This is a genomic window from Pseudomonas sp. AB6, assembly GCF_034314105.1.
GTDB lineage: Bacteria > Pseudomonadota > Gammaproteobacteria > Pseudomonadales > Pseudomonadaceae > Aquipseudomonas.
On record NZ_JAVIWJ010000001.1, the window covers coordinates 3,753,186 to 3,810,856 of the forward strand.

Genomic DNA, 57,671 nt, shown 5'->3' on the forward strand with positions numbered 1-57,671 from the left:
TCAGCGAGTTGAATTTGGCAATGATGTGCGCCGGTTTACCATCGAGGGCGAACTGCGTCTCCCGGGCAATCATGTCGAGCATGCCTTTCTTGAGGGTGAACGGTGCATGCAGCAGCTTCTTCATGCGCAACGTTTTACCCATCCCGATCAACTGACTGAACAGTTTTCCGACGTCTTCGCACAGGGCATCGTCGGAGGTCAGCAGGCTGTAATCGGTATACAGACGAGCGTTACCGGCATGGTAGTTGCCAGTCCCTAAATGCGCATAGCGCACAATCTCGCCGGCCTCGCGGCGCAGAATCAGCATCATCTTGGCATGCGTCTTAAATCCAACCACGCCATAGATCACGACTGCGCCTGCCGCTTGGAGACGGCTGGCCAGTTGCAGGTTGGACTCTTCATCGAACCGGGCTCGCAGTTCAATCACCGCCGTAACTTCCTTACCGTTACGAGCGGCGTCTACTAAAGCATCGACGATTTCCGAGTTGGCGCCACTGCGGTACAGCGTTTGCCGAACTGCGAGCACATGCGGATCTTTCGCTGCCTGGCGCAGTAAATCCACGACGGGTGTGAAGGACTCAAACGGGTGCAGCAGCAAAATATCTTGCTTGCTGATGACCGTGAAAATGTTCTCACTGTTTTGCAGTAGCTTAGGAATGGCCGGGGTAAACGGCGCGTACTGCAACTCGGGATGGCTATCCAGGCCAGTGATGCTGAACAAACGCGTCAGGTTGACAGGTCCGTTGACTTGATAAAGTTCGGTTTCACTCAGACTGAACTGCTTGAGTAAGTAATCAGAAAGGTGTTTCGGACAGGTGTCCGCCACTTCCAGCCTGACTGCATCACCGTAACGCCGCGAAAATAACTCGCCACGCAGGGCGCGGGCCAAGTCTTCTACGTCTTCGGTATCAACGGCCAAGTCGGCGTTTCGAGTCAGGCGAAACTGATAGCAGCCCTTGACCTTCATACCCTGGAAAAGATCATCGGCGTGCGCATGGATCATTGATGATAGGAAAACGTAGTTGTCCCCTGCTCCGCTGATTTCCTCTGGCACTTTGATAATGCGTGGGAGTAAGCGCGGTGCCGGAATAATCGCCAGACCGGAATCGCGACCGAAGGCATCAACCCCTTCCAGTTCAACTATAAAGTTCAGGCTTTTGTTCACCAGCAACGGGAATGGGTGTGTGGGATCGAGGCCGATCGGTGTGATGATCGGCGCAATCTCGTCACGAAAATAGCGACGAACCCAAGCTTTGAGCTTGGCAGTCCAGTACCGACGACGAATAAAACGAACCTGATGCTTTTCCAGTTCTGGCAAAAGGATATCGTTGAGAATCGCGTATTGGCGGTCCACATGCCCATGTACCAATTCGCTAATCCGCGCCAAAGCCTGTTGCGGCTGCAACCCATCTGCGCCCGCTTGTTCACGGGCAAAGGTAATCTGTTTCTTCAAACCTGCGACACGAATCTCGAAAAATTCATCGAGGTTACTGGAGAAAATCAACAGAAACTTCAGCCGCTCCAGCAATGGGTAGGACTCATCCAGCGCCTGCTCCAACACGCGAATATTGAACTGCAATTGCGACAGTTCGCGGTGGATGTACAGGTTGCTGTCGTCCAGATTATGAACAGCAGGCTGTGGCACTGGCGCGGGCTGGACCGCCTCGGGGACCGCCACCACTTCAATGCTCGGCTCAACCACAGGCTGAGTATCCTGAACGGCGATCTGAACAGCTGCTTCGGTGAGTCCTTCGGTATTCATGGGTGTTCCTGTTTGGGCTACTGCCCTTTTAGCAGTTGAGCAGCACGAACGGCGAAATAAGTAAGAATGCCGTCAGCACCTGCACGTTTAAAAGCGGTGAGAGATTCCAGTATCACCCCCTCACTCAGCCAGCCATTCTGGATGGCCGCCATGTGCATCGCGTATTCACCGCTGACCTGATAAACGAAGGTCGGTACTTTGAACTCTTCCTTTACCCGCAAAAGAATATCCAAATAGGGCATGCCCGGCTTGACCATGACCATGTCTGCACCTTCAGACAAGTCAGCCGCTACTTCGTGCAGCGCTTCGTTGCTGTTGGCCGGGTCCATCTGATAAGACGCCTTGTTGGCTTTGCCCAGATTCAGTGCCGAGCCTACCGCATCACGAAACGGACCATAATAGGCACTGGCGTACTTGGCTGAATAGGCCATGATCCGCACGTTAACGTGATCTGCCAACTCCAACGCTTCGCGGATAGCCTGAATGCGACCGTCCATCATGTCCGAAGGTGCGACTACTTGTGCACCAGCGGCAGCGTGGGACAAAGCTTGTTTAACCAGCGCATCGACAGTGATGTCGTTTTGCACGTAGCCATGCTCGTCCAAGATGCCGTCTTGGCCATGCGTGGTGAACGGGTCCAGGGCAACGTCAGTAATGACGCCTAATTCAGGGAATCGGTCACGTAGAGCACGAGTAGCACGCTGAGCGATGCCTTCAGGATTCCACGCTTCAGCGCCGTCCAGAGTCTTTTTTTCAGGCGGCGTGACCGGAAACAACGCCAACGCAGGAATACCCAGCGCAACCCAAGTCTCAGCTTCTATTAGTAACTGATCAATGCTCATACGCTCGACGCCTGGCATCGACGTAATCATTTCGCGACGGTTTTCCCCGTCGAGTACAAAAACCGGAAGAATCAGATCGTCGACGGTCAGAACGTTTTCACGGACGAGGCGGCGGGAGAAATCGTCGCGACGGTTGCGGCGCAGGCGAGTAGAGGGAAACAAGCGGCTGGCGGGGGTAAAGCTCACGGCAAGACTCCTGAGCCCGCGCTGGCGGGCAAGCGTGACAGTTATAAGCGGCTATTATGACCGCTGCGTTACAGCTATGGGCAACCCTGCGACCGTGGGACGCAGTCGTTGGTCCTTGTAGGAAATGTTAACGCTGAGACACATATCCACACTTTCCTGAATGGCTTCGGCGAGTTAGGCTGCGCGTTCATTTCGCTAGCATCCATATAATGCTCCAACATTTATTGCAGGAATTTGGCTACTTTGCCCTCTTTCTAGGAACCTTTTTTGAAGGTGAGACGATTCTTGTCCTCGCCGGCTTTCTTGCGTTCCGTGGATACATGGACATCAACCTGGTGGTGGTGGTTGCCTTTTTTGGTAGCTACGCTGGCGATCAGCTTTGGTATTTTCTTGGGCGCAAGCACGGCCGCAAGCTGCTGGCGCGCAAGCCTCGTTGGCAGTTGCTGGGCGACAAGGCGCTGGAACATATCCGTAAGCACCCCGATATTTGGGTGCTGAGTTTCCGCTTTGTGTACGGGTTACGCACCGTGATGCCGGTGGCAATAGGATTGTCCGGTTATCCGCCCGGACGCTACTTACTACTGAATGGCCTGGGCGCTGCCGTTTGGGCCGCTGCACTGGGCGCTGCAGCCTATCACTTTGGCGCGCTGCTCGAAGGCTTGCTAGGCAATGTTAAGAAGTACGAACTGTGGGTGCTAGGCGCCTTGCTGATCCTAGGCGGGATCTTGTGGTTGCGACGTCGAATCAAGGCCGCTCGCATTGCCAGAGAGTTGGAATTGTCCAAGCGAGAATCGGCAACGGTCGAGATTAAGCACCTACCAGACGAATGAAATGTCCACGAGCGCACTAAAAACATTGCGCTCAGTCGCACGTAGGTCACTAACGCAACCCGGACCCGCTCACCACCATGGCAGCTATCTACAAATTGTCGCTCCCGTACAGTAGATAGCTCCCCAGGCGCACATGAACCGCGAATTGCATCGAGATGTAAGCCCGCTGCGACGGCTCGGCAGTATTTCGAACTTACGGAAAGGGCTCAAGTCAGACTGGATGATTGGGCATTTTGCGGCAACATTCGCCCGGCACCACCGGCGCGCATCCATAAATCCGCAGCTTGTCGCTGCCATGCTTGGTCCGCCGTGCATCAGCGGCTAATTTGGCATAAAACTGCAGACTGGTTAACACAGATTCCAGCTCGCCAACGGCGACTCCATCGGTGCCCTTCACAGGAGCAAACCCATGCAAAAGAAAGTGGCCGTTATTCTTTCGGGCTGCGGCGTCCAGGACGGAGCTGAGATCCATGAAAGCGTCCTTACCCTGCTGCGCCTGAACCAGCGCGGGGTTGAGGTGCAGTGTTTTGCACCCGACATCCCACAGCACCACGTGGTCAATCACCTGACCGGTGAGGAAATGCCCGAGTCGCGGAATGTTTTGATTGAGTCCGCCCGCATCGCCCGTGGCGCAATCAAAGATATTCGTGAAGCAGATGCCGACGAGTTCGATGCGTTGATCATCCCGGGTGGATTCGGTGCGGCTAAAAATCTGTCCAATTTCGCTGTTGAAGGCGCCAATTGCAGCATCAATCCCGCTCTGCTGGCCTTGGCCGAAGCGTTTGCCGAATCGCGCAAGCCCGTGGGGTTGATCTGCGTTTCCCCTGCCCTGGCAGCAAAAATCTACGGCCCTGGCGTTACTTGCACCGTCGGTAACGATCCAGAAACCGCCAAAGCAATCGGCAAAATGGGCGGCACCCACAAGGAATGCACCGTAGGCGAAATCGTTGAAGACCCTGCACGCAGACTGATCAGTACTCCGGCCTATATGATCGCCCAGTCAATCAGCGAGGCGGCGGCGGGCATTAACAAGTTGGTTGATCGGGTAATTGAACTTATGCAGGACCATGAGGAAGCGGCCTAGTCACAATTCCAAATTCAGAACGCGCGGCCCGTCTTCGATACCGCGCCGTCGTTAAGCCAATCGCGTGAGTATCCTGTCGAGCGCGTTGGCAAACGTCTGTTTTTCGCGGTCGCCATAGGGTGCTGGGCCACCGCTCATTTGGCCTTGTTCACGTAAATCAGTGAACAAATTTCGCACTGCCAAGCGGTCACCCATGTTCTGCGGGTCAAACTCGCGGCCCCGAGGATCTAGCGCGGCGACGCTTTTTTTGATCAGACGATCTGCCAACGGCACGTCGCTGCAGATCACCAGATCACCTGGCACCGCATGCTCGACCAAATAATCGTCTGCCGCGTCCGGCCCGCTAGGGACCACGATTAATTTGACGCAGCTGTAGCTCGGCTTAATTTGACTTTGTCCCGCCACCAGTAGCACCTCGAACTGACGCTTCAAGGCGAACTTGATGACCTGATCTTTCGCTGGCCGAGGACAAGCATCGGCATCTATCCAAACGCGCATACGGTACTTCCAAAAAGAGACAGTGAGTATGTGCTACACGTAAAAGCGTAACAAATACTGTCATTAGGCCATTGTTTTGCCAGCACTGAAGCCTATACTTTGCTCCCGCTACAAAACGGTTTTCCAATCGGCACCTCCTGCCGGTTGTCGACTTTCAGGGATGAACATAATTCATGGCATTTCGTGCAATGACTGCGTTGGCGTTAGTCGCTATTACGCAACTGGCTGGCTGCGCCGCCTTCCGCAGCTACGACACCGAACTCAAAGAAACCAACCAGCAGTTGGCTACCGGCAACGTTGACGGCGCGCTTTTAACGCTGGAAAAAAACAATGCAGGCGAAGATAAGGACTTGCTGTATTACTTCGAAAAAGGCGAATTACTACGCTCTAAGGGTGATCTTGCAGGCAGTCAAACCGCTTGGCATGCAGCCGATCGTGTCGTGTTCGCGTGGGAAGAGTCGGTCAAGTTGGATACCGACAAATACCTCAGCCAGTTCGGTAGTTACTTAGTCAACGACAAAGTCCGTCGTTACGAAGGTTATGACTACGAAAAAGTCATGCTAACCACCCAAATGGCCCTCAACCTGTTGGCCCAGAACAACTTCGAGGCAGCACGAACCGAGATCAAGAAGACTCACGAACGTGAGGCCGTGATCGCCCAGTTGCGCGACAAAGAATACGCCAAGAGTGAACAGGACGCTCAAAGCCGAGGCGTCAAAACCGAGTTCAAAGACCTTAAGGGCTATCCGGTAGAAAGCTTGAATGCGCCGGACGTTGTCGGCCTTAAGAACAGCTATCAAAGCGCGTTCAGTCATTATCTGGCCGGCTATGTCTACGAAGCACTGGGAGAACGAGGTCTTGCCGCACCCGGTTACCGCCAGGCCGCAGAGCTGCGCCCAAATACTCCGCTGCTCAGCCAAGCCCTGCTTAATCTCGACAACGCGGCCAGCACCAGCACGGACAGCGATGTTCTGATTGTGGTGCAAAGCGGTTTTGCCCCCGCCCGCGACTCGGTCCGTATTCCGCTGCCCTTGCCGATCAACAACGGCCTAGTGATCACGGCTTTATCTTTTCCGGTGATCAGACCGGACCTGTCGACCGCCGCCTTCAGCCAAATTGGTCTCGATGGCCAGCCGCTCAACCTGACGTTACTAAACAGCACCACCGCGATGTCGCGGCGGGCACTGCGTGACGACATGCCAGGGATCATCCTGCGCACTTCCGTGCGCGCCATTACCCGCAGCGTTGCTCAAGCCCAATTAAACAAAGCCAACCCGATGGCCGGGTTGGTGCTGGGTATCGCCTCCGCCGTAGCTGAAGGCGCGGATACCCGCACCTGGCGCACGTTGCCCGATACGACCCAAGTGGTCCGTTTGCGCCTTAAACAGGGCGACCATCAACTAAGTCTGCCGGCTGCTCAAGGCGGTCGACAGGTTCAGATCAAAGTCGATCAGCGCTACCAAGTCATCGCACTTCGTGTGATCGGTAATCAGGTTTACGCCAGCGGTTTGGCCTCACACGTCATCCCACCAAACACATCGCAAGCGTTGGCCAGCATCAAACAACCTTAACGGAGCGCCCGTATGCGTATCAAAATTTTTGGCCTGATGGCTGTTGCGCTACTCGTCGGTTGCGCTACGCCTCCACCTCCTCCGGTACCGGGCAGTGCTGCCAGTAAAATAGTGGCTATGGGTAAGCTGAAAAACATCGACGTCGGCGCTATGCGCGTTGCCCGCGAGAACGGCTTTCTGACCGTTAAAGCAGCGCTGAGCAATGCCAGCAGCAGCAATACGACGTTTTATTACCGATTTGCATGGCTCGACAACGACGGTTTTCCCGTGGCCGATGAAGAAACCTGGAAAAGCCAGACCCTATACGGGTCGCAAACCAGCGTTCTGACCAGCATCGCACCCGTGCCCAGGGCTACTGATTTCAGAATCGAAGTGAAAACGCCTTAATCAAAAACTCCTTTTTTGCTCGATCTTTTCAAGAGAGACCCACCATGTTTTTTGCACGCTTTTCACTGATCGCCCTAACTGCTCTTCTGGTCGGCGGCTGCGCCTCGAATTCCCCGGTTCTCGGCGGAAAAAATATCAGCTATGGCGACACCAAAGCTGTCGAGTTGGTGACCAACGAGTTCGGCTCAACTGACCTGCAAACCATCGCTGAAAGCATGACCCGCTCGCTGGCACAATCCGGCGCTTTGCAGGGTCGTCCTGTGGTGCAGGTGTACGACGTGAAAAACAAGACCAGCGAGTACATCGATACCCGCGAGATTACTACCTCGATCAAAACCCAACTGATGAAGACCGGGACCGCCCGCTTTGCCAGCGACAACACCGACATGCAGAGCCAGGTCGATCAACTTAAACTGCAAAATCAGAGCGGGCTATATAAGCCATCGACAGTCAATAAGACCGGCAATATGGTCGCTGCTAAATACCGACTGGAAGGCTCAATCAGCTCAATCGTCAAACGCAGCAGCGACGTTAAAGACGTTTTTTACAAGTTCAGCCTGCAACTGGTCGACGTTGACAGCGGCATAGCCGAATGGATGGACGAAAAAGAAATCCGCAAAACCACGGAGCGTTAAACAATGCGTGCATGGATCGGCATTCTCGGTTTGATCTGCGCCGTTGGCGCGCAGGCAGCCCCAAAAATTGCGGTCACCGACCTGGGCTTCGAGCAGCGGGTGGAGCAATACATCCATACGGTCTCCGCGCAGACATATGTCCAGGCCAACGCCTATCAAGCCAGTGGCTCGGCGAGTTACAACGAATACGAAAGCAGCACCAGCTACATCGAGCAGGGCGAGTTGCGCAAATTCAGCGGCGATATTAAGGGCGAGATTCTAAAGTCTGGAATGTTCAAACTGGTTCAGGGCACCCCGTACACCTCCAAATCCCAAGAAGACGTCTATGACGTAATCAAGCGGATAAAGAGCGGAAACTTTAAAGGGGCGGACTTCGTTCTGTTCGGAACTGTGTCGGACATCGATTTTCGTCAGGATATATCCGCTCTGGCAAATACCAATAGCCATTCGGCAGTCTTGGGACTGACGCTGGTTGGCAGCTTTAGCCTGATCAACACCCGCACCTTTGAAATCACGTCGGCCTTCACTGCCATGGGCGAAGGTCAGGACACAAAGCTGGTAAACGGCTACGACCAGCACATCTCGCTTAATCGCGGGCGCGTGGTACGGGACGTGTCGAAATCCATTGGCCAAGACGTAGCTCGGCAGTTGAAAGAACAGCTGGTTGGCTTTAATGGCAGCGGCGAAACTGCGCCGCCACGCACTAACCTGCCCCGCGACGAAGCGCCAACGATATTGCACTGACTAAAGATTCAGTTGCCCTAACCTCCTCGACATGCCGACGACGGCGTTGAGGGCAACCGTGTTTGGGAAGGAAACGGTGCGGTCCACCTGAAAGTCCGCGCCGTTAAATTCGCAAAAAAGCCTGCCTCCATGGGTCAGTGGCAGAGCACAATTGAATGCTGGCACGTCCTGCCCTTCCGAAAATTTGACTTTGTAGAGTTATGACTCTAAAAACACAGCACAAGTTTAAAAAGAGCAACGACCATGCCCGCCGAATTCGCCTACTTGCAAGAGTCTGAACAAACCGTCACCGCGCTTGAACATCTGTTCAACGTCCAACGTCAGGCCTTCGCCACCCATCCAATGCCGACTGCCGAGCAGCGCCAGCAATGGCTGAAGACCTTGCGCACGCTGCTGAGCGATGAGCGACAAGCTTTGATCCACGCCATCAGCAGTGATTTCAGTCATCGCAGCGCCGACGAAACGCTATTGGCTGAGTTGATGCCCAGTTTGTTGGGCATTCATTACGCCAGTAAACACCTTAAGCGCTGGATGAAGCCTTCTCGACGCAGCGTAGGCATGGCGTTTCAGCCTGCGTCGGCCAAGGTGGTGTATCAGCCGTTGGGAGTTGTTGGAATTATCGTACCGTGGAATTACCCGCTGTTTCTCGCCGTCGGACCCCTGGTTGGGGCGTTATCGGCCGGAAATCGAGTAATGCTCAAGCTCAGCGAATCAACTCCCGCTACCGGCCAGTTACTTAAGCGTTTGCTGGGTCAGGTCTTCCCGGCGGATCTGGTAACAGTCGTCTTGGGCGAGGCTGAAGTCGGGATAGCCTTTTCGAAGCTGCCGTTTGATCATTTGTTGTTCACCGGCGCGACCAGCATTGGCAAACATGTGATGCGCGCCGCTGCTGAAAATCTGACACCGGTCACTTTGGAATTAGGTGGAAAATCCCCGGCGATCGTTTCCCATGACGTGCCGCTCAAGGACGCGGCTGAACGGATTGCCTTCGGCAAAGGCCTGAACGCGGGGCAAACCTGCGTCGCGCCCGATTATGTGTTGGTACCACAAGACCGAGTCGATGGCTTTATAGAGGCCTATCGCGAGGCCATTCGCAATTTTTACCCAACGCTGACTGACAACCCGGACTACACCGCGATTATCAATGAGCGGCAGCTCGCGCGGCTTAATCGCCACCTCACCGACGCCAGCAGCAAAGGCGCGAAAGTGATTCCGCTGTTTAACGAAAGCCAAGGCCGACGCATGCCGTTCAGCCTATTGCTCAATGTCCGCGACGACATGACGGTGATGCAAGATGAAATTTTCGGTCCGATTTTGCCCATCGTGCCCTACAGCAGCATCGACCAGGCCTTTGCCTACATCAATCAGCGACCGCGCCCGCTGGCGTTGTACTACTTTGGATACAACAAGGCCGAGCAACAACGGGTGTTGGAGCAGACGCATTCCGGTGGGGTGTGCCTGAACGACACGTTATTGCACGTCGCCCAGGATGACATGCCGTTTGGCGGCATCGGCGCCTCGGGCATGGGCCATTACCATGGACATGAAGGGTTTCTGACGTTCAGCAAGGCCAAAGGCGTGTTTATCAAGCAGCGCTTTAATGCGGCGCGATTGATTTATCCGCCTTATGGAAAAGCGATACAGCGACTGGTGTACAAGCTGTTTATTCGCTGATCTGGCTTCCAGGAAAATACAGGCCCAACACTAAAATGAACACCATTGACCACTTTAGTTTGTCGCGGCGCACTGCACTAAAAGTCGGCCTATGCGCAGGTGCTTTTTTGTCCACAGCCGGACTTGCCGCAAGCCTGACGGGTTGTTCAGCCAGCGCGCCCGCTGCTGATTTCGAGGTATTGCGCGATAGCGACTTACCGTTTCTGCGCGCGCTGATTCCGGTGCTGCTGGAGGGCAGCCTTGGCGCCGTTTCAGTGCAGAACGCTGTCGCTGACACGTTAAAAAATATCGATGCCAGCCTGAGTGGGCTTTCTCCTGGAGTGCTGAAACTAACTCAGCAGTTATTCGACGTATTAGCGTTGCCGGTGACACGCGGCCCGTTAACAGGTATTTGGGGACGCTGGGACAACGCCAGCTCGGAGCACATCAGAATCTTTCTTAACCGCTGGGATAGCAGCTCGCTCGGCATATTGCGAATGGGCCATAACGCCCTACTGCAATTGGTGATGATGGCGTGGTATGGCCGGGCCGAATCATGGGCGCATTGCGGGTATTCAGGCCCGCCTACGGTTTGATCACCCCGACCAACGCATCCCCGTTAAAAATAAGAATAAAAGCAGAGGTTTTATGCCGGTTCCTGATGTGTTTCGAGAAGGCCTTGCCCGCGGCTGGAAAACCTACAACGGCGCAAAGCTGGGAAAAGACCTGACGCTCGAAGCCGACGTGGTGGTTATCGGCAGTGGCGCGGGCGGAGGGACAACAGCAGAGATTCTGAGCGCTGCCGGGTATAAGGTATTGCTGATCGAAGAAGGCCCGCTAAAAACCAGCAGCGACTTTAAAATGCTCGAAGCACAAGCCTACTCCACGCTGTATCAGGAAGGCCTTGGTCGTATGAGCAAAGACGGCGCGATCACCATTCTTCAAGGCCGCGCCGTGGGTGGCAGCACGCTGGTGAACTGGACCTCAAGTTTTCGCACGCCAGAGCCGACGCTCGCCCATTGGGAGGACCAGCACGCCGTCAAAGGCCATAGTGCCGCGCAGATGGCGCCGTGGTTCGAGAAGATGGAGCAACGGCTGGGTGTAGCACCGTGGGGCCTACCGCCGAACGCCAACAATGAAGTGATCCGCGCGGGCTGCGAACACCTCGGTTATAGCTGGAAAATCATTCCGCGCAACGTTCGCGGGTGCTGGAATCTGGGCTACTGCGGTATGGGTTGCCCGACCAATGCCAAGCAGTCGATGCTGGTCACGACTATTCCCGCCACGTTGGACAAAGGCGGCGAACTGCTCTATCTCGCGCGGGCTGAAACGCTGATGTTCAAGGGTGACAAGGTCGTAGGCCTGCAATGCCTGGGCATGGATGAGCGCTGCGTGACGCCCAAAGGTCGCAGTATCACAGTCAAGGCCAAACATTATGTACTGGCAGGAGGCGGCATCAATAGCCCGGCGTTATTGATGCGCTCTGAGGCGCCCGACCCACACAAACGCGTCGGCAAACGGACCTTTTTGCACCTGACAAGCTTTTCGGCGGCGCAGTTTGATCGGGTTATCAATCCGTTTTACGGTGCACCACAATCGATCTATTCCGACCATTTCCAGTGGCTCGATGGCGCAACTGGACGGATGTCCTACAAACTCGAAGTGCCACCCTTACAACCCGCACTGGCTAGCACTCTGCTGGGTAGCTTTGGCCAAGACAATGCAGAATACATGGCTCATTTGCCTAAAACCCACATGATGCTGGCCTTGATGCGCGATGGCTTTCACCCCGACAGCGTGGGCGGAAGCGTGCAACTGCGCGGTGACGGGACGCCAGTGCTGGATTATCAGGTGTCGCCCTACGCGTGGGACGGCATCCGACGTGCTTATCAAAGCATGGCGGAGATTCAATTTGCAGGCGGCGCGAAGGCGGTGATGCCGTTGCATGAAGACACTGGCTACGTCAAAACCCTCGCCCAAGCGATAAAAGTGATTAATGGCTTAAGCCTGGAAATCTTCCGCACCCGACTGGGCAGTGCGCATGTGATGGGCGGTTGCGCCATGGGAGAGGACGCTGATACTGCTGTTTGCGACAGCCTTGGACGACATCATCGGTTGAGCAATCTGTCTATTCACGATGGCTCGTTATTTCCCACCAGCATCGGCGCCAACCCGCAGCTCTCGGTGTACGGACTGGCCGCACAACTGACGACGGCGTTGGCGGAGCGGTTGAAGACAGTGCTCCTGTAAGCCCTGAAAACCCGACACTAGCCATAAGCCGACTTGGCCGACCGGGATGGCTGCGATACCATCCGACTCCCTAAGGACTCCGACCAGGACGACGCGATGAACCGAGTGTTGTACCCAGGCACCTTCGACCCTATCACCAAGGGTCATGGCGATCTGGTCGAACGCGCCGCGCGCCTGTTCGATCAAGTGGTCATCGCTGTCGCCGCCAGCCCGAAGAAAAACCCGCTGTTTTCCCTGGAACAGCGCGTGGAGCTGGCACGCGAGGTCACCAAACATCTACCCAATGTCGAAGTCGTAGGTTTTTCAAGCCTGCTGGCTCACTTCGCCAAAGAACAGAACGCGAATGTGTTCCTGCGTGGTCTGCGGGCAGTGTCAGATTTCGAATATGAGTTTCAATTGGCGAACATGAACCGCCAATTGGCACCCGACGTTGAAAGCCTGTTCCTCACCCCGTCTGAACGTTATTCGTTCATTTCTTCGACGTTAGTCCGTGAAATTGCGGCACTGGGCGGCGATATTACTAAGTTTGTACATCCCGCCGTCGCCGATGCGTTGACCGAACGGTTCAAACGCTAAGGTGCAGAAACAACCCTAATGCGGCACAATTCGCCGCATTAGTTTCCCGATGCCCCGGCGCTGACCGCGGCAGGAGTGTTTCATGTCCCTGATCATCACCGACGACTGCATTAATTGCGACGTCTGCGAACCCGAGTGCCCTAACGAAGCGATTTCACAAGGTGAGGAGATCTACGTGATCAATCCAAACCTGTGTACTGAGTGCGTGGGTCATTACGATGAGCCGCAATGCCAGCAAGTCTGCCCGGTGGATTGCATCCCACTGGATGAGGCTCACGTCGAGAGCAAAGACGACTTGATGGCGAAATATCTGATTCTGACCAGCAAAGCCTAACGCGCCTAGCGGCGGTTATTCGCGTTTGTTGTAACCAACGCCGGTACATCCCAGGCAGCGTGCAAACGCCGCCCGGCCGGGGTCCACGACCAAGGCTTTACCGGCGTCACCGATACCGCCGCCTGCCGCTGCAAATGGCAGTGCCACAACAAACACCACTGCGCCAACGGCGGTTGCCGCGATCAACAAAGGCCGAGCAATCAGCAAATCGCCAATCATGGCGAAGGCGGGAGGTGCTTCAACATCGTGGGTTAGATCACCGCTTTGCTCTTGCTGAGCCTGAGCGGGGAGCGCTTGCAAACCAAATAGGAAAGCCGAGACAACAACAAGGGTACGAAACGGGCTCATGGCGTGATCCTTCAAGCGCTATGGTAGGAATGCTGCTCACTATAAACAGCAGCGTCGGTTTCGCAAGGTTTGCATCGGTCAGATATCATTTCGCCTAACTTGCCGATTTTTGTGAGTACACCTCAGGTCTGGCACTTAGGGCAAAACACACTCGCGCGCTGGCCAAGCCTGACGTCCTTCAGCTCATTGCCGCAGACCTTGCACGGCTTATATCCGCGACCGTAGACAAACAACTCCTGCTGAAAATAACCGGGTTGACCGTCGCCACCGATAAAGTCTTTCAGGGTGGTACCGCCACGTTCGATGGCGTGGATCAGGATTCGTTTAATCTCGACGGCCAACCGCAGGTATCGCGCACGAGAGATGCTCTTGGCCTCCCGGCGCGGATCGATCCCGGCAGCGAACAGCGCTTCGGTGGCGTAGATGTTCCCGACGCCGACCACCACTGCGTTGTCCATGATGAACGGCTTGACCGCCATTGATCGCCCTCTGGACCGCTCGAACAAACGCTCGCCGTCGAACAACTCAGTCAACGGCTCCGGGCCAAGGCGGACTAGCAACTCGTGATTGTGTGGATCGAGGCTCCAGAGCATTGCGCCGAAACGACGCGGATCGGTGTAGCGCAGGGCCAGCCCCGATTCCAGTTCGATATCAACGTGTTCATGCTTGAGCGCGGGCAAGCCAGCTTCAACCAGACGCAAGTTACCCGACATGCCCAGATGACTGATCAGCGTCCCGACTTCGGCATTGATCAGCAGATACTTGGCTCGTCGCTCTACCAGGACGATCCGCTGCCCGGATAAACGCACATCCAGGTCTTCCGGAATAGGCCAGCGCAATCGCCGATCACGGACAATCACGCGACTGACGCGCTGCCCTTCCAGATATGGCGCAATGCCTCGGCGGGTGGTTTCAACTTCGGGTAATTCAGGCATTAGGGACCTAGGCAGAAAGCGGGAGCGACACCTAGTGGACGCTCAGCTCGCGAATGGACTCTTTCAAGTGTTCGAAGTCGTAATCGGACATCCCGAGGTAATCAAGGATCAAGTGACTGACGCTGTCCCACTCGTGGTCTTCGCCTTGATTGCCCAGTACTCGATAGGACTCGCAGACATGCTCAGCCATCTTCAATATGGCTAACAAATTTTTCAGTTGGCTATCGGCCCCGGTGTCATTCTGAAAAATTGCCAAGGCGTTGTGATGATTGGCAATGGCATTAACCACGTGCTCAGGCAGGCGCCATGACTTCGCGGTGAAGTAGCCGACCACCGCATGGTTGGTGTTAAACGCAGCGTTCTCAGTGTCCACAACTCGACAGCTGGGCCCCGCCTTAGCGTACGCGTCTTCCAGCACATTCATGTAATCGGGAAAGCGCTTAAGCATCAACGGGATGCCGCAATCGTGAAACAAACCTACCGCGTAGGCTTCATCCACAACTTGCGAACCAACTCGTTTGGCCAACGTCAGGCTGGTCATCGCAACGTCTTGGGCCGTATCCCAAAAACGATTCAGCGTGACGATGATTTCATCGCTCATCTCGCCCTTGATCGATTGCGCGTTGATCAGATTGATGATTGAGCCATCGCCCAAGACCTTCACGGCGCGCTCAATCGAGGTAATTTTTTGAGGCAGGCCGTAATACGGTGAATTAACGATTTTTAACAACGCTCCGGATAAGCCCGGATCTTGCGCAATCAACCGCCCAATCGCGCCCATATCTGGATCGGGCATGTACTGTTCCATCTGCAAATCCACCATGATTTGCGGTTGGGGCGGAACGCTGATTCCTTGCAGCGCCTGTCGAATCTGCTCGGAAGTAAGCTCTGGCGGCATAAAATACATACTCTTGACTAGGCGGCGATTCTAACCCTATCGGGGGTTTAGTCGGCAACCGATGGCGCACAACGCAGGAACTTTGACCAAAGAGATGCTTCGGATAGTGTGACTCCTGAGGGTTCGGCCACCGAACTCAAGACGGCCAACACGTTAGCTCGGGACCAATGATCACTGCCAAAAAACGAGGAAAAACCATGTCTAATACCCTGAGCGGTAAGCGCATCGCCATATTAGTTACAAATGGTTTCGAGCAAGCCGAACTGACTGGCCCTAAAGATGCGTTGGAACAAGCGGGCGCAAAAGTCGAAATTCTGTCGACCAAGGAAGGGCAGGTAAAAGGCTGGAACCATGACAAACCGGCTGACGACTTCGAGGTGAATTTGACCTTCAAGTCAGCGGATATTGATCAATACGACGCCGTTGTGTTGCCGGGTGGCGTTCAGAACTCGGACACGATTCGCGTTGATGTCGATGCCCAGCAGATCGTAAAAAAAGCTGATTCGGCAGGCAAGCCGATCGCAGTGATCTGTCATGGCGGCTGGCTGTTGGTGTCCGCGGGTCTGGTTAAAGGGAAAACCATGACCAGCTACAAAACCCTAAAGGACGACCTGATCAATGCGGGCGCTAATTGGGTTGATAAAGAAGTGGTCAAGGATGGGCAGTGGATCAGCAGCCGCCAGCCCGACGATATTCCAGCGTTTAACCGTGAGCTGATCCAGGCCCTGTCGGCATAATCGGGCTTGTACCAGTTAATTACCGTGATCCCGGCCCTGAGTCGGGATCACGCGTTATAATCTCGCTCTTTTTTCAGGAGCGACGTCATGTCCCTGCCTAGCTTGCGCCTCAAAGCCAACGCCGACCGTCGCTTGCGCAACGGTCACTTGTGGGTCTACAGCAATGAAATCGACGTAGCCGCCACCCCACTCAGCGGCTTTGCTGCAGGCGATCAAGCACAGTTGGAAGCCGCTGGCGGCAAGCCACTGGGCATCGTTGCCATGAGCCCCAACAACCTGATCTGCGCGCGTCTTGTGTCCCGCGATATCAAGGTGCAACTGGATAAGTCGTTGCTGGTGCATCGCCTGAACGTCGCTCTGTCCCTGCGTGACCGTCTGTTCGACAAGCCTTATTACCGCTTGGTATTTGGTGATTCCGACCTGTTGCCAGGCTTGGTCGTTGACCGTTTCGGCGACATCTTGGTGGTGCAGCTGGCTTCCGCCACCATGGAAAAACATAAGGACGATTTGATTGCGGCCTTGGTTCAGGTGGTCAAGCCAAGCGGCATTCTGTTCAAGAATGACTCCGCCGCCCGCGACGCCGAAGGCCTGACCCGCTACGTGGAAACTGCTTTTGGTCTGGTGCCGGAGTGGGTAGCCCTGGAAGAGAACGGGGTGAAGTTTGAAGCGCCGGTCATTGCAGGGCAAAAAACCGGCTGGTTTTACGACCACCGCATGAACCGCGCTCGCATCGCTCCCTACGTCAAAGGCAAACGTGTGTTGGATTTGTACAGCTACATCGGCGGCTGGGGCGTACAAGCAGCGGCTTTCGGTGCCAGCGATGTTTTCTGCGTTGACGCTTCAGCCTTTGCCTTGGACGGTGTTGAGCGCAACGCAACGCTGAACGGCTTTGCTGACAAAATCACCTGCATCGAAGGCGACGTGTTTGAAGCCCTGAAGGAACTGAAAAACAGCGAAGAGCGTTTCGACGTCATCGTGGCAGACCCACCGGCCTTCATCAAACGCAAAAAAGACATGAAAAACGGCGAAGGCGCTTATCGCCGCCTGAACGAACAAGCCATGCGCCTGCTCAGCAAAGACGGAATCCTGATCAGCGCTTCGTGTTCCATGCACCTGCCGGAAGATGACCTGCAAAACATCCTCCTGACCAGCGCCCGCCATTTGGATCGCAACATCCAAGTATTGGAGCGCGGCGGCCAAGGCCCCGATCACCCGGTTCACCCGGCTATTGCTGAGACGCGCTACATCAAAAGCATTACCTGCCGATTGCTGCCAAATAGCTGAAATACATGACAAGCAGCACGCTTCTACAATTGGCATATGAGTTACGTAGAAGCGTCTGTTGATCGGTAATTTTCTGGCCTCACATGGAGCCAGACGTCAGTCCAGAATGAACTTGAAACAATTTGCCGTGTCTTTGTTGGGCTAAACGGGTCTTGCTGCCCGATTTTTTTCTTCGCGACCGGCCCGTCCATCGGCGCCCTTATCTTTTCTCCAACCAAAGATAATCATGCCAATGCCTACTCCTTTTTTCGTAAATATTGCCCGTCAGCGCTTGATCCTTGGGGCCAGCCTACTTGGAAGTTTGCTTTCGCTCTGTGGCCTGGCGCAGGCGGAAGATGCTAAAGCCAGCGATCGCTGGGTCAGTGACACCCTCAATACTTATGTGCGCGCCGGCCCGACCGACGGCTACCGCATAGTCGGTACGCTCAAGTCCGGTCGAAAAGTTGAATTGATCAACACTCAAGGTGACTACAGCCAAGTGCGTGGCGAAGGTGGCAGTACGGTATGGATTCCCAGCGCCGACCTGCAAAGCGTACCTGGCCAGGCAGAACGCTTGCCGGAGCTGGCTCAGCAAGTGACCGACCTTAGCGGGCAGTTGAAAACAATCGATGACCGCTGGAAGGTTCGTGTTCAGGGCATGCAAGAGACACTCGATACCCGCAAGAAGCTGATCGATGAGCTCGAAGCCCGCAGCAAGGATCTCAATACGCAGCTGACTAACGCACAATCCGAACTTCGCACCTCGCAGGCGAAACTGGGAGACGAGAACAACCAGGTATTAATGCGCTATATGGCCTACGGCGGCAGCATCGCCGGCGCCGGACTGCTCATTGGTCTAATCATTCCGGCAATGACCCGCGGCCGCAAGCGTAAAGATGGCTGGGTTTGATGCGCCGTTCGTAGTTCATCCCCCTGTAGAAGCGGGCTTGGTCGATGGCGTCATCACAGACACACAGCATCCCAAAGCACACCGGCATTCCCTCCGGCCACCACAGGTGTAGAATCGCGTCTATTCATCGCCAGTCATCCCCCGGCGGGTTTATGAGCTCAGACCGAGCGCGCATGGCGATCCCGTAGCGTTGTCGGTTTCATCGCAGTTTCCGGTCACTGCCGGGCCTTAGCGACGTCAGTAGAAGCTCTCCCCCCCTTGAAACCTGATTTGCCGGAGTGCCCCATGCCTGATTACCGCTCAAAAACGTCTACCCACGGCCGCAACATGGCCGGCGCCCGCGCTTTGTGGCGCGCCACCGGGATGAAAGACGCCGACTTCAAAAAACCGATCATCGCTATTGCTAACTCATTTACCCAGTTCGTGCCTGGCCATGTGCACTTGAAAGACATGGGTCAACTGGTTGCGCGTGAAATCGAGCGTGCGGGTGGCGTTGCCAAGGAATTCAATACCATTGCGGTAGATGACGGCATCGCCATGGGCCACGACGGCATGCTGTATTCCCTGCCGAGCCGCGAGATCATCGCCGACTCCGTGGAATATATGGTCAACGCCCACTGCGCTGACGCTATTGTCTGCATTTCCAACTGCGACAAAATCACCCCAGGGATGTTGATGGCTGCTTTGCGCCTGAACATTCCGGTGATCTTTGTTTCGGGCGGACCGATGGAGGCTGGCAAGACCAAATTGTCAGCCCATGGGCTGGATCTGGTCGATGCCATGGTGATTGCTGCCGACCCAAACGCCAGCGACGAAAAAGTCGCCGAATACGAGCGCAGTGCCTGCCCAACGTGCGGTTCGTGCTCCGGCATGTTCACCGCCAACTCGATGAACTGCCTGACAGAAGCGCTTGGGCTCGCATTGCCAGGCAACGGTTCGCAACTGGCAACCCACAGCGACCGCGAGCAGCTGTTTCTGCAAGCGGGCCGGACCATCGTTGATCTGTGCCGTCAGTACTACAACGAAAACGATGAGTCGGTGCTGCCGCGTAATATTGCCAACTTCAAGGCGTTCGAAAACGCCATGACGCTGGACATCGCCATGGGCGGCTCGACCAACACCATCCTGCACTTGCTGGCCTCAGCACAGGAAGCCGAAATCGACTTCGATCTGAAGGATATCGACCGCTTGTCGCGCAAAGTGCCTCAGCTGTGCAAAGTCGCGCCGAACATTCAGAAGTACCATATGGAAGACGTGCACCGCGCAGGTGGAATTTTCAGCATCCTCGGCGAACTGGCCCGTGGTGGCCTGCTCCACACTGATCTACCCACGGTACACAGCAAGACCCTGGCCGAAGGCATCGCCAAGTGGGACATCACCCAGACTGACGACGAAGCCGTGCACACGTTCTTCAAAGCGGGCCCGGCCGGCATTCCGACGCAGACGGCGTTCAGCCAGTCGACCCGTTGGGAAACCCTGGATGACGACCGTGAAAACGGCTGTATCCGTAGCGTCGAGCACGCGTACTCGCAAGAAGGCGGCTTGGCCGTGCTGTACGGCAACATCGCGCTGGATGGTTGCGTCGTGAAAACCGCAGGCGTTGACGAGTCGGTCCATGTATTCGAAGGCACCGCAAAAATCTTCGAAAGTCAGGACAGCGCAGTTCGCGGAATTCTGGCGGATGAAGTTAAAGCTGGCGACATCGTGATCATTCGTTATGAAGGCCCGAAAGGCGGTCCAGGCATGCAGGAAATGCTCTACCCCACCTCGTACCTGAAATCGAAAGGCCTGGGTAAATCCTGTGCACTGTTGACTGACGGTCGTTTCTCGGGGGGCACTTCGGGTCTGTCCATCGGCCACGCTTCGCCAGAAGCGGCAGCAGGCGGCGCGATTGGCTTGGTAAGAGAAGGCGATAAAGTGCTGATCGACATTCCCAACCGCGGTATCAACCTGTTGATCAGCGATGAAGAAATGGCAGGCCGTCGTGCCGAGCAAGACGCCAAAGGCTGGAAGCCGGTTGAAAAGCGTCCGCGCAAAGTGACGACGGCGTTGAAAGCCTACGCCTTGCTCGCCACCAGCGCTGATAAAGGCGCGGTTCGTGACAAAGCGATGCTTGATAAGTTGATGCCTTAGACGCAACCGGCCATTTGCAGGCAAGCCTGCGCCCATAGGATCAGGACCGGACACATCATTTGTGCCTGACATTGAATCTGTGGGAGCAGGCTTGCCCATGAATGAAGCGACGCGGCGTCATTGATACACTGCGCCCTTCAACGCCTTTACTGAATCTCTTGCGGCTTCACGATCACCCAATTCTTGTCCGCCGTCACTGCAAGACCTTCTTTGGCTTGGGCTTGTGCGTTGGATTTCATCATGCCGTTGAGTTGGGTCATGTACTTGTCTTTGCGGTTGACCCACAGGTGAACGCCGCCCTTGGCCACGTCAACGCTGTGGAACAACATATAGCCGTCGCTTGACGGGGTATCTCCACCCACTAGAACCGGTTTTTTCCACTGATCAATGTAGGTCAGAATCGCCGCCTGCTTACCCGCCATCCAAGTTGCCGGGGTCCATAGGTATGGAGTCAGCTCCAGACTCATGTTGGCGTTCTGGTCGTATTTGCCTGCTGTGATTTGTTTGCGTGCAGTCGTGAGTTCGCCAGTTTTGCGATTTTTAAGCAAGGTGCTCACGCCGATGACGTTTTGCGGTTTAACGTTGTAGCCGTACTTGGGATCCGCCGCGACCATGCGTACCAGCTCCTCAGAAGCGGCCGTCATAACGTAAACCTCAATACCATTTTCCATCAGCTTGTTGTACAGCTCCGCCTGCCCGGCATAGACCTTTGGCGGCTCAACATTGATTGTCTTTACAATGTCGCCATCGTAATAGGTGCTCGGTACCGGTTTGCTGGACGCCATCAGCTCATCGACGTAACCTTTGAGTTCGGTGAGGGTAAAACCGGAAAATACTTGGGCAACCCACGGGTAGCAGACCATGTCGTCAACTTCACACAGACGGTAGTAGTAGCTGAAAAGGCTTTCCTTGTGATCCGCCGTGTCCTTGAAGGGGATCAGCTTAAGGGAAGGGTCGAGGGTTTCACGAGTGATCAGTCCTTTGTTTTCCATGAACGGCAATAGCGCTTCTTCCAAATCGTAGCGATAGCTGGTGTTGTCCATGTCGAACACGGCAAAGTTGCCCTTGTTGGCGTTGGCTTCGATCATGGCGTTGAGTTGCTTGGCCTGGGCGGCAGGCCAATGGGTCAACTCGGTAGCGAAAGTCTGGCTGGCAAGTCCCAACGTTAGTGCAGCAGCAAATAGTTTCGGCACGAGCTTCATAACGGCGTCCCCTTTTTTAATTAAGCACTGACCGTAACAAAATCTCATGACATATCAGGTTTACCCGCGACCACTTGTGTTTCGACGACGTCATGTTGATAACAATTAAAAGCGATGCCGCCTGCGATTTCAGGTTCTTAGTTAGCCCTTAGTGCGCTCCCATACTTCAAAACTGTAGGCCGGCTTGTCATCCAGCGCCGAACTTTGGGTGTTCGAGACCAGCGTCCACTGCGCCCTATCGAATTCGGGAAACCACGCGTCACCATCGGGGCTCAGGGCCACGCGGGTAAGGTACAAACGGTCCGCCTGCCCCAAGCCTTGCGCATACAATTGCGCCCCGCCGATCAGCATCACTTCGGCTGCGCCCTGCTCCAGTGCCCACTGCTCGGCACGCACGACGGCAGCGTCCAGCGAAGCAAACACTTCCGCGCCTTGAAGCTGTAAATCGCGCTGGCGACTGACCACCAGATTCAACCGTCCCGGCAGTGGCCTACCAAGTGAATCCCAAGTCTTGCGACCCATGATGATCGGCTTACCCAAGGTGGTCGCCTTGAAATATTTGAAATCCGCAGGCAAATGCCAGGGCATGGAATTGTCGACGCCTATCACGCGGTTTTCACCGAGGGCTGCAATCAGGCTGAGGGGCAGATAAGTTTTCATGAGCGCGAGAATAGCAGAAGCACAGCGCTTGCCCTGAGCCCGGCCACAGAGGTTATGCTCAGCACTGAATTTTTTGACGGAACTGCGTGTGACTGCTCTGACCTCTATGGATACCCTGTGGTTGACCGAAACCGTACGCCTGCGCGAAGAACAAGCAGGGCTGTTGGAAGACAGTGAAGCCAATCGCCGCGCCCGCGCTACTGCTGGAGATTTGACAACTCGCATCACGAACCGGGCGCTGTGGTTAGCCGAGCGCGATGGTCTAGTTGGCGCGCTGCATCACTGGAAACAAGGCGCGCGACTAGCACTGCTGCTACTGGCCGTTGTTGTTGTCATCAGCGGCGCCGGCCTGGCGTTCGCAGCGCTGGGCAACGGGCAAACGCCGGTGAATGTCTTCTGGGCGTTGGGCAGTTTGCTCGGGCTGAATCTGATTCTGCTGTCGAGTTGGGCGCTGGGCATGGTCTTCGCGGGGGGAAGCACCGCCAGCCTTGGCCGACTATGGTTGTGGTTAAGTGAAAAACTTGCCCGAGACGCCCAGGCCGCACAATTGGTCCCGGCGCTGATTTTGTTACTGCAACGCCAACGCCTGAATCGCTGGGCTCTGGGCATAGTAATCAACGGTGCATGGTTGCTAGCGTTGTGCAGCGCGCTGGGACTTTTACTGCTTCTGATGGCAACCCGTCGTTACGGCTTTGTGTGGGAAACCACTATTCTAGGCAGCGATACTTTCGTCAGCATGACCTGGTTTCTAGGAACAATCCCAGCACTATTGGGCTTCAATGTGCCGACCGAAGCAATGATTCGAGCCAGTGGCGATAACGCGTCAAGCATCGACAGCGTACGCCAGGCTTGGGCGGCATGGCTGGTAGGGGTGCTGCTGGTATATGGAATATTCCCACGACTACTGTTGGCATTGATGTGCGTGTGGCATTGGTATCGAGGTCGTGCTGCACTCGGTCTTGATCTGACACTGCCCGGTTATGCCAATCTGCGCGAACAGTTAATGCCTAGCAGCGAGCGCCTGGGTATCCACGACGTAGCGCCAGAGCATCTTCCTAGCGTGCCAGCAAATACAATGGCCCTGGTCAGCGAAGGCTTACTGCTGGTCGCCATCGAACTGGACCAACAACACCCATGGCCACCGGCGTTATCCGGGACCGTCAGTAACGCCGGTATTCTGGACAGCCGTGAATCCCGGCAGAACCTACTCGATCAGCTCATTCGTTTTCCCGTTGCGCGCTTGGTTATCGCCTGCGATCCGCGCCGCTCACCAGACCGAGGTAGCCTGGCGCTAATCGCTGAACTGGCGCGCTCTGCCGGCGCAACTCGGGTTTGGTTGCTGCAGGCACCGCAAGGCCAGACACTGGACGTCGAACGCCTGGACGACTGGCATTTAGCGCTGGACTCACTCGCCATTAGCTACTCCAACAGCTCACCGCTGAATTGGTTGGAGACCGGCCATGACTAAAACGCTTACGCTTGCAGTGGTCGGTCACACCAATGTTGGCAAAACCTCGTTGCTGCGAACCTTGACCCGAGACGTCGGCTTCGGAGAGGTGTCGCACCGCCCGAGTACCACTCGACACGTCGAAGGCGCCCGACTGTCAGTAGATGGGGAGGCATTGCTGGAGCTTTATGACACGCCAGGGCTCGAAGACGCCATCGCCCTGCTCGACTACCTGGAGCGTCTGGACCGTCCCGGTGAGCGTCTTGATGGGCCTGCGCGCTTGGCTCGGTTTCTTGATGGTAGCGAAGCCCGACAGCGCTTCGAACAAGAGGCCAAGGTACTGCGCCAACTGCTGACTTCTGATGCTGGGCTGTATGTTATCGACGCTCGCGAACCGGTGCTGGCGAAATACCGAGACGAATTGACCGTGCTGGCGAGTTGCGGCAAACCATTGCTGCCGGTGTTGAATTTCGTGAGCAGCGCCGAACACCGCGAAGTCGAGTGGCGCGACGCTCTGGCAAGGCTGGGCTTGCATGCTTTAGTGAGGTTCGACAGCGTAGCGCCACCGGAAGATGGCGAACGTCGGCTGTATGAAAGCCTCGCGCTGCTACTGGAAAACTCCAGAGATCAACTGGAACGACTTATCCTTGATCAGCAAGCGCAACGACTGGCTCGTCAGCACAGTGCGGCGAGGCTGATTGCCGAACTGTTGATAGATTGCGCCGCCTGTCGACGGAGCGTCGTCATTGGCTCAGGTCTGGAACAGGCTGCCATCGACGACTTGCGCAAAGCGGTGCGTCAACGCGAGCAACGCTGCGTCGATGCACTGCTCAAACTGTATGCATTCCGCCCCCAGGATGCGACGACTATTGATGTGCCGCTGCTGGATGGGCGTTGGAGTGATGACTTGTTCAATCCAGAAACTCTGAAGGTTCTGGGTGTCCGCGTAGGCAGCGGAATCGCCGCAGGTGCCGCCGCCGGGGCTAGCGTCGATTTATTGTTAGGCGGTTTAACGCTGGGCGTCGCGGCGCTGGCGGGGGCGATTGCCGGAGGCGCACTGCAAACGGCCCGCAGTTACGGAGGACGTCTGATTGGCAAGCTCAAGGGCAAACGCGAGCTAACGGTCGACGATGCGGTGCTGAGGCTGCTCGCCCTACGCCAGCGGCAACTGCTGCAAGCACTTACCGGGCGTGGTCATGCTGCCATGACGAGCATTAAGCTGACCGCGCCACAGGACAAGAGCTGGCGAGATGGCAAACTTCCCCTGACGCTTCAAAAGGCAAGAGCCCATCCACAATGGTCGACGCTGAATCCGCATTCGCGGTTGAGCCAAGCGCAGAGGCAGGAGCAGATTGAATTGCTAGCGTCAGCTTTGTAGGACCGCACTTGCCCGCGTGAGACATGCCCACCGACAGTCGGTCATTTAATTTTTGCTTACGCGAATTGCGCAACCACCGGTATCATCGCGCGCCCGATACACCCGGAAATGTAAGCACATGAAACCCACACTGATCGCCGCCGCAGAAATCGACCGAATCGATACCTGGGCCAAATACTCCAGCACCATGTGTGGTGGCTGCATTTCCAGCTGCTGTACGTTGCCGGTGGAAGTAAAAATCAAGGACTTGATCCGCATTGGTGTGGTTGACGAATTCGAGCGTGGCGATCCGCCGAAGAACATTGCCAAGCGCCTGCAAAAAGAAGGGATCGTCGAACGCTATAACCAGAAGCTCGGGATTTTTACCTTACAGCGCATGAGCAACAATGATTGCCTGTACCTGGACCGTAAGAGCCGTTTGTGCACGATCTACGAACAACGCCCTGACACCTGCCGCAATCACCCGAAAATCGGGCCGCGGCCTGGGTATTGTGCATATGTACCGAAGACCCCGGAGCGCAAACCGGTCGATAACACTCTGTATATTTTTTGATCAGAATCACCGGTCCCATCGTTCATCTGCCTCACAAACAAAAACGCCCCCGACATCGCTGTCGGGGGCGTTTTTTTAACGGCTACTTACATCAGTTGCCGTTTTTCTTGGCAGCGCGGGTACGCTCGCTTTCGCCAAGAATTTTCTTACGCAGGCGGATCGACTTTGGAGTCACTTCGCAGAGTTCGTCTTCTTGAACGAATTCCAGCGCTTGTTCCAGAGTGAAACGGATAGGCGGAACCAGAGCGATGGTTTCGTCTTTACCGGAAGCTCGCATGTTGTCGAGCTTCTTGCCTTTGGTTGGGTTAACGCCCAGGTCGTTGTCGCGGCTGTTGATGCCGACGATTTGGCCTTCGTACACGTCTTCGCCGTGACCCAGGAACAGCTTGCCACGCGCTTGAAGAGTTTCCAGCGAGTAGGTCAATGCTTTACCGGTAGCAACCGAAACCAGAACGCCATTCTGACGACCGGACATGTCGCCCGACTTCATCACGTCGTAACGGTCGAAAATGCTGGTCAGAATGCCGGCGCCTGAAGTCAGGGTCAGGAATTCGTTACGGAAGCCGATCAAACCACGAGCCGGGATGTTGTATTCAAGGCGAACACGGCCCTTGCCATCCGGAACCATGTTGGTCAGGTCGCCTTTACGGATACCGATTTGTTCCATGATCGCGCCTTGGGAATCTTCTGGCAGATCGATGGTGACGTTTTCGTAGGGTTCGTGCTTAACGCCGTCAACCATGCGGATGATCACTTCCGGACGACCAACACCCATTTCGAAGCCTTCGCGACGCATGGTTTCGATCAGTACCGAGAGGTGCAGCTCACCACGGCCAGACACTTTGAACTTGTCGGCAGAGTCGCCTTCTTCAACGCGCAGAGCAACGTTGAACAACAATTCCTTGTCCAGACGTTCCTTGATGTTACGGCTGGTGACGAACTTGCCTTCTTTACCGCAGAAAGGCGAATCGTTTACCTGGAAAGTCATCGAAACAGTAGGTTCGTCAACGGTCAGCGGCTTCATCGCTTCAACATTCAGTGGGTCGCACAGAGTGTCGGAGATGAACAACTGGTCGAAGCCGCTGATGCAGACGATGTCGCCGGCAGCTGCTTCTTCAACGTCAACGCGGTGCAGACCGTGGTGACCCATCAGTTTCAGGATACGGCCGTTGCGGCGCTTGCCATCAGCGTCAATCGCAACAACCTGGGTATTCGGCTTGACGCGACCACGAGCGATACGGCCAACACCGATGACGCCCAGGAAGCTGTTGTAGTCCAGTGCCGAGATTTGCATCTGGAACGGACCATCACGGTCAACCTGTGGAGCAGGAACGTGATCGACAACAGCCTGGTACAACGGCGTCATGTCGTCAGCCATCTCGTTGTAGTCGAGACCGGCAATACCGTTCAAGGCAGAGGCGTAGATGACTTTAAAGTCCAGTTGCTCTTCGGTAGCGCCCAGGTTGTCGAACAGGTCGAAGATTTGATCCAGAACCCAGTCCGGACGCGCGCCTGGACGGTCAACCTTGTTGATAACCACGATTGGACGCAGGCCGGCTTCGAAAGCCTTTTTAGTCACGAAACGGGTTTGCGGCATAGGGCCGTCTTGAGCATCGACCAACAGCAGAACGGAGTCGACCATCGACATTACACGTTCTACTTCGCCACCGAAGTCGGCGTGGCCTGGTGTGTCCACGATGTTGATGTGGTAGCCATTCCAGTTGATCGCGGTGTTTTTCGCGAGAATGGTAATACCGCGTTCTTTCTCCTGGTCGTTGGAGTCCATCACGCGTTCGTCGTTGAGCTCGTTGCGTTCCAGGGTGCCGGATTGACGCAAGAGTTTGTCTACCAGGGTGGTTTTACCATGGTCAACGTGAGCAATGATGGCGATGTTGCGTAGATTTTCGATCACTTGTGTATCTCGATCAGAGGATTCGGTCAGCTGACTAAGTGTAGGCAGCTATTACAGTAGAGTCGGCCTAAGCCGTTACGGCTGGACGACTGGCGTCGGGGGGCCGGTGACGCAAGCCACAGGCAAACAGCCCCGGGCACTTAGCTCGGTCGATAAACGCGCACATTGGCATGCCCCTCACTGAGCAAATGATGAGCATGCAGGCGACTCATGACGCCTTTGTCGCAATACAGCAGGTACTGGCGCGTGTAATCCAGTTCCTTGAAACGGCTGTTCAATGCATAGAACGGCAGTGTTTGTATCTCAATGCCAGACAATTCCAGCGGCTGGTCTTCCTGAACATCCGGGTGACGGATGTCGATAACGACCTGACCGGCCAGTGCTTGACTGACTTCTTCTATGTCGACACTTTGGCTCAACTCGTCGATTACTCGATCAATTGTTACCAGTTTTGCTCGCTCAAGCGCTCGCTCGAGAATGGCCATGTCGAACTGTTGTTCTTCGTATTCAACGCGGTTGCGCTTGGCGTTGGTCTTGGGGTTAATCGAAATCACCCCGCAATATTCAGGCATGTGCTTGGCGAAATCGGCAGTCCCGATCTCGTTAGCCTGATCGATGATGTCTTGCTTGTGACTGGCGATCAGCGGGCGCAATACCAACTTGTCAGTCGCAGCATCGATGAGTGACAGGTTCGGCAGCGTTTGGCTGGCAACCTGGGAAATAGCTTCACCGGTGACCAACACGTCGATTTCAAGCCGATCCGCAATAGAAGACGCAGCGCGCAACATCATACGCTTCAAAACCACGCCCATATGACTGTTATCGACTTTCTCGAGAATTTCTCCGAGAACTTCTTCGAATGGGACGCTGACAAACAGCACCCTTTGCGAGCTGCCGTACTTCTTCCAGAGAAAATGAGCGACTTCCATCACGCCCAGTTCGTGAGCGCGACCGCCGAGATTGAAGAAGCAAAAGTGGCTCATGAGCCCGCGGCGCATGATCTGGTAAGCCGCCACCGTCGAATCGAAACCACCGGACATCAACACCAGGGTCTGTTCAAGGGCGCCTAGCGGATAACCGCCGATGCTGTTGTGCTGACTATGAATAACAAATAACCGTTGGTCGCGAATTTCCATTCGCACTTCAATATCAGGTGCTTTCAAGGAGATTCCGGCAGCGCCGCATTGCTGGCGAAGCTGGCTACCGACGTATCTTTCGACATCCATGGAGCTGAACGTGTGGCGACCAGCACGCTTGCACCGGACCGAAAACACTTTACCTGCCAAAGCGGCGCCGAAATGCTCCTTGCACTTGGCGAGAATGTCGTCCATGTCACCAAGCGGGTATTCTGCGACCTGCAAGAAATGCGCGATGCCCGGCATGCAGCTCAGACGCACAGTCATCTCATGCAAGGCTTTGGGCTCGCTGACCTTGGTCTCGACCTCAAGATTGTCCCACACGCCGACCACCACCAATTCCGGGTCCAAATCACGGAGCACGGTACGGATGTTCTTGGCCAACTGGCGGATGAATTGCTTGCGCACCGGCCGGCTTTTGATAGTGATCTCGGGGAAGACTTTTACGATTAGTTTCATGTATACAGCGCGCGAGGTGCCAGCCGAAAAAGTGGGGGCAGAATTATAGCGGAAATTGTTCAACGTTTAACCAGTTATTCTGAACACTACACTGCGCGCACCAAAAAAGATCGCTGCCCGAAATTAGGGCATCATAATGACGCATCAAATATTTCAAATATCAGCTTTAATGGCGTGAGTGCCTGAGTTTCAAGCAAAAAACCCAACTCGGGGCACTGGCATGCAATTTGCTCCCTTGTGAGGCAGGCTGCCTTGGCCGATATTCGCGCCCGGCATCACCCAAATTTCGAAGGGCCAATCCACTACCCTGGCCCGAAGCCACCCGGAGGACACTATGTCGAAGTCGGTTCAACTCATAAAAGATCATGACGTCAAATGGATTGATCTGCGCTTCACGGACACCAAAGGCATTCAGCACCATGTGACCATGCCGGCTCGCGATGCGCTGGACGAAGATTTCTTTGAAATCGGCAAAATGTTCGACGGCTCCTCGATTGCTGGCTGGAAAGGCATTGAAGCATCAGACATGATCCTCATGCCAGATGACAGCACGGCCGTGCTTGACCCGTTCACCGAAGACCCAACCATTATCCTGGTTTGCGACATCATCGAACCTTCGACCATGCAAGGCTATGACCGCGACCCACGCGCCATCGCTCACCGTGCCGAGGAATACTTGAAGTCCACTGGCATCGGCGACACTGTTTTCGTCGGTCCAGAGCCAGAGTTCTTCATCTTCGACTCAGTAAAATTCAAATCCGACATCTCCGGCTCCATGTTCAAAATTTACTCCGAACAAGGTTCATGGATGTCCGACCAGGATATCGAAGGCGGCAACAAAGGCCATCGGCCAGGTGTCAAAGGCGGCTATTTTCCAGTACCTCCGTTCGACCATGACCACGAAATCCGCACTTCCATGTGTAATGCAATGGAAGAAATGGGCTTGGTCATCGAAGTTCATCACCACGAAGTGGCAACGGCTGGCCAGAATGAAATCGGCGTTAAATTCAACACCTTGGTGAAGAAAGCTGACGAAGTTCAGACCCTGAAATATTGCGTGCACAACGTCGCGGATGCTTACGGTCGTACCGCTACCTTTATGCCGAAGCCTCTTTATGGCGATAACGGTTCAGGCATGCACGTGCACCTGTCCATCGCCAAAGATGGTAAGAATACTTTCGCTGGCGAAGGTTATGCCGGTTTGTCTGACACCGCCCTGTTCTTCATCGGCGGCATCATCAAGCACGGTAAAGCACTGAACGGCTTCACCAACCCTTCGACCAACTCGTACAAGCGTCTGGTCCCAGGTTTCGAAGCACCGGTAATGTTGGCCTACTCGGCACGTAACCGCTCCGCTTCGATCCGTATTCCTTACGTGTCCAGCCCTAAAGCTCGCCGTATCGAAGCACGCTTCCCGGATCCAGCAGCCAACCCGTACCTAGCGTTCGCAGCACTGCTGATGGCTGGCCTGGACGGCATCCAGAACAAAATCCACCCTGGCGACGCTGCTGACAAAAACCTGTATGACCTGCCGCCTGAAGAAGCGAAAGAGATTCCACAGGTTTGCGGTAGCTTGAAAGAAGCCCTGGAAGAGTTGGACAAAGGTCGTGCGTTCTTGACCAAAGGCGGCGTATTCAGCGACGACTTCATCGACGCTTACATCGGCCTGAAAAGCGAAGAAGAAATCAAAGTACGCACATTCGTACACCCACTGGAATATGAGCTGTATTACAGCTGCTAATCCAGGTACGTCAGCTGCTTTGATGCATAAGAGGCCTCCTTCGGGAGGCCTTTTTTGTGGTTGTCTATAATTTGTCTCATTACCAATGCATCACATGGCCTATCTAAACCGATTGTGTTCTATGCTGGCCCGCCAACCTAACGGCGCCGGCTTCCACTTACGGCCTTTGGCAGCGCTTGAATTGAACGCGCTTTTGGAGTTTCCATGCGTCGAAGCCTTATCTATCTGCTGCTATTGGTAACCTTGCCTGCGGTTGCGCAGATTTATAAATACACCGATGCCAATGGCAACCCCGCCTACAGCAATCAGCCGCCCAACGGCACACCTAGTCAAACCGTGGACTTACCACCGCTTAATACCGTTGATGCTAAAAAGCTGACTGAGCAGAACAATGATCCGACTTCGGGGCAAAAAATTCAGCCATCAAGTGCCTACAGCCTGCTGGAACTGACCAACCTGCCCACCGACGAGGCATTGCGCGCCAACAACGGCACGTTCAGCGTTGGCGTGGCCATTCAACCGCGCTTACAGCCTGGACACCTGTTGCAGATGGTCGTCGACGGCATGAACTACGGCCAAGCCACTAATGTGCCGCGCCTGCAAGTAGTGAACTTGGAGCGTGGCGAGCACAGCTTGGCCGTACGCGTTATGAGTGGAGACAGAATTATTCAGCAAAGCTCAACCGTCACGACGACGGTGCAGCGAGTTCATCTTGGGAAACCCTGAAGTGTTGTCAGCCAATGAGACGCCGCGCTTTCGCACAATAAACACATTACCTGAAGGAGTGCGCTTGCCCGCGACCGGCTACGCAGCAGCCGTAAAATCAGTAGCTCAATCGTGCAGTGGCATCCGAAGCTCATTGGTAAAGCTTGACGCTTCATCGCGGGCAAGCGCTGTCCTACTCAGCTATTTTTTGATTCAACGGTTTATCTGTTGCCTGGTTGGAGGGCTACTGATTGCATTGACGGCCAGCGCTGACGTTTATACCTACGTCGACGCGCAGGGAAACCGAGTATTCACCGACCAGCCCCACAGCGGCGCTCATCGGGTCGATATTCCCCCCAGCAACACCATGACCGGCACCCTCTCGCCCCGCAAAGACGCGAAAACCAGGCCCGCCACTGCAAAACCGCGGCCTTTGTTTCATTACCAATTAGTGCGAATTTTGGTGCCCGAGCCCGACGCCACTGTGCGCAACATGGCCGGTGAATTGATCGTTAGCGTCAACAACGACCCCGACCTGCAACCAGGGCACTTATACCGTCTACTGCTGGACGGAAAACCTATTGCCGAAGCGGGCCGAAGCCCGGTATTTCCACTGACCAATATTGACCGAGGTACCCATTTACTGGCTGTCGAGATTCTCGATGAAACCGGGCGTATGCTCGAACGTACACCGAGCCAGGAATTTCATATGCTGCGCATCACGCTGGCGCAAAAGCGCCAAGCGCAACCCTGCACAAATGAAGACTATGGGGTTAGGCCCGAATGCCCGCTTGCAGACAAGCCCCCAGAAAAAAGTAGTTTTCTGCCGTTCTTATGAGCATGCGAATAGGTGACGCTCTTTATTGGTGCAAATATTTCTAAACTCGCTGGTATCGTTACCCACTTTGGTTCGCAAACAACCGAGAATTACCCTTCCGGCGGACCCGCTGTCCGAAAAAAGCTCGATTTTGCGAATTAAACGCTTCTTTTCGGAGCTTGGTTTGGTTTTTGCTACTTCCCGATAACCAAGCACCGTATCAGCAGGATGCCCAATCGCGGCAAGGCTAGACTAGGGCCGCGCCGGCTGAAATGTGCCAAAAGAGGTCAACGAGAATTTATGACTATCAGTGATGCGCTGCACCGGCTGTTACTCGATAACCTGACAACTGCAACTATTCTGCTCAACGCCGACTTGCGACTTGAGTACATGAATCCCGCAGCGGAAATGCTGTTGGCAATAAGCGGTCAACGCAGCCACGGGCAATTTATCAGTGAGTTATTTACCGAATCCGTAGAAGCGTTGAATTCTTTGCGTCAAGCCGTGGAACAGGCTCACCCGTTTACTAAGCGCGAAGCGATGCTAACGGCGCTCACCGGTCAAACGCTCACCGTCGATTACACCGTCACGCCAATTCTGAACCAAAATGAGACCTTGCTCCTGCTGGAGGTGCATCCGCGTGATCGCTTGCTGCGTATCACCAAGGAAGAAGCCCAGCTGTCCAAGCAGGAAACCACTAAAATGTTAGTGCGTGGGTTAGCTCACGAAATCAAAAATCCCCTCGGTGGGATTCGCGGGGCCGCACAACTGCTGGCGCGCGAACTGCCCGAAGAGAGCCTTAAGGATTACACCAACGTCATCATCGAAGAGGCCGACCGGCTGCGCAATCTGGTCGACCGCATGCTGGGTTCAAACAAGATGCTATCGCTGACCATGACCAATGTGCATGAAGTGCTCGAACGCGTTTGCAGCTTGGTGGAAGCCGAAAGCCAAGGCTGCATCACTCTGGTACGCGATTACGACCCAAGCATTCCTGACGTATTGATCGACCGTGAGCAAATGATTCAGGCCGTGCTCAATATAGTTCGCAACGCCATGCAAGCGATAAGCGGCCAGAATGAGTTGCGCCTGGGGCGGATCAGCTTGCGTACGCGAGCTTTACGTCAATTCACCATAGGCCATGTGCGCCATCGGTTAGTGACCAAGGTCGAAATTATCGACAACGGCCCAGGCATCCCAGCCGACCTGCAGGAGACCATTTTTTACCCAATGGTCAGCGGCCGCCCCGGTGGTACCGGGCTTGGCCTCGCAATTACCCAGAACATTATTAGCCAGCATCAGGGACTGATTGAGTGCGACAGCCATCCTGGCCACACCACTTTCTCGATCTTTCTGCCGCTGGAACAAGGAGCAGCGTCGTCATGAGCCGTAGTGAAACTGTCTGGATCGTCGATGACGACCGTTCTATCCGTTGGGTTTTGGAAAAAGCGCTGCAGCAAGAAGGCATGACCACCCAAAGTTTCGATAGCGCCGACGGCGTCATGAGCCGCCTGGCGCGTCAACAACCGGACGTGATCATTTCAGATATCCGCATGCCGGGTGCCAGCGGTCTTGAGTTGCTGGCTCGAATTCGCGAACAACACCCGCGCTTGCCGGTAATCATCATGACTGCCCATTCAGACCTGGACAGCGCCGTGGCGTCATATCAGGGGGGTGCGTTCGAATACCTGCCTAAGCCGTTTGACGTTGATGAGGCTGTGTCGCTGGTCAAGCGCGCCAATCAGCACGCTCAAGAACAGCAAGGTATGGAAGTCGTGCCCGCGCTGACCCGCACCCCGGAAATCATTGGCGAAGCGCCAGCGATGCAGGAAGTGTTTCGCGCCATCGGTCGCCTGAGTCACTCCAATATCACCGTGTTAATCAATGGCGAATCAGGCACCGGTAAAGAACTGGTTGCCCACGCATTGCACCGTCACAGCCCTCGCGCAGCGTCGCCGTTCATTGCCCTGAACATGGCGGCGATTCCCAAGGATTTGATGGAGTCCGAGCTGTTTGGCCACGAAAAAGGCGCGTTCACGGGTGCGGCCAACCTGCGTCGCGGTCGCTTCGAACAAGCAGACGGCGGCACACTCTTTCTCGATGAAATCGGCGATATGCCGGCGGATACACAAACGCGCTTGCTGCGTGTACTGGCGGACGGTGAATTCTATCGAGTCGGCGGGCACACGCCGGTCAAGGTCGATGTACGGATCATCGCTGCGACCCATCAGAATCTGGAAATTCTGGTGCAAGCCGGTAAGTTTCGTGAGGATTTGTTCCACCGTTTGAACGTGATCCGCATCCACATTCCTCGGATGTCCGATCGTCGTGAAGATATTCCAACACTGGCCAAGCATTTCTTGGCCCGCGCCGCGCAAGAACTGGCGGTGGAACCGAAACTGCTCAAGGCGGAAACCGAGGAATACCTCAAGCATCTGCCATGGCCTGGCAACGTGCGTCAGCTGGAAAACACCTGCCGCTGGATCACCGTCATGGCGTCCGGCCGTGAAGTACATGTCAGTGACTTGCCGCCTGAGCTGTTGAGCCTGCCCCACGATGCTGCGCCGATCACCAATTGGGAGCACGCGCTCCGTCAGTGGGCCGATCAGGCGCTGGCACGCGGGCAATCGAGCCTGCTCGACAGCGCGGTGCCAACCTTTGAACGGATCATGATCGAAACGGCCCTAAAGCACACCGCCGGTCGCCGTCGCGATGCCGCTGTGTTACTCGGTTGGGGCCGCAATACCTTGACCCGCAAGATCAAGGAATTGGGCATGAAAATCGATGGCGACGAGGACGAAGGCGACGACGCTTGAGTCAACATCCCAACGCAGTGTCCTGATACCGCGTTGTGGCCTGGCGAATAAATTCGCTCCCTCAGGGCATGTCTATACCCTGTGGAAGCGAACTCGTTGGCGAAAGCGCTGTTGAATTTCCCGTGATTTGAGCCTACCTGTCATTTCTACCAGTTTACGACCCTTCCCCAACGTGATTAGCTCTTGAAATGACCCCTATACGCGAGGTCAGACAAGGAGCAACCGCTATGGATACAGCACTCAACGCCCGCCTGCTCGCGGCCCTCCCGCCTCGATCCTCAATCCCACTGCGCGATCGAATCGTCGATTACGAAATTGCCGAAATGGCGACTTTGTTTCGAAGTCATGAACTGACGTCACACGACATAACCGTCGCCTATCTGCAACGCATCGACCAGCTCAACGGTCCGTTTGAAACTTACAGTGCAAACGGCGGCTACAACGCATTTGTGCGTATCGACCGACAGCAAGCACTAGCACAGGCGCGCGAAGCCGACCTCTGGTTACAAAATCCCAACGATGAACGGGGAGTAGCTCCGCCGCTGTGCGGTATTCCGATGGGCTTAAAGGACTCGATTGGTATAAAAGGTCGCGAGAGCAAAAACGGAACACAGGCCTACAACACTAACTTCGCTCTCGAAGACGCCACGTGCGTTGGCAGACTTCGTGCACAAGGTGCAGTGCTGATCGGACACACCATATGTTCAGAACATTCCGGTGATGTCGTGGGCCAGTTTGCCGGTAATGCCTGGGATCCAGAACGCCCCCCGGGCGGCTCCAGTCAAGGCTCAGCTGTGGCCCCGATTGCCCGACTCGTTGCAGCGGCGCTAGGCGAAGAAACCGCCGGGTCCATCATCATTCCAGCCGCCGTCAACGGCGTAAGTGCGATTAAACCCTCACTGGGTCTTGTCTCCGGGGCAGGGGTCATGCCACTACGAACAGGGTTTGACATCGTTGGCCCCATGGCGCGCTCGATGCGCGACGCCTCGCTGATTCTTTCAGTGATTGCAGGGGTCGATCAGCTCAATGACCCACAAACCTTATCTGCTCCTATTCCGCCCATCCAATTGCCGATCAGCAGTCGTCCGGGCCCACAACCGCTCGCGGGTTTAACTATTGGCATTCCTCAGACAGACTGGCTGGAGTTGGGCAAACCGCCCAGTGAATCCTATGACTTGGACAACAAAAATGCATTCGACCGGTTTAAAGGACAGCTGTCGGACCTTGGTGCCGCAGTGGTCAACTTCCCCGGTCTGGATTTGCGCGAGGAAGGCAATAGTCCCTATCTCTGGCCGACGCCATTTTATGAGCTAGTGGATGATGGCGGACAACCCTTGCTATTGATCAACGGACCTGCCGGAACCAGCTATTGCAATCAGCTAGAAACAAATCATTGGACGGCGATACTAGAGTTCGCCAATTCCCTCCAGGATGCCGATCAACGCGATAAACTGCTGGCTGACATTCGACCTGACTTTTATTCAATCATTGGCCGCATTCCGTTGAGTGTTCGAATAGAAGCCGAAAATCGTCGGCGACAGCAACAGAGGCTCTTTGAGGAGGCGCTAGATCAATACAACATCGACTTCATGATGGTCTTGCCTATAGGTGCCCATATCGGCCTGCGATCAGATCCATATGGTCAGCAGATACCCGTGCGGCGCCATTACGTCGAGCTGCCCAATGCCTTGGCGTGGCCGATGGTTACATTTCCTATCGGGTACGGAGACACCGGCTTGATTAGCCCAATGCCCATTAGTGCGGCATTTTGGGGACGTCGTTTTAGTGAGCCGCTGGTGGTTCAGGCCGCGATCGACTTTCAGGATCGATTCCCTGAATACCACCGCGCGGCGCCCACAGATCCGACATTCGGCCCGCGTAAAAAACCGCTGCCTCCGCCCCTCGGTATTTTGCAGATACCACCTGAGTTTTCGACTGACCCCGTGAAGATTCTGGAAGGGAGAAGAACACGATGACTCCGATTTCGTTCTTCACCGTTAGGTGGACGCCCTTACAGAATCCGTTGTTATTAACCGCATCCGCAAAGTCAGCCCCAGCGCCGTTTTTCGCGGTCCGGTGGCAGCCGACCCAAGGGTTGATCTATTACCCGTACATACTGCGCTTCGCCATCGGGAGGTGATCTGCTGCCACCGCAGAGTTCGGATCAACATCAGGGGACAGAATTTTTTATGTTCGTTTAAAAACCGGTCTGCCCCCTTATTTTTACTGATCAGTCGACGGCTTTTCCCACAGGTTGATCCCACCTTCCACCGCGAAGCTGTCGATTTCTTTCAACTCATCCTGGGTGAACGAAAGGTTTTTCAGTGCGCCGACGTTTTCAACGATCTGCTCAGGACGACTCGCACCAATGAGCGCCGAGGTGATACGCGGATCACGCAACGTCCAGGCCAACGCCAATTGCGCAAGGCTTTGCCCCCGACGCTTAGCGATCTCGTTGAGGGCACGCACATGAGCGATGTTGCTTTCAGATAGGTGCGCAGCCTGCAACGAGCCACCGCCCGGCTTATTCACTCGCGCATCCTTGGGAATGCCGTTGAGGTATTTGTCAGTCAGCAAGCCTTGAGCCAGCGGGGTGAAGGCAATCACGCCTGCGCCAAGATCGTCGGTGGCGTCCAACAGGTCGCGCTCTACCCAACGGTTGAGCAAGTTGTACGCCGGTTGATGAATCAACAACGGCACTTTCCACTCGTTGAGCAGCGCCGCCATCTCCCGGGTTTTGGCTCCGGAATACGAGGAGATGCCGATGTACAACGCCTTGCCCTGCTGCACCGCAGTGGCCAATGCGCTGGCGGTTTCTTCCAGTGGGGTCAACGGGTCGAAGCGGTGCGAATAAAAAATATCCACGTAGTCCAGGCCCATGCGCTGCAAGCTCTGGTCGAGGCTGGCGAGCACGTATTTACGCGATCCGCCACCTTGGCCATACGGTCCCGGCCACATGTCCCAGCCGGCTTTGCTGGAGATGATAAGTTCGTCGCGGTAATGCTTGAAATCCTCGCGCAGCAGACGGCCAAAGTTGGTCTCGGCGCTGCCATACGGAGGACCATAGTTGTTGGCCAGGTCAAAGTGGTTGATGCCCAGATCAAACGCCGTGCGCAGCAATGCACGCTGAGTATCCATCGGCGTGCTGTCGCCAAAGTTGTGCCACAGGCCCAGCGACAACGCAGGCAGGACCAACCCGCTACGGCCCACGCGGCGGTACGGAATGGCTTCATAACGGTTTTCGGCAGCGATATAAGTCATCGAATCCTCTCTCGTAAAGGTGTATTGGGTTGCGACTCCTTAACCGGACACGCAGTTCCCGCTTTTTATTAGCTGAGCCCTTTTGAGTGATCGAACAAACAGGGAATGGCGTTACTTCAAGCAATCATCCTTCTGCAGCAAGTTCGCCTGAGATACGTTGCAGCCTGCTGGCACGCTGCGGGTCAGCCAAACATTGCCGCCTACGGTAGACCCTTTGCCAATGGTGATGCGCCCCAAAATCGTCGCGCCGGCATAGATCACTACGTCGTCTTCGACAATCGGATGGCGGGCGTGGCCTTTCTGCAATTGACCGTCCTCGTCTGCTGGAAAGCGTTTCGCGCCCAAGGTCACGGCTTGGTAGATACGCACCCGCTCGCCGATGATCGCGGTTTCGCCGATGACCACACCCGTCCCGTGATCGATAAAAAAACTGCCACCGATCTGCGCGCCTGGGTGGATATCGATACCGGTGGCTGAGTGCGCAATTTCAGAACTGATTCGCGCCAACAATGGCAAACCCGCGCGGTACAGGTGATGGGCTAAACGGTGATGAATGACCGCGAGCACGCCGGGATAGCACAGCAGCACTTCATCGACGCTACGCGCAGCCGGGTCACCGTGGTAAGCAGCCAATACGTCGGTGTCGAGCAGAACGCGCATGGTGGGAAGCGCGGCAGCGAACTCTTGAATCAACCGAGTTACATGGTCTTCGACAGCGCTGACCTCATCGCCTCGCTGGCGCGCCACATAGCGTAACTCCAAACGTGCCTGAGCCAGCAAAGCATTAAGCGCGACGTCGAGGGTATGGCCGACATAAAAGTCCTCGCTCTCTTCACGCAAGTCTACCGGGCCCAAACGCATCGGAAAAAGTGCGCCGCACAGCGCTTCAAGAATGTCGCGCATGGCGGCGCGCGAAGGCAATTCACGGCCACCCAGCTCTCCACTGACCCGGCCATTACGCTGGCGCCAATCATCCCGTGCTTCACGCAGTTGACTAACGATTTGCTGCAACTGCCAGTTGCCAGCACGGTTGTCGGCGGATGCGTCTGAAATATCGCTCACGCTCATCACTCCTCTTTAGGCTTCACGCCGATGATTGACCCACTTTACGGCAAACCTTAGACACGAAAAAATAACAATTTAAGTAAGGTCTTTTATCTGGCAGATACGCTGCGCGCTTCTTACAGCTTACCGTCAGGTTAGGCGCAGTTGCCCGCGAGGCGGGCCATCGCGGGCAAGCGTCTACGGCATCGCTATAGGTATATACAAATGTTGCAGCCACCCGGCGTGACTGCCTATAGTCCATCGACTTACTTCGCTGGCCATTTAAACCACCATGATCAAACATCAGCTCACCCGCTTTAATCGTCTTGAATTACTTGGCGCACCCACCGCGCTGGAAAAGCTTGAGCGGTTATCCACTTGGGTGGGCCGGGACATTTATGTAAAGCGTGACGATACGACAACACTGGCGTTGGGCGGCAACAAGGTGCGCAAGCTTGAATACTTGGCGGCCGATGCGCTGGCACAGGGCGCAGATACCTTGATCACTGCCGGTGGACTGCAATCCAATCACGCGCGACAAACAGCGGCCCTGGCAGCGCGCCTGGGTCTGGGGTGCGTAGTGCTGCTGGAAAATCCCTTGGCCACTAACGATCCCAATTACGTCAGCAATGGCAATCGCCTGCTGCTGAGCCTCTTCGACGCCAAGGTCGAACTCGTGGATAACCTGAACAACGCCGACGACCAGTTGCAAGCTCTTGCGATGCGTCTACGGGCCAGCGGCAAAAAACCGTACAGCATCCCTATCGGAGGATCCAATGCGCTGGGCGCTTTGGGTTATGTGCGGGCAGGTCTGGAGCTGGCTGACCAGATCCAACAAACAGGCTTGGCATTCTCGGCCGTGGTACTTGCGTCAGGCAGTGCAGGTACGCACAGCGGGTTGGCCTTGGGGCTTAGCGAGGCGCTGCCCGATCTGTCGGTAATCGGCGTTACGGTTTCTCGTAGCGACGAAGCACAACGGCCGAAAGTCCAGGACTTGGCTGAGCGTACTGCCGAACTGCTAGGTATCGATCTACCGGGCAGCTTCAAGGTCCAATTGTGGGACGAATACTTTGCCCCTGGTTATGGAGCTCCGAATGCCGGAACCCTGGCGGCAATCAAATTGGTCGCTAGTCAAGAAGGGCTTTTGCTTGATCCGGTATACACCGGCAAAGCCATGGCAGGCTTGCTCGACGGTCACGGGCGTCAGCGTTTTGATGAGGGTCCGATTATTTTCTTGCACACCGGGGGGGCGCCCGCGCTGTTCGCTTATCCGGACGTGTTTTAGGCTAACAAGACAGCACACGTTTTTATTCCATTAAGAGATATACAAAATACTTTTTAGTATTTAAACGGTTACGCCGACTGTCTTATAGTCGCGTTCGCGTCAGGAATCACAAGTGGAATAACGCCGCCTGTTACGTTGGATATGCTTCACGGCCACAGTCGTTTTCGTTAGGTCTGATTTTTGCCTGACATTCAAATAAATAAGGGGCTTTTCATGAATATTGCTGCCATCCGCCGGACATTTCTTCTTTCTACGCTGAGCCTCGTGCTCGGCTCCAGCCTGATTGGGCAAGCCGTTGCCGGGGATCAACTGCAAAAAATCAAAAGCAGCGGGACGATCAGCGTCGGCCTCGAAGGCACTTACCCACCGTTTAGCTTTGTGGGTGAAGACGGCAAGCTCGCCGGTTTTGAAGTCGAGTTCTCCCAGGCACTGGCCAAACAGTTGGGCGTGACGGCAAAACTGCAACCGACCAAGTGGGACGGCATCCTTGCAGCATTGGAATCCAAGCGTCTGGATGTCGTGATCAACCAGGTAACCATCTCTGAAGAGCGCAAGAAGAAGTACGACTTCTCCGAGCCTTACACCATCTCCGGCATTCAGGCGCTGACTCAAAAGAAAGACGCAGACAAATTTCCAACGCCTGAATCGCTGTCCGGCAAGAAAGTCGGCGTGGGTCTGGGTACGAACTACGAGCAATGGCTGAAAGAACACGTGCCCGGCGCAGTAGTCAAAACCTACGACGATGATCCAACCAAGTTTCAAGACTTGATGGCTGGCCGTACTGACGTGATCCTCGTCGACCGCCTCGCTGCGCTGGAAATGGTCAAAAAAACCAACGATAAACTGGCAGCTTCCGGCAAAGCATTCTCCCGCCAGGAAGCCGGTATTGCGATCCGCAAAGGTGAGCCTGAGTTGGTGGCGGCGGTCAACACCGCCATCGACAAGCTGCGCACGGACGGTACGCTGGCCAAGTTGTCACAGAAGTACTTCGGCTCTGACGTGACCCAATGATTGAAGAGAGTCTAAAGCTAGCGCTGGACTCCGCGCCCTTCTTGCTGAAGGGCGCGTATTACACCGTCATCCTCAGCCTGGGCGGAATGTTCTTCGGCTTGTTGTTGGGCTTTGGCCTGGCGTTGATGCGTCTGTCGCGTCTCAAGTTGGTGAGCGGTATTGCGCGGGTGTACGTGTCGTTTTTTCGCGGCACGCCGTTGTTGGTCCAATTGTTCGTGATCTATTACGGTTTGCCGCAACTAGGCATCGAGCTCGATCCTATACCTGCTGCACTGATTGGATTTTCGCTGAATATGGCCGCTTATGCGTGCGAGATTCTGCGTGCCGCCATCGGTTCCGTGGACCGTGGGCAATGGGAAGCTGCCGCCAGCATCGGCATGACCCGTGCGCAAGCCATGAGACGCGCCATTCTGCCGCAAGCCGCACGAACCGCCCTGCCGCCGTTGGGCAACAGTTTCATTTCGCTGGTCAAAGACACCGCGCTCGCCGCCACCATCCAGGTACCTGAACTCTTTCGGCAGGCGCAGTTGATCACAGCGCGCACCTTCGAAATTTTCACCATGTACTTGGCTGCGGCCCTGATCTACTGGATTCTCGCCAGCCTACTCGCGCACCTGCAAAACCGACTGGAAGCGAGGGTCAACCGACATGATCTGGAGTCTTGAAACATGATCGTGGTTGAAAAACTGACCAAACAATTCAATGGTCAAACCGTTCTAGACGGCATCGACCTGCGCATTGAAGCCGGTGAAGTGGTAGCCATTATCGGCCCAAGCGGATCGGGCAAAACTACACTGTTGCGTTGCCTTAACTTTCTTGAAGAACCCACCAGTGGCAGCATTCAGGTAGGTGCTATCAAGATCGATGGCAGCAAGCCGCTGACTCAGCAACAGGGCCTTATCCGGCAGTTACGACAGCACGTAGGTTTCGTCTTTCAGAACTTCAACTTGTTCCCGCATCGCACAGCGCTGGAGAACGTTATTGAAGGGCCATTGGTGGTCAAGAAGATGGCCAAGGAACAAGCGATCAAACTCGGGCTGGCTTTACTGGCCAAGGTCGGGCTCGACGGTAAAGAAGATTCATACCCGCGACGCTTGTCTGGCGGTCAGCAGCAACGGGTAGCGATTGCGCGGGCGTTGGCCATGGAGCCCGAAGTCATTTTGTTCGACGAGCCCACTTCAGCACTCGACCCGGAGTTGGTAGGGGAAGTGCTGACCACTATTCGTGCACTCGCAGAAGAAAAACGCACCATGGTGATTGTCACCCATGAGATGAGTTTCGCCCGGGATGTTGCCAACTGGGTGATCTTTATCGACAAGGGGGTGATCGTCGAGCAAGGCGAAGCCAAAACGCTGTTCGCTCATCCCAAGGAAGAACGCACTCGGCAGTTCTTGGAGCGAAGTCGTAATTGACGGTTAGTTTTGCATCAATAGAACAGCGCCCATTGGGCGCTGTTTTTGTTTGTGTGAGGCCCACGTCCTTTGGAATCCCGAAAGACTGGATCACTTCATAAATTTGAGAGCAATAAACGGGAGGCATGTTGTTGGGCGCGAGCGGTATGTTGGTCTGCATGCAACCTATAAAGGAAGGCAGATGCTCGAACTGGCGATGGAAACAAGACTTGACTCAGAAAAATGGAGCGAGCACCTACACCGTGTGAATGATCACGGATTTACCGTTATCAAGGCGCTGCTGCCACCGGATAGTTGCCGACGGCTCATCGATTTTTATCCTCAAGACCACCGATTCAGATCGTGTATCAATATGAAGAGACACGGCTTTGGATCAGGGGAATACAAGTATTTCGCCTACCCACTGCCTCAGCCCGTTGCGACATTGAGATCCAGTTTCTATACCCGTTTAGTGCCATTGGCGAACTATTGGAATGAGAAACTTGGCATCGAAAACAGGTACCCCGAATCACACGAAGTATTTGTGAGTCAATGCCACCGAGCGAACCAGACCCGACCTACACCTCTGTTGCTTCGCTATGGCGTGGGTGACTATAACTGCCTGCACCGGGATCTTTACGGAGACACTCTATTCCCCGTGCAAATGACTATTCTTTTGTCTAAACCAAACGATGACTTCTCTGGCGGTGAGTTTGTGATCACCGAGCAACGTCCCAGGATGCAATCGAGAGCTAGCGTTGTGCCGCTGGACATCGGCGACGCGGTAATTTTTTCTGTGAACCGACGCCCTGTAAAAGGCACCAGAGGGTTCTATTCGGTCTTCGCTCGTCACGGCGTCAGCGAAATTCTTACCGGCAATCGATTCACCTTAGGGGTCATTTTTCACGACGCCCAATGACGCCTCATCCAAGTGGGTCAGCTATTAGCCGCCGTTAAATACTAAATTTCCAGCCGATTAAACTACAGCCCTCCGATTTTCATCGAGTGCGACGGGGGTTGAACATGGCGAGCTCTCGCTCTGCAAAAAGAATCAAGAGGACGATACGCCTGATGGGTTTAAAACAGAACGCTATTATCTGCAGAAACTGCGACGGCTCATTCACATTAAGCTTCCCTTCAGGTCAGATATTCCGTTTTGGAAAATACGATGTCACTAGAATCAGATAAGTTCGAGATAGCCGCAGCGCAGCAGACTAGCGAAGCGGCCGGTCAAAAAGTAACGGTGGCCTCGCATGTTGAGGCGATGGAGTTTCTCAAGACCATAGACAGTCAGTGGCGAGCCCTTATTGATCGAGTAGGACCTTGCGCCCACCCGGCAACGGCCGCTCAAGATCCTTTTGAGGCTCTGATTAAGGCAGTCGCCTATCAACAGTTACATGCCAAGGCGGGCGACGCCATGGTGATGCGGTTGCGACAGCTATTTCCAGGGGTAAGTTTTCCGGGCGCTAACGAGTTAATAGAGTTAGATGATCAAGCGCTAAGAGGCTGTGGGTTTTCGGCATCTAAATGCCGGGCAATTAAAGCGATTGCCGCTGCAAGGGCCAGTGGGCTGGTGCCCGATGTGGTCGAGGCGCTTGCCATGAAAAACGATGAACTCATTAAGCGCCTGATCCAACTGCCAGGCGTGGGGTGCTGGACAGTAGAAATGATGCTTATCTATGGTCTGGGGCAATTAGACGTCATGCCCGCGAGTGACTTTGGCGTATGCGAAGGCCATAGGCGGTTGTATGCACTGGCCCTCAAACCTAGTTCTAGAGAGATGACAAGGATAGCGGAGCGGTTTAGCCCATTTCGTACAGTCGCCGCATGGTATCTATGGCGAGTGCCTTCCGATTTGTTCGAAAAGACGTCGTCACAAATTTGAAAGCAAGACTCGGGGTGCTGATGCTTTCTTTCAGAGATAGGCTCAAGGAAATTCAAAGACGGAGCAAAACCATGGACAGCACAAAGGTTCCGGCAGCAAAACGCGTTCCAAGGACAGAAGACGATCCGCGCTGGAGTGTCTTGATAAATCGACAGGCGGACGTTGGCGCGGACTTCGTGTATGGCGTATTGACGACAGGTGTTTATTGCAGGCCTCGCAGCCCGACCAAGCTCCCGCGGCCGGAAAACGTGGTTTTTTCGACACCGCACTCGAAGCTGAAGCAGCGGGTTTTCGTCCCTCCAAGCGTGGCGACAGCAGTCAGGAAACGATAGCGCTCAAACACGCGGCCACTGTTGCCGAAACCTGCAGGATGATAGACGCGTCCGATTTCGTCCCCAACCTGAGTGACATGGCCCAAAAGGTCGGGATGAGCACCTTTCACTTTCACCGCATCTTCAAAAAAATCACAGGGCTAACGCCAAAAGCCTACAGCGTCGCCTCGTTGCGCTCGCGGGTCAGGGACCAGCTCTCTCAGTCCGGGACGATCACCAGCGCACTATATGAGGCAGGCTACAATTCCAACAGCCGGTTCTATGAAGCCTCTCAGAAAATTCTCGGCATGAAACCCACTGAATACCGGGCGGGCGGGGCCAACGTCGACATCAAGTTTGCACTAGGTGAGAGTTCGCTCGGGTCGATTCTAGTAGCACGAAGTGCGCGCGGTATCTGTGCGATTTTGCTGGGCGACGATCCGAATATTCTGGTTGAGAGTTTTCAGGACCAGTTTCCAAATGCCAATCTGATTGGCGGCGACGCAGAGTTCGAAGGACTGGTTGCTGAAGTCGTGGGCTTCGTAGAGTCGCCGGCCGTCGGCCTTGCATTGCCACTTGATATCCGAGGCACGGTTTTCCAAGAACGTGTGTGGCAGGCGTTGAGGGACATTCCTGCCGGGGCGACTGCCACGTATACCGACATCGCGGTTCGCATAGGCATGCCGAGCGCAGTGCGGGCGGTTGCGAACGCCTGTGGCGCCAACAACCTCGCTGTGGCTATTCCATGCCATCGCGTTGTGCGCAGTGACGGAACATTGTCCGGATACCGATGGGGAGTCGAGCGCAAGCGCAAGTTACTTGAGCGGGAAAAAAGGGATTTGTCTGAAGAGCTGCCATTGGCCGCGGGGTTGATCTAGTAAAAACCCGGACGTTAGCAGCCGGGTAACACTGCCAGACCGACCGGTAACGTCGCTCATGCCGTGCTCTGAAAATACCCGTGGGCAACGGAGTGTGAACGTAATGCGCATGTGGAAACTCATCGGCCCCGATGGCATGTCCTGCCTAAGTATCGAGCCCGGTCAATTTGGAGGACATCGTAGGAACAAGATATTTGGCCGCCTGGACTGCCCCGCAGCGCTGCTAGCCCTGAGCAAAGGCGGTTACACGCGCAATAGGGTTTTTTTTGTTGATGAGGCAACCGCCAGGTCCGCAGGTTTCCGGCCCTGCTTCAGGTGCATGCCTGTCGAATATCGACGCTGGAAGTTGTCAAATTGAAGCGAGACACGCCGTGGAATCTTTCGTCGATTTACGACCGTTTTTGCGTGGGCATTTCAGCAAACTTTAGGGTTTTCAACATTGTCAGAAAGCCCTGAGAACAACCCAGTACAAAAAAATAATATAAAAGCAAGAAACGGAGTTTTCGCCGATGTGTTTCACAATATTTTGAACTCCCCGCCTGCTACTTCTGCTAGCGCTGTCGAGCGGACACCGTGTCAAAGCCGTACAAAAAGATGCACGAAGAAAGAAGCAAGTAATGAAATGCTTGGTTTTTAATCGACTGAATCTATGGCTTGGGAGTAATGCAATGGAACATGCATTGGGAAAAAATGACTTTGACAGTCGCATAGCGTGCCTAGGGAAGTTTGACATTTACCGCGACGGAGAATCCTGGACCGAGAAAACCAGTGTCTGGAAACGCCCTCTTCGACCGCAGGCATTTCCTTACATAAACTTTGAAAGCGTCACACGAGAAACACTGCTTAATTATTCATCTTTTACGATGAACCGCACGATGACGGCGCTTTATGAGCAGGACTTTCTTTATCTCCCGGACACCTCAGAACATATTGTCGCGGACCTGAAGATTGCTTATAACCCAGCATTGAGAACTCTTGCAGCCGACCTGATTCCCGACCTCGAATTAAAAGTCTTTGGAATTTTGCAAAATGAAGTAAACGTCGGCGGTGAATGGAACAAGGAACTGTTTCAGCGTTATTTAGCTACAAAGCTGGAGCCTTCAACGGAAATCGTCAACGATTCCCTCAGTTTGATTCATCTCGCCACTGACCAGCCACTGATGGTGCGCTTTCTGCTTATGCAACATGCGGTGGACTTTCTACCCGAATCGTCACACATGGCAAGGTTTGCAAAAGGCGATTATGGTGAAGCTCAATCAGCGATGTTTCGCGTACTTCTGGATGAGTTTGGCTATGGGAAACATGCAGCCAAACACAGCACGCTATTCAAGGAAACGCTAAAGTCTGTAGGGATGCTTGATAACTCACATGCGTATTGGAATTTTTATCTCAACTCATCACTTTTGAACAATAACTACTTCCACATGCTAACGCGAAGCCCCGAACGCTTTTTTGAATATGTCGGAGCGATCACCTATGCAGAAAACGCTTTCGGCCCGTACTGTGGGCGCGTCAAAACGTTAATACAGCACGTTTTCACTGAGGCCGATACGAGGTATTACACCGAACACGTTCATATCGATAGCTACCATGGCTCCATGACATTGAATGAAATTTTACTTCCCCTGGCAGACAGGTTTGGAGCTTCCATTTATCCCGACTTCGTTAAGGGTATAGAGATGGCCTGCATCCTCCAACACATCATGGAGGAGGATCTTTGCGCCCAAATCACTTGGATGAACAAACGCTCCGACTACCGCCAACTTGCCATGGACATCAAAGCCACTGTTCTGGCTAATATTGAAAATATACCGGTTGCCCATCTGAACGAGCCCAGAGGCGAACTTTCGGTTCCGCATGTACATGATGGGGACGAATTCTGCATCGTGGACGAAGGCCTACTTCGCTTTTGTCATGGCCCTGACTGCTTCAGCGATTTGGCTGCGGGCGAGTGCGTCGTGATCGCACGCAACCGGCTCCATGGGGCCTTGGTGCTTTCCGAGAATTGCAAGTACAGAATCCTTTCCATTGGGGACTATCGTCAGTATGCAACTTATAGCCTTTGATCGTTCGAACAGCGTGACGGTTATCAAGACAGCCCTAAAATACATACAGATGCTACGTGGCGAGGAAGGTGAAATAAAGTTTAAGGATATGACATGCCAACACCGAGGTGGTCCCTTGACGCATGGTCTTGAGGATGACAATTGGGTTACATGTCCATGGCATGGCAGAAAAACAAGAAAGTGCCACATTCGTTATCTGGATATTCCATACGTTGAAAACAGAAAAACTGTGTGGGTTGGGCTTCAGGATTTCGAACGTCTCATTAAGAACGTCTGATCAATAACTACCTTTAGTAGTTACGCCTAATTTTCTCGGAGATGTAACATGTTGAGTGAAAATAGTGAACCCGTTTTTAGCTCTAACACCGTTGACATGACCGATCATTCTGCCGACAGCATTCCTCGGTGGCACTTTGCAATGCTGAACGATCAGCAACGTAATCAAGCATTTTTTGATGCCATTGAAGCTACTGATTTTTCCGGAAAAAACGTTTTAGACATTGGCACTGGCTCCGGGCTGTTAGCCATGCTGATTGCTCAGAAGGGTGCAAAACATGTTTATACCTGCGAATGCAATATGCGGGTAGCTGTCAAGGCCCGGGAAATCATTCGAGTCAATGGGCTTGAACATAACATTACCGTAATTAATAAACTTTCCACCGACCTCGTTTCCGGAATTGATATCCCTCTGGACATGGATGTTATGATTTCAGAAACAGTCGATTGTGGTTTTTTCGGAGAGGGATTCGGCTACGCGCTACTTCATGCACAGCGTGAGTTACTAAAGCCTCATGCTGAAGTGATCCCTGCAGCCGTAAAACTTCATGCCTGTTTGTTATCCAGCCAGGATGTAGCCAACCTGAACTATGTCTATGATGATATTTTTGGCCTGGATGTCAGTGCGTTTAACAATTTCAGAACGGCGGGGTATTTTCCGGTTCGCCTACAAACTTGGCCGCATCGGTTAGTGAGTAACACCGCGGAGTTTTATAGCGCTCAATTTGGAACCAGTTTTTCCTTTGATGAATCCTCGCAGGTGACTTTTACGGCTGATGCTAATGCACTGGCTCATGGGATTGTTTTTTGGTTCGACCTTTATCTTAAGGAGGATAACTGCCTGTCCAATGATCCTCACAACAATCGCTCTCACTGGATGCAGGCCGTCCAGTTGTTCGATTACCCAATCTATGTCAGAAAAGGACATGACTACCAAGTACCTTTATCCATCAGCTGTGGCGGGGTCCAGTTCGGGAAAAATCTGTCACCGAGCCTACTTGAAAGTATCGCCAGTTGATATTTTCGGCCGCCCCGAATACGGGGCGGCTAACTTTAATACATCAGGAGATGCAGGATGGACACTGATAAAACAGACCCAGTGCGGCGCACCGCACATAAAAATTTCAACTTGCTATGGTCTGGTCAATCTCTGAGCCTGTTTGGTAATCAGTTTCTAGTTATTGGGCTACCACTTCTCGCGGTGCAAACAGTAGGGGCTTCAGCCGCCCAAGCGGTTTTGCTGCCCTTTGTAATGTTTATTCCCTTCCTGCTTTTCGGACTTCCGGTAGGGGCGTTGGTCGACAGACTGCCGAAACGAAAAACCATGGTCTTGGCGGACCTGATTCAGATGGTCGTGTATTCAGGCATTGCATTACTGTCGATTAAAGGCCTGATGACGTTCCCCGCACTGATGGCGTTGGTGTTTGTTGCAGGGACCGCAACCGTTTTTTTCCAAGTGGCCTATAACTCATTCCTGCCGCAAATATATTCAGGGGCGTCTGAGCTTCAAAAGGGAAACGCCAAGCTGTTCTTTTCCGAATCGGTTGCGCGCACATTGGGACCTGTAGCAGCGGGCCCTTTGATTGCTGTATTTGCCCCGCCGATTGCGATTCTCCTTAATGGCGGTTCTTTCCTGGTGTCTGCGCTCACGTTAGGGGCCATTCGAAATGTCGACGCCGCGCTGGATTTAACGAAGCCGTTGCCTTTAAGCACATCCATCGTGGCGGACATAAAGGCCGGCCTGAAATTTGTATTTTCACACCCCAAACTGGAACCCGTGTTTTTATGCGGGGCGGTTTACGTTCTGTTTCTCACCTTCATTGAAACCAGTCTGGTTCTTTATTGTAAGGACGTTCTTTTGCTCTCCCCCAGCGCCATCGGCCTGGTGATAGGCGCGGCAGCCGCAGGATTTCCTGTCGCCAACCTCATCTCATCTAGATTAATGAATCACTTCGGTATTTCCCGCACGCTGGTCATTGCCGCAGCGACTTCTGTTTCCGGGCTGTTTCTAATTGCCGTTTTCGGCGCCTCGGGTTCGATTGCAGGCCTCATAGCCGCCAGTGTGCTTCATGGTTTGGGCGAAGGTGTGTTTGGTCCAACCTCGCTGACGTTGAGGCAGACAGCCACTCCGTTAGCTCTGTTGGGAAGAGTGAACTCAGTGCAACGTTTCATGATCTGGGGAGCCATTCCTTTAGGCAGTGTATTGACCTCGCTAGTCATTAAATACATTGGACTTGAATGGACCCTGTGGTTCGGCGGAATAGGCACCGTACTGTGCCTGCTGCCACTCATCCGGCGTGGCATTCTCGCCGATATGCGCGAGCCTAATACAACGCTACGTCCTGGTACTACTAACAGCTGACGGAAGAATTGCTAATGACCTACGCTCCCGGTATTGAAGAGTTTGTAAATCGTTGTAACGCAGTAATGCCACCCGACTCCTACACCTATCCTCTAGATGAACAACGACGCCTATATCAAAGCCTTATTGTGGAGTTTCCCTATGAAGTTCCTGTTGATGTGCACTGGAGCCAGCAGGATGTGACACATAACGGCACCAGCATTCGATTTAGGCTTTACGAACCTTTGCAGCCGAGCGAAGGACTGGTCCTTTACATCCGAGGAGGTGGCTTTGTCTTGGGCTCTCTGGACACCCATCATTGCGTTGCAGCCGAGATCGCATCCAAAGCCCAGGTGAAGGTTATGGCCGTAGATTTCAGACTGGCACCGGAACACCCATTTCCCGGCGCGCTGGAAGACTGCTATGACGCACTGGTGTACGCATGCGAAAACGCTGAAGCCATTGGAATAGATGCTCGAAAAATAGTCATCGCAGGTGACAGTTCGGGAGCCAATATGGCGGTGGTGGTCGCCATGATGTGCCGTGATCGCAATGGTCCCAAGCTTGCTGGACAGGCGCTGATCAGCCCTGTTCTAGATTTCACCCGATGGATAAACGGCGGCGATGACGCCCCCTTGCTTACCGGCGCAGAGATGGAGTTTTACACGGCCTGTTACTCTCCGGACCCCGAAACCGCTTCACATCCTTATGTGTCTCCATTGATCGCTGGCGATTTTGGCGGGTTGCCCAAGGCCTATATCATGGGCGCCGAAATGGACTCACTCGCCATCGACGCCGAGCAATACGCAAGACAGTTGCAGACCCAGGGTACTGAGGTTGAGTTGGTCATTGAACCTGGCATGGTGCACGCCGCTATTCGCGCACGGTCCCTAAGCCCCACGGTGCAGGATGCATGGAATCGCTACTGCCTGAAGATCAGCGAATTGTTGAGGACCGCATCATGACCACGGCCACTGAGCGTTACGCCGTAATCGTGGACCCTTATTCTTCCGGTAGCTTATTCGCCAACGAATTTGCGCAGCTGGGCTGTAAGGTCATTGCGGTGCTCTCCTCTGTCGAACCGCCGGATGTCTATGCCGCCTCCTACAGACCTGCGGATTTTGCCTTTGTGCGTGTTGCGTGCGCGGCGGATCTAGCGCCACTCATCAATGAATTGCGTCATTACAAACCGTTCTGCGTGTTGACTGGCTGCGAGTCTGGTGTGGAGCTGGCCGAACAGCTTGCTCCGCTGCTCGTCCCCGAGTTTTCGAATGCGGTTGAACTAGCCCCAGCCAGACGTGACAAGGGCTTGATGGCCCAGGCAGCGATCAATGCCGGCGTTACGATGATGAAGCAGATCTGCACGGATGATTTTTCCCACGTGAAAAATTGGGTGTTCGAAAGCGGACTTGCGGGCAAGAGTCTGGTCGTCAAACCACCCAAGAGTGCCAGCACTGACGGTGTCAGCAAGATCTATGCAGGCGTGGGTCTGGAGAACGCGTTTTTCGGGCTCCTCGACAAGCCCAATCGGCTGGGAATTATAAATGACCGCGTGTTGGTCCAAGAGTATTTATCCGGCACCGAGTACGTTGTCGATACGTTCAGTCACGCTGGCATTCATACCGTTTGCAGCGTATGTAAATATACGAAGCTGGAAAGTACTCATGGAATGGCCATCTACGATCGAATGGATTGGGTCAGTGCTGATCAGGCCGTTATCGAACCCCTCGCGGCGTACGCCGAGCAGGTGCTGAACGCGTTGGGTATGTTCTGGGGAAACGCTCATATTGAAATTATGCTGACAAGCGACGGCCCCAGGCTGATAGAACTCGGGGCACGACCTCACGGGGGTGGGCACCCAAGACTTTGCTTTATGGCTACAGGAGACAGTCAGGTTCACCGCTCCGTGAAATTTTTTGCCGGGGGCGTGGTTCCGTCAACGCGCTATAACCTCCTTAAGCATATGACCGTGGTCTTTTTCAGGGCTCTCACGCCGTCAGTGGCCAGAAACGTGAGTCGGTTGCATGCCCTTGCAGCACTCTCAAGTTATGTCGACGCAAGCATACAAATCAAAGAGCACCAGACAGTGCCTGCCACTCAGGATTTATTCGCGACGCTGGCTTTAGGATTTGTAGTGTTGGCACACCCTGATCCACTTCAACTGGAGCGAGATATCGTGGCCGTTCGACAGGCGGAAAGTTCGGTGTTTCAGGAATGCGCACAGGGGGTTGCATGACTGATCATATAAAGCACGCTCCGGGCGAACTTCATGAAGTGCGAGGAAAAAGGCTTTGGGTTGAGCAGGCTGGAGAAGGTGAGCCCTTGATGTTATTGGCAGGGCTCGGTCCTGCGGGGTCGCATGCGATTTTTCACCCCCACTTTGATGACTTGCATAATGACTTCCGGGTGATCTATGTCGATCTCTGCGGTCGTGGTCGCTCTGACAAACCGGACGACTTGACGGATATTACTTTCGAGCAGGATGTACTTGATATAACTGCCTTGATTGAGCGGATCTGCCCTAATGGAGCCCATCTGTTTGGCTTTTCGTACGGAGGGCTGATTAGCCTGAAAGTCGCGCTGGATCGGCCCGACCTGGCGCGCTCACTGATCTTGTGCAACTCATTGCACAGCCCGGACATGTGGCAGAAAAACCACGAAAACATCAATAAGGTTATTGAGCATCAGCTACCTGAGTTATGGGCACAGATAAGTCGGTTACGGGGTCTTGGTGAGCGGTCCACTTCGCCTCAGATGCAGGCCTTGTTTGCCAAGGCAGCCACCGTTGTCAGGTTCTACAACCCGGAGAACGCCAACAGACTTCTAACTGAACCCGGATCACGTAACACAGAACTCTACCCGGTATTCTGTGGCGTCGATGTTGATTTCAATATAGGGGGCCAGTTGTTGGATATTCCGGATTTCAGGCCTTTTCTAAAAGACCTGAAGATCCCTACCAAGGTGTTGGCCGGACGTTATGACCGGGCGCTTTACCCACTGCTGCAACTCGACTTCAACAGCGGACCGGTCGAGCTTGAGTTTCTCGATCGCAGCGGCTCGTTCTCCTTTATTGAAGAAACCGAAAAAGTTTTGCGTCTCGTTAAAGCGCATTGCCGTATCAAATCAGGTTGCAACGGGTAAGTGTGGTATCACCATTAAAGGACTCGGGTCCATGCAACCTCTTGAACAGGACATTGACACTCACTTATATCGCGCGGTTTCAGTGACCCGGCTGAGTCTACATATTTCAATTTTGCTGCTGGCCCCGTTAGCTGCAGCGACGTTGAAATACCGTGCTGGCCAGTACGTGAATATCGAATTACCCGACGGAACACAGCGGTCGTATTCACCTGCCACTCAACTGCGCACTGACGGATATCTTGAACTGCATGTTCGAGTATTTCCCAATGGAAAATTCTCGCAACTTGTTAAACAGGGGGTTGAAGCTCTTAGTGTGCTGAAAGTGCGCGGCCCTTTTGGAAGCTGCGTATGGGAATACTCAATGGATGAAACAGGCCCTGCTATTTTTCTAGCGACCGGTACGGGTATCGCACCGATTAGAGCCTTGATCCAAGAAGCTTTAGCCTGCGAAAAAGCGAGAGAACTGTGGCTGTATTGGGGAGGTCATGTGAAAGAAGATCTTTATCTTTCCCAAGAGTTCGTGGAGTTCGAAGGTCGCTTTCCACATTTTCACTTTGTGCCTGTAGTAAGCATCGAGGGGAACACTGCTCAGGCTGCATCCCGACATGTGCACCGAGTCGCTTCGCTACAACATAAATCACTTGCGCAGGCATGTGTATATGCCTGCGGTTGCCCGGATATGGTCAACGCCGCGGGCGCGCTTCTGTATGAAAAGAACGCTCTGCGCATGTCGCGCTATTACACGGACCCCTTCATTGCGTCTACCACAGTTCAATCGTGGCCCAATTGCACGTCATCGAAAGACCTAGGTGCGAAGATCACTGTCCGCGTTGCGCGTCCGGGCACCGCTGTCCCTGAAGAGCTGCGCATATTTCCGGATGGCACGCTGATGACCGCTCTGCGTAGCGCTCATCTGATTGACGGCGTTTGCGGGGGGCAACAGTCATGTGGCACCTGTCGGCTGACGCTAAACAAGACCTGGTTTGAAGCGCTGCCCAAGCCTGCCAGATCCGAAGCTCGACTCCTCAGTACGCTGCTCAATTCAGGCCCATTGGATCGACTGGCTTGCCAAATTTTCCTGAACCCCGGACTGGACGGAATGCAGGTTTTTACCCCATGAAAATCACCTGTTAACCAACAATCTCCACTTGAGGTAATACCATGTTGAATCACGACAATCAGGATGATTTAGAGGCGGTAGGCAAGCATTACAATGCCCGCAATATGATCATGGTCCGCCAAATGACTCGGGACGCCATTCTAGAAATTGCGCAACAGATCAAGCCGGGCATGATTGAGGAAGAGGCGCTTGAGCTTGCCAAGGATGTCCTGGCCGAACGCGACATGCTTCGTGGATGGCACGGGGTCTTCGTCCGTTTCGGACGCAATACCACTAAGACATTCGGCTCCCCCTCCGAGAGCGGAGTCGTGCTAGGCAAGGATGATATTTTTTTTATTGATATCGGCCCGACGTGGAAAGAGTGGGAAGGCGATGGTGGTCAGACATTCGTCACTGGCCGGGATGAAGAAAAAGCGCGGTGCGCTAAAGACTCACGGACGATATTCCATGAGGTTCGCCAACATTGGTTGACCACCGAGGCGTCAGGCAAAGAGCTCTATCAATTGGCGATCAAGGCCAGTGAGCGACGCGGATGGGTTTTGAACATGGACCTCGATGGTCACAGGCTTTCTGATTTTCCTCATGCGGCCATTTACGGCGGCGCTATGGCAGACATCGAATTCACGCCAAGTAGCCATTTATGGGTATTGGAAATCCACATTCGAAACGCTGAAAATACCTTCGGGGCATTTTTCGAAGACATGCTTCTGGGAGACGAGCATTTCGTCGAGTGCTGACTGATGTCCAGGCAAATGAGGCGGTTTGCTGATTGCCAAGGACAGGGGCGGATGGACAGCTGAGCGAACACATCACTCAGCTTTTTGCCGCATCGATCTACGGGTGTTCTGTTCAGGTTTCTAATTTTTGCAACGTTACCAAGTAGGACGCGGCATGTACTTTCCAGCGACCTACCAATCAAGCCGGCGTAGGAATAATCTGATTCGCTTGCCCCCTCCGTTATTCTGCTATCCCTCTCCTTGACACGCATTCCCATTCACTCTTAGCTAGGCCCGGCAAATCTAAAAACGGATCAACAAGGTTTATCATGCGGCATAAATTAATCGGCCGCGGGTAATAAGGAGTCTCGAACATGGACAGTGCGACCCTAACTTCCCATCGCATCAAGTTGTTTGCGCCATCGCTGCCGCAAGCCAACAAATTTGGTATCAGCGCCGCTGCCGCTGCGCATCTGATGATAACTATCAGGCCCTACGCAAAAATGGATGATGGTGACTTAATCTCCCTCTTTTGGGACGGTTGTTACGTGGCCTCGAAGTGGCTGACCGCCGATGATATCGGTCAGCCGCTAAGTTGGCGGGTGCCGGAAAGTTTTGTGCAAAGCGGCACTGCCACTATCTGGTATGAAGTCCAGAAAGTTGGCATACGTCCCACGCTTTCGCCAAGCAAAAGTGTACTAATCAAGCTTGATCAACCTGGTGGGAATCTTGCGAGCAAGTGTATTGAGGAAAATCAAAGCCTCACCCCGCTGAAAATTTCAGACGCGTTGCTTCGAAAAGGTTTGACCGCTAAGCGACTCAAAAAAGGCGTGGCATTGACGATCGAGGCGTATCCCAATATGGCGGCCAACGACGCCATCACCCTGCGCTGGGGCGATGTGCGAATGGATCTGCCCGCGATCAATCCACACGATGTCGGAAAGCCCATCACGGTAAAAGTACCCCCTGCGATTATTCTGGAAGCGGGCGAAGACCCGTCGCTGGAAATCACTTATTGCGTTATCGACCTAGTAGGCAATAACTCCCGCTGGGCACCTACTCGAGTACTCAGCGTTCCGCCCTTTAGAAGCGATCCCTAGCACTTTTATTTTTGTTCCAAAAACATGTCCATCTTGGTAACCCTTGAAGAAACGCTGAGCAAGGGTATATTCAGCGCCTATCTATGCCCAGACAGACTCGCCATGAAACTCGATCCGCAGGACCTCGCACAAATAACCGCCGCCACTGTCGCCCATTACAACGCGGTCGCCGACGAATTTCGTGAAGGTTCTTGGAGTCATGACGTTAGCCAGAACATTGCCGCGTTGCTCAGGCATATCGAAGGCAGCGCGCCGTTGCGGATTCTGGATTTTGGCTGTGGGCCGGGACGCGATCTCAGAACATTCGCCGCCATGGGGCATATTGCGGTAGGGCTAGATGGTTCCGAGCGCTTTGCCAAAATGGCCCGTGAAGAGACCGGCTGTGAAGTGCTGCAACAGAACTTTCTTGAGCTGGACCTGCCCGCCAGGCGCTTCGATGGCGT

General features: G+C 54.3%; 54 protein-coding genes and 1 pseudogene (2 of these 55 cut by a window edge). 43 read left to right on the forward strand and 12 right to left on the reverse strand.

What is annotated here, in order from left to right; genetic code table 11:
* A protein-coding gene (ppk1, locus tag RGW60_RS17745; RefSeq protein WP_322205800.1) for a polyphosphate kinase 1 crosses the window boundary here: on the reverse strand, positions 1 to 1,762 show its 5' portion. 452 nt of this gene lie to the left of the window's left edge; 1,762 of the gene's 2,214 nt are visible here — the first part of the coding sequence; its start codon is at positions 1,760 to 1,762; its stop codon lies off the left edge, out of view.
* A 17-nt stretch (positions 1,763 to 1,779) separates the two neighbouring features.
* Positions 1,780 to 2,790, reverse strand: a complete 1,011-nt coding sequence (hemB, locus tag RGW60_RS17750; RefSeq protein ID WP_322205801.1) for a porphobilinogen synthase — start codon at positions 2,788 to 2,790, stop codon at positions 1,780 to 1,782.
* Between the two features lie 206 nt (positions 2,791 to 2,996).
* Between hemB and RGW60_RS17755 the strand changes: the two genes are divergently transcribed.
* Together RGW60_RS17755 and elbB are read left to right on the forward strand one after the other, a co-directional pair.
* Entirely contained in the window at positions 2,997 to 3,620 is a 624-nt protein-coding gene (locus RGW60_RS17755; protein ID WP_322206959.1) for a DedA family protein, read from the forward strand.
* Between the two features lie 409 nt (positions 3,621 to 4,029).
* A complete protein-coding gene (elbB, locus tag RGW60_RS17760) occupies positions 4,030 to 4,704 on the forward strand; it encodes an isoprenoid biosynthesis glyoxalase ElbB (RefSeq protein ID WP_322205802.1) in 675 nt (224 codons plus the stop codon).
* A 51-nt stretch (positions 4,705 to 4,755) separates the two neighbouring features.
* Here the strand turns inward: elbB and RGW60_RS17765 are convergent, their stop codons facing one another.
* Positions 4,756 to 5,202 carry a YaiI/YqxD family protein gene (locus RGW60_RS17765; protein WP_322205803.1) on the reverse strand — a complete coding sequence of 149 codons (447 nt, stop codon included), beginning with the start codon at positions 5,200 to 5,202 and terminating at the stop codon, positions 4,756 to 4,758.
* 173 nt (positions 5,203 to 5,375) lie between these two features.
* Between RGW60_RS17765 and RGW60_RS17770 the strand changes: the two genes are divergently transcribed.
* From RGW60_RS17770 to RGW60_RS17810, 9 genes are all read left to right on the forward strand, one after another.
* Complete coding sequence (locus RGW60_RS17770; protein ID WP_322205804.1) at positions 5,376 to 6,773, forward strand: hypothetical protein; 1,398 nt, start codon at positions 5,376 to 5,378, stop codon at positions 6,771 to 6,773.
* Positions 6,774 to 6,785: 12 nt separating this feature from the next.
* Entirely contained in the window at positions 6,786 to 7,160 is a 375-nt protein-coding gene (locus RGW60_RS17775) for a YcfL family protein (RefSeq protein WP_322205805.1), read from the forward strand.
* Between the two features lie 44 nt (positions 7,161 to 7,204).
* Positions 7,205 to 7,795 carry a penicillin-binding protein activator LpoB gene (gene lpoB / locus RGW60_RS17780; protein WP_322205806.1) on the forward strand — a complete coding sequence of 197 codons (591 nt, stop codon included), beginning with the start codon at positions 7,205 to 7,207 and terminating at the stop codon, positions 7,793 to 7,795.
* A 3-nt stretch (positions 7,796 to 7,798) separates the two neighbouring features.
* Positions 7,799 to 8,539, forward strand: a complete 741-nt coding sequence (locus RGW60_RS17785) for a penicillin-binding protein activator LpoB (protein ID WP_322205807.1) — start codon at positions 7,799 to 7,801, stop codon at positions 8,537 to 8,539.
* A 243-nt stretch (positions 8,540 to 8,782) separates the two neighbouring features.
* Positions 8,783 to 10,213 carry a coniferyl aldehyde dehydrogenase gene (locus RGW60_RS17790; RefSeq protein ID WP_322205808.1) on the forward strand — a complete coding sequence of 477 codons (1,431 nt, stop codon included), beginning with the start codon at positions 8,783 to 8,785 and terminating at the stop codon, positions 10,211 to 10,213.
* A 35-nt stretch (positions 10,214 to 10,248) separates the two neighbouring features.
* Complete coding sequence (locus RGW60_RS17795; RefSeq protein ID WP_322205810.1) at positions 10,249 to 10,788, forward strand: twin-arginine translocation pathway signal protein; 540 nt, start codon at positions 10,249 to 10,251, stop codon at positions 10,786 to 10,788.
* A 52-nt stretch (positions 10,789 to 10,840) separates the two neighbouring features.
* A complete protein-coding gene (locus RGW60_RS17800) occupies positions 10,841 to 12,442 on the forward strand; it encodes a GMC family oxidoreductase (protein ID WP_322205811.1) in 1,602 nt (533 codons plus the stop codon).
* 96 nt (positions 12,443 to 12,538) lie between these two features.
* Entirely contained in the window at positions 12,539 to 13,018 is a 480-nt protein-coding gene (gene coaD / locus RGW60_RS17805) for a pantetheine-phosphate adenylyltransferase (RefSeq protein WP_322205812.1), read from the forward strand.
* A gap of 82 nt (positions 13,019 to 13,100) precedes the next feature.
* Entirely contained in the window at positions 13,101 to 13,352 is a 252-nt protein-coding gene (locus RGW60_RS17810) for a YfhL family 4Fe-4S dicluster ferredoxin (protein WP_259101132.1), read from the forward strand.
* 15 nt (positions 13,353 to 13,367) lie between these two features.
* Here RGW60_RS17810 and RGW60_RS17815 read toward each other — a convergent pair whose 3' ends face one another.
* From RGW60_RS17815 to RGW60_RS17825, 3 genes are all read right to left on the reverse strand, one after another.
* The gene (locus RGW60_RS17815; RefSeq protein WP_322205813.1) at positions 13,368 to 13,700 is read right to left on the reverse strand and encodes a multidrug transporter; all 333 of its coding nucleotides are present in this window, start codon (positions 13,698 to 13,700) and stop codon (positions 13,368 to 13,370) included.
* 122 nt (positions 13,701 to 13,822) lie between these two features.
* Positions 13,823 to 14,635: a bifunctional DNA-formamidopyrimidine glycosylase/DNA-(apurinic or apyrimidinic site) lyase gene (mutM, locus tag RGW60_RS17820; protein WP_322205814.1), complete on the reverse strand. Its 813-nt coding sequence runs from the start codon at positions 14,633 to 14,635 to the stop codon at positions 13,823 to 13,825.
* A 31-nt stretch (positions 14,636 to 14,666) separates the two neighbouring features.
* Positions 14,667 to 15,533 carry an HDOD domain-containing protein gene (locus RGW60_RS17825; RefSeq protein WP_322205815.1) on the reverse strand — a complete coding sequence of 289 codons (867 nt, stop codon included), beginning with the start codon at positions 15,531 to 15,533 and terminating at the stop codon, positions 14,667 to 14,669.
* Positions 15,534 to 15,730: 197 nt separating this feature from the next.
* On the opposite strand from RGW60_RS17825, the gene RGW60_RS17830 reads away from it, so the two are divergent.
* From RGW60_RS17830 to ilvD, 4 genes are all read left to right on the forward strand, one after another.
* A complete protein-coding gene (locus tag RGW60_RS17830) occupies positions 15,731 to 16,270 on the forward strand; it encodes a type 1 glutamine amidotransferase domain-containing protein (RefSeq protein WP_322205816.1) in 540 nt (179 codons plus the stop codon).
* A gap of 87 nt (positions 16,271 to 16,357) precedes the next feature.
* On the forward strand, positions 16,358 to 17,554 hold the full coding sequence (locus RGW60_RS17835) for a class I SAM-dependent rRNA methyltransferase (RefSeq protein ID WP_322205817.1): 1,197 nt from the start codon (positions 16,358 to 16,360) through the stop codon (positions 17,552 to 17,554).
* A 226-nt stretch (positions 17,555 to 17,780) separates the two neighbouring features.
* The gene (locus RGW60_RS17840; RefSeq protein WP_407074099.1) at positions 17,781 to 18,443 is read left to right on the forward strand and encodes a TIGR04211 family SH3 domain-containing protein; all 663 of its coding nucleotides are present in this window, start codon (positions 17,781 to 17,783) and stop codon (positions 18,441 to 18,443) included.
* A gap of 285 nt (positions 18,444 to 18,728) precedes the next feature.
* Positions 18,729 to 20,576 (forward strand): dihydroxy-acid dehydratase, encoded by a 1,848-nt coding sequence (ilvD, locus tag RGW60_RS17845; protein WP_322205819.1) that lies wholly within the window; start codon positions 18,729 to 18,731, stop codon positions 20,574 to 20,576.
* Positions 20,577 to 20,722: 146 nt separating this feature from the next.
* On the opposite strand, the gene RGW60_RS17850 is transcribed toward ilvD, so the two are convergent.
* A complete protein-coding gene (locus tag RGW60_RS17850) occupies positions 20,723 to 21,778 on the reverse strand; it encodes a haloacid dehalogenase-like hydrolase (RefSeq protein ID WP_322205820.1) in 1,056 nt (351 codons plus the stop codon).
* A 141-nt stretch (positions 21,779 to 21,919) separates the two neighbouring features.
* Positions 21,920 to 22,438, reverse strand: a complete 519-nt coding sequence (locus RGW60_RS17855; RefSeq protein WP_322205821.1) for a dihydrofolate reductase — start codon at positions 22,436 to 22,438, stop codon at positions 21,920 to 21,922.
* An 88-nt stretch (positions 22,439 to 22,526) separates the two neighbouring features.
* Between RGW60_RS17855 and RGW60_RS17860 the strand changes: the two genes are divergently transcribed.
* From RGW60_RS17860 to RGW60_RS17870, 3 genes are all read left to right on the forward strand, one after another.
* On the forward strand, positions 22,527 to 23,906 hold the full coding sequence (locus RGW60_RS17860) for a DUF2868 domain-containing protein (RefSeq protein WP_322205822.1): 1,380 nt from the start codon (positions 22,527 to 22,529) through the stop codon (positions 23,904 to 23,906).
* Positions 23,899 to 25,263: a DUF3482 domain-containing protein gene (locus RGW60_RS17865; RefSeq protein WP_322205823.1), complete on the forward strand. Its 1,365-nt coding sequence runs from the start codon at positions 23,899 to 23,901 to the stop codon at positions 25,261 to 25,263. Before RGW60_RS17860 ends, RGW60_RS17865 begins: the two co-directional genes overlap by 8 nt.
* A 118-nt stretch (positions 25,264 to 25,381) precedes the next feature.
* On the forward strand, positions 25,382 to 25,816 hold the full coding sequence (locus RGW60_RS17870) for a YkgJ family cysteine cluster protein (RefSeq protein WP_322167008.1): 435 nt from the start codon (positions 25,382 to 25,384) through the stop codon (positions 25,814 to 25,816).
* Between the two features lie 91 nt (positions 25,817 to 25,907).
* On the opposite strand, the gene typA is transcribed toward RGW60_RS17870, so the two are convergent.
* Positions 25,908 to 27,728: a translational GTPase TypA gene (typA, locus tag RGW60_RS17875; protein WP_322167007.1), complete on the reverse strand. Its 1,821-nt coding sequence runs from the start codon at positions 27,726 to 27,728 to the stop codon at positions 25,908 to 25,910.
* 140 nt (positions 27,729 to 27,868) lie between these two features.
* On the reverse strand, positions 27,869 to 29,323 hold the full coding sequence (gene thiI / locus RGW60_RS17880; protein ID WP_322205824.1) for a tRNA uracil 4-sulfurtransferase ThiI: 1,455 nt from the start codon (positions 29,321 to 29,323) through the stop codon (positions 27,869 to 27,871).
* A 334-nt stretch (positions 29,324 to 29,657) separates the two neighbouring features.
* Here thiI and glnA point away from each other — a divergent pair, with 334 nt between their 5' ends.
* From glnA to RGW60_RS17910, 6 genes are all read left to right on the forward strand, one after another.
* On the forward strand, positions 29,658 to 31,064 hold the full coding sequence (gene glnA / locus RGW60_RS17885; protein ID WP_322205825.1) for a glutamate--ammonia ligase: 1,407 nt from the start codon (positions 29,658 to 29,660) through the stop codon (positions 31,062 to 31,064).
* A 204-nt stretch (positions 31,065 to 31,268) separates the two neighbouring features.
* The gene (locus RGW60_RS17890) at positions 31,269 to 31,790 is read left to right on the forward strand and encodes a DUF4124 domain-containing protein (protein ID WP_322205826.1); all 522 of its coding nucleotides are present in this window, start codon (positions 31,269 to 31,271) and stop codon (positions 31,788 to 31,790) included.
* Between the two features lie 190 nt (positions 31,791 to 31,980).
* Positions 31,981 to 32,607 (forward strand): DUF4124 domain-containing protein, encoded by a 627-nt coding sequence (locus tag RGW60_RS17895; RefSeq protein WP_322206960.1) that lies wholly within the window; start codon positions 31,981 to 31,983, stop codon positions 32,605 to 32,607.
* 279 nt (positions 32,608 to 32,886) lie between these two features.
* On the forward strand, positions 32,887 to 33,972 hold the full coding sequence (gene glnL / locus RGW60_RS17900; protein ID WP_322205827.1) for a nitrogen regulation protein NR(II): 1,086 nt from the start codon (positions 32,887 to 32,889) through the stop codon (positions 33,970 to 33,972).
* Positions 33,969 to 35,402, forward strand: coding sequence for a nitrogen regulation protein NR(I) (ntrC, locus tag RGW60_RS17905; protein WP_322205828.1), 1,434 nt, complete (start codon positions 33,969 to 33,971; stop codon positions 35,400 to 35,402). The genes glnL and ntrC overlap by 4 nt, the downstream gene beginning before the upstream one ends.
* 227 nt (positions 35,403 to 35,629) lie before the next feature.
* The gene (locus tag RGW60_RS17910; RefSeq protein WP_322205829.1) at positions 35,630 to 37,378 is read left to right on the forward strand and encodes an amidase; all 1,749 of its coding nucleotides are present in this window, start codon (positions 35,630 to 35,632) and stop codon (positions 37,376 to 37,378) included.
* A gap of 247 nt (positions 37,379 to 37,625) precedes the next feature.
* On the opposite strand, the gene mgrA is transcribed toward RGW60_RS17910, so the two are convergent.
* The gene (gene mgrA / locus RGW60_RS17915; protein ID WP_322205830.1) at positions 37,626 to 38,663 is read right to left on the reverse strand and encodes an L-glyceraldehyde 3-phosphate reductase; all 1,038 of its coding nucleotides are present in this window, start codon (positions 38,661 to 38,663) and stop codon (positions 37,626 to 37,628) included.
* Between the two features lie 111 nt (positions 38,664 to 38,774).
* Positions 38,775 to 39,731 carry a serine O-acetyltransferase EpsC gene (gene epsC / locus RGW60_RS17920; RefSeq protein WP_416194837.1) on the reverse strand — a complete coding sequence of 319 codons (957 nt, stop codon included), beginning with the start codon at positions 39,729 to 39,731 and terminating at the stop codon, positions 38,775 to 38,777.
* Positions 39,732 to 39,999: 268 nt separating this feature from the next.
* On the opposite strand from epsC, the gene RGW60_RS17925 reads away from it, so the two are divergent.
* The 19 genes and pseudogenes from RGW60_RS17925 to RGW60_RS18010 all read left to right on the forward strand — a co-directional run.
* Positions 40,000 to 40,992 carry a D-cysteine desulfhydrase gene (locus RGW60_RS17925; RefSeq protein WP_322205832.1) on the forward strand — a complete coding sequence of 331 codons (993 nt, stop codon included), beginning with the start codon at positions 40,000 to 40,002 and terminating at the stop codon, positions 40,990 to 40,992.
* A gap of 213 nt (positions 40,993 to 41,205) precedes the next feature.
* Positions 41,206 to 42,003 carry a cystine ABC transporter substrate-binding protein gene (tcyJ, locus tag RGW60_RS17930; protein ID WP_322205833.1) on the forward strand — a complete coding sequence of 266 codons (798 nt, stop codon included), beginning with the start codon at positions 41,206 to 41,208 and terminating at the stop codon, positions 42,001 to 42,003.
* Complete coding sequence (tcyL, locus tag RGW60_RS17935) at positions 42,000 to 42,668, forward strand: cystine ABC transporter permease (RefSeq protein WP_322205834.1); 669 nt, start codon at positions 42,000 to 42,002, stop codon at positions 42,666 to 42,668. The genes tcyJ and tcyL overlap by 4 nt, the downstream gene beginning before the upstream one ends.
* A 3-nt stretch (positions 42,669 to 42,671) precedes the next feature.
* Positions 42,672 to 43,415: an L-cystine ABC transporter ATP-binding protein TcyN gene (gene tcyN / locus RGW60_RS17940; protein ID WP_322205835.1), complete on the forward strand. Its 744-nt coding sequence runs from the start codon at positions 42,672 to 42,674 to the stop codon at positions 43,413 to 43,415.
* 181 nt (positions 43,416 to 43,596) lie between these two features.
* Positions 43,597 to 44,313, forward strand: coding sequence for a 2OG-Fe(II) oxygenase (locus RGW60_RS17945; RefSeq protein WP_322205836.1), 717 nt, complete (start codon positions 43,597 to 43,599; stop codon positions 44,311 to 44,313).
* Between the two features lie 345 nt (positions 44,314 to 44,658).
* Complete coding sequence (locus tag RGW60_RS17950; protein ID WP_322206961.1) at positions 44,659 to 45,279, forward strand: DNA-3-methyladenine glycosylase 2 family protein; 621 nt, start codon at positions 44,659 to 44,661, stop codon at positions 45,277 to 45,279.
* A 71-nt stretch (positions 45,280 to 45,350) separates the two neighbouring features.
* Positions 45,351 to 46,468: pseudogene (gene ada / locus RGW60_RS17955) on the forward strand (bifunctional DNA-binding transcriptional regulator/O6-methylguanine-DNA methyltransferase Ada).
* A gap of 136 nt (positions 46,469 to 46,604) precedes the next feature.
* Positions 46,605 to 46,826, forward strand: coding sequence for an Ada metal-binding domain-containing protein (locus tag RGW60_RS17960; RefSeq protein WP_322206962.1), 222 nt, complete (start codon positions 46,605 to 46,607; stop codon positions 46,824 to 46,826).
* Positions 46,827 to 47,136: 310 nt separating this feature from the next.
* Entirely contained in the window at positions 47,137 to 48,534 is a 1,398-nt protein-coding gene (locus RGW60_RS17965) for an iron-containing redox enzyme family protein (RefSeq protein WP_322205837.1), read from the forward strand.
* On the forward strand, positions 48,515 to 48,811 hold the full coding sequence (locus RGW60_RS23860) for a Rieske (2Fe-2S) protein (protein ID WP_369125095.1): 297 nt from the start codon (positions 48,515 to 48,517) through the stop codon (positions 48,809 to 48,811). The genes RGW60_RS17965 and RGW60_RS23860 overlap by 20 nt, the downstream gene beginning before the upstream one ends.
* A gap of 48 nt (positions 48,812 to 48,859) precedes the next feature.
* The gene (locus RGW60_RS17970) at positions 48,860 to 49,828 is read left to right on the forward strand and encodes a 50S ribosomal protein L11 methyltransferase (protein WP_322205838.1); all 969 of its coding nucleotides are present in this window, start codon (positions 48,860 to 48,862) and stop codon (positions 49,826 to 49,828) included.
* Between the two features lie 57 nt (positions 49,829 to 49,885).
* Complete coding sequence (locus RGW60_RS17975; RefSeq protein WP_322205839.1) at positions 49,886 to 51,172, forward strand: MFS transporter; 1,287 nt, start codon at positions 49,886 to 49,888, stop codon at positions 51,170 to 51,172.
* Positions 51,173 to 51,186: 14 nt separating this feature from the next.
* Positions 51,187 to 52,116, forward strand: a complete 930-nt coding sequence (locus tag RGW60_RS17980) for an alpha/beta hydrolase (RefSeq protein WP_322205840.1) — start codon at positions 51,187 to 51,189, stop codon at positions 52,114 to 52,116.
* Positions 52,065 to 53,387, forward strand: coding sequence for an ATP-grasp domain-containing protein (locus RGW60_RS17985; protein ID WP_322205841.1), 1,323 nt, complete (start codon positions 52,065 to 52,067; stop codon positions 53,385 to 53,387). Before RGW60_RS17980 ends, RGW60_RS17985 begins: the two co-directional genes overlap by 52 nt.
* Positions 53,384 to 54,292 carry an alpha/beta hydrolase gene (locus tag RGW60_RS17990; RefSeq protein WP_322205842.1) on the forward strand — a complete coding sequence of 303 codons (909 nt, stop codon included), beginning with the start codon at positions 53,384 to 53,386 and terminating at the stop codon, positions 54,290 to 54,292. Before RGW60_RS17985 ends, RGW60_RS17990 begins: the two co-directional genes overlap by 4 nt.
* The gene (locus tag RGW60_RS17995; RefSeq protein ID WP_322205843.1) at positions 54,186 to 55,412 is read left to right on the forward strand and encodes an FAD-binding oxidoreductase; all 1,227 of its coding nucleotides are present in this window, start codon (positions 54,186 to 54,188) and stop codon (positions 55,410 to 55,412) included. Before RGW60_RS17990 ends, RGW60_RS17995 begins: the two co-directional genes overlap by 107 nt.
* 41 nt (positions 55,413 to 55,453) lie before the next feature.
* Positions 55,454 to 56,149, forward strand: coding sequence for a M24 family metallopeptidase (locus RGW60_RS18000; protein ID WP_322205844.1), 696 nt, complete (start codon positions 55,454 to 55,456; stop codon positions 56,147 to 56,149).
* 353 nt (positions 56,150 to 56,502) lie between these two features.
* The gene (locus tag RGW60_RS18005; RefSeq protein ID WP_322205845.1) at positions 56,503 to 57,228 is read left to right on the forward strand and encodes a hypothetical protein; all 726 of its coding nucleotides are present in this window, start codon (positions 56,503 to 56,505) and stop codon (positions 57,226 to 57,228) included.
* 102 nt (positions 57,229 to 57,330) lie between these two features.
* A protein-coding gene (locus RGW60_RS18010) for a class I SAM-dependent methyltransferase (protein WP_322206963.1) crosses the window boundary here: on the forward strand, positions 57,331 to 57,671 show its 5' portion. The gene runs 286 nt beyond the window's last position; only the first 341 of its 627 coding nucleotides appear in the window; its start codon is at positions 57,331 to 57,333; its stop codon lies beyond the right edge, outside the window.

Excerpts from the sequence above, each read along its gene's own strand:
- elbB (WP_322205802.1), top strand. The coding sequence starts at position 4,030 with ATGCAAAAGAAAGTGGCCGTTATTCTTTCGGGCTGCGGCGTCCAGGAC.
- RGW60_RS17765 (WP_322205803.1), bottom strand. The coding sequence starts at position 5,202 with ATGCGCGTTTGGATAGATGCCGATGCTTGTCCTCGGCCAGCGAAAGAT.
- RGW60_RS17770 (WP_322205804.1), top strand. The coding sequence starts at position 5,376 with ATGGCATTTCGTGCAATGACTGCGTTGGCGTTAGTCGCTATTACGCAA.
- RGW60_RS17775 (WP_322205805.1), top strand. The coding sequence starts at position 6,786 with ATGCGTATCAAAATTTTTGGCCTGATGGCTGTTGCGCTACTCGTCGGT.
- lpoB (WP_322205806.1), top strand. The coding sequence starts at position 7,205 with ATGTTTTTTGCACGCTTTTCACTGATCGCCCTAACTGCTCTTCTGGTC.
- RGW60_RS17785 (WP_322205807.1), top strand. The coding sequence starts at position 7,799 with ATGCGTGCATGGATCGGCATTCTCGGTTTGATCTGCGCCGTTGGCGCG.
- RGW60_RS17790 (WP_322205808.1), top strand. The coding sequence starts at position 8,783 with ATGCCCGCCGAATTCGCCTACTTGCAAGAGTCTGAACAAACCGTCACC.
- RGW60_RS17795 (WP_322205810.1), top strand. The coding sequence starts at position 10,249 with ATGAACACCATTGACCACTTTAGTTTGTCGCGGCGCACTGCACTAAAA.
- RGW60_RS17800 (WP_322205811.1), top strand. The coding sequence starts at position 10,841 with ATGCCGGTTCCTGATGTGTTTCGAGAAGGCCTTGCCCGCGGCTGGAAA.
- coaD (WP_322205812.1), top strand. The coding sequence starts at position 12,539 with ATGAACCGAGTGTTGTACCCAGGCACCTTCGACCCTATCACCAAGGGT.
- RGW60_RS17810 (WP_259101132.1), top strand. The coding sequence starts at position 13,101 with ATGTCCCTGATCATCACCGACGACTGCATTAATTGCGACGTCTGCGAA.
- RGW60_RS17815 (WP_322205813.1), bottom strand. The coding sequence starts at position 13,700 with ATGAGCCCGTTTCGTACCCTTGTTGTTGTCTCGGCTTTCCTATTTGGT.
- mutM (WP_322205814.1), bottom strand. The coding sequence starts at position 14,635 with ATGCCTGAATTACCCGAAGTTGAAACCACCCGCCGAGGCATTGCGCCA.
- RGW60_RS17825 (WP_322205815.1), bottom strand. The coding sequence starts at position 15,533 with ATGCCGCCAGAGCTTACTTCCGAGCAGATTCGACAGGCGCTGCAAGGA.
- RGW60_RS17830 (WP_322205816.1), top strand. The coding sequence starts at position 15,731 with ATGTCTAATACCCTGAGCGGTAAGCGCATCGCCATATTAGTTACAAAT.
- RGW60_RS17835 (WP_322205817.1), top strand. The coding sequence starts at position 16,358 with ATGTCCCTGCCTAGCTTGCGCCTCAAAGCCAACGCCGACCGTCGCTTG.
- RGW60_RS17840 (WP_407074099.1), top strand. The coding sequence starts at position 17,781 with ATGCCAATGCCTACTCCTTTTTTCGTAAATATTGCCCGTCAGCGCTTG.
- ilvD (WP_322205819.1), top strand. The coding sequence starts at position 18,729 with ATGCCTGATTACCGCTCAAAAACGTCTACCCACGGCCGCAACATGGCC.
- RGW60_RS17850 (WP_322205820.1), bottom strand. The coding sequence starts at position 21,778 with ATGAAGCTCGTGCCGAAACTATTTGCTGCTGCACTAACGTTGGGACTT.
- RGW60_RS17855 (WP_322205821.1), bottom strand. The coding sequence starts at position 22,438 with ATGAAAACTTATCTGCCCCTCAGCCTGATTGCAGCCCTCGGTGAAAAC.
- RGW60_RS17865 (WP_322205823.1), top strand. The coding sequence starts at position 23,899 with ATGACTAAAACGCTTACGCTTGCAGTGGTCGGTCACACCAATGTTGGC.
- RGW60_RS17870 (WP_322167008.1), top strand. The coding sequence starts at position 25,382 with ATGAAACCCACACTGATCGCCGCCGCAGAAATCGACCGAATCGATACC.
- thiI (WP_322205824.1), bottom strand. The coding sequence starts at position 29,323 with ATGAAACTAATCGTAAAAGTCTTCCCCGAGATCACTATCAAAAGCCGG.
- glnA (WP_322205825.1), top strand. The coding sequence starts at position 29,658 with ATGTCGAAGTCGGTTCAACTCATAAAAGATCATGACGTCAAATGGATT.
- RGW60_RS17890 (WP_322205826.1), top strand. The coding sequence starts at position 31,269 with ATGCGTCGAAGCCTTATCTATCTGCTGCTATTGGTAACCTTGCCTGCG.
- glnL (WP_322205827.1), top strand. The coding sequence starts at position 32,887 with ATGACTATCAGTGATGCGCTGCACCGGCTGTTACTCGATAACCTGACA.
- ntrC (WP_322205828.1), top strand. The coding sequence starts at position 33,969 with ATGAGCCGTAGTGAAACTGTCTGGATCGTCGATGACGACCGTTCTATC.
- RGW60_RS17910 (WP_322205829.1), top strand. The coding sequence starts at position 35,630 with ATGGATACAGCACTCAACGCCCGCCTGCTCGCGGCCCTCCCGCCTCGA.
- mgrA (WP_322205830.1), bottom strand. The coding sequence starts at position 38,663 with ATGACTTATATCGCTGCCGAAAACCGTTATGAAGCCATTCCGTACCGC.
- epsC (WP_416194837.1), bottom strand. The coding sequence starts at position 39,731 with ATGAGCGTGAGCGATATTTCAGACGCATCCGCCGACAACCGTGCTGGC.
- RGW60_RS17925 (WP_322205832.1), top strand. The coding sequence starts at position 40,000 with ATGATCAAACATCAGCTCACCCGCTTTAATCGTCTTGAATTACTTGGC.
- tcyJ (WP_322205833.1), top strand. The coding sequence starts at position 41,206 with ATGAATATTGCTGCCATCCGCCGGACATTTCTTCTTTCTACGCTGAGC.
- tcyL (WP_322205834.1), top strand. The coding sequence starts at position 42,000 with ATGATTGAAGAGAGTCTAAAGCTAGCGCTGGACTCCGCGCCCTTCTTG.
- tcyN (WP_322205835.1), top strand. The coding sequence starts at position 42,672 with ATGATCGTGGTTGAAAAACTGACCAAACAATTCAATGGTCAAACCGTT.
- RGW60_RS17945 (WP_322205836.1), top strand. The coding sequence starts at position 43,597 with ATGCTCGAACTGGCGATGGAAACAAGACTTGACTCAGAAAAATGGAGC.
- RGW60_RS17950 (WP_322206961.1), top strand. The coding sequence starts at position 44,659 with ATGGAGTTTCTCAAGACCATAGACAGTCAGTGGCGAGCCCTTATTGAT.
- RGW60_RS17960 (WP_322206962.1), top strand. The coding sequence starts at position 46,605 with ATGTCCTGCCTAAGTATCGAGCCCGGTCAATTTGGAGGACATCGTAGG.
- RGW60_RS17965 (WP_322205837.1), top strand. The coding sequence starts at position 47,137 with ATGGAACATGCATTGGGAAAAAATGACTTTGACAGTCGCATAGCGTGC.
- RGW60_RS23860 (WP_369125095.1), top strand. The coding sequence starts at position 48,515 with ATGCAACTTATAGCCTTTGATCGTTCGAACAGCGTGACGGTTATCAAG.
- RGW60_RS17970 (WP_322205838.1), top strand. The coding sequence starts at position 48,860 with ATGTTGAGTGAAAATAGTGAACCCGTTTTTAGCTCTAACACCGTTGAC.
- RGW60_RS17975 (WP_322205839.1), top strand. The coding sequence starts at position 49,886 with ATGGACACTGATAAAACAGACCCAGTGCGGCGCACCGCACATAAAAAT.
- RGW60_RS17980 (WP_322205840.1), top strand. The coding sequence starts at position 51,187 with ATGACCTACGCTCCCGGTATTGAAGAGTTTGTAAATCGTTGTAACGCA.
- RGW60_RS17985 (WP_322205841.1), top strand. The coding sequence starts at position 52,065 with ATGGAATCGCTACTGCCTGAAGATCAGCGAATTGTTGAGGACCGCATC.
- RGW60_RS17990 (WP_322205842.1), top strand. The coding sequence starts at position 53,384 with ATGACTGATCATATAAAGCACGCTCCGGGCGAACTTCATGAAGTGCGA.
- RGW60_RS18000 (WP_322205844.1), top strand. The coding sequence starts at position 55,454 with ATGTTGAATCACGACAATCAGGATGATTTAGAGGCGGTAGGCAAGCAT.
- RGW60_RS18005 (WP_322205845.1), top strand. The coding sequence starts at position 56,503 with ATGGACAGTGCGACCCTAACTTCCCATCGCATCAAGTTGTTTGCGCCA.